We start from the raw sequence: 57,671 nt of genomic DNA on the forward strand, positions 1-57,671 counted from the left end.
TTGTCAGTGCCTTCAACAACGCCGCGTTCTTCCATCACAAAGCCATAGCCCGGACGTGCGCGTGACAGTTCGTTGTAAATGACCTCTTCAGCGCGGTGATCCGCATTGGTGACGAAATCGCCCGGACCTTTTCTGGAGACCTGAAGGTTTTCTACTTCGCCAAAATCTCGGGCGAGGCCGCGGCCTGCTGCACGGGCGGCTTTCACCATGACGGTGATGAGTGGGCTTTGTCTGGACATGGATATAAATTTCGTTCGTGTAACGTTATCAGAAGGGGCCGTATCGGTCCTTATGCGTCTGGTCAAGATAAAGAGCCGTTAAGCTGCAGTGAAAGCTTAATGAATTCGGGACGAATATGGCCCTTGGGAAAAGGGTGATGGAGCTAATCATATGAATATCATGACATTGCGGAACGCTGCATTTGGCGGCCTGGCGCTTCTGCTTGCAGCGTGTGGTCAGGGGCCTGAGGCGACCGGCTTCATCACAGAGAATTTGCCGCCGCCTGAGGGCGCCGAGATTGAAGACGGTGATGTGCCGCGCGATGACGCAGGCCGTCCGTTCCAGTACGGCCTGCTGGGTGAAACGCTTCCGGCATTCTCTGTCACAATGCCAGACGGTGCAGAGATCACGGATCAGGATATTCGCGGTCAGTGGATGATTGTCGATTTCTGGGGGCTCTGGTGCCCTGATTGTATTGTTGATGCGCGCCATGTTGATGCGCTCTATGCGGCGGTTCAGGACGAAGAGGCGCTCGGCATGCTTTCTATCCATTCGCCGCCAAATCCGAACCGTATCAATGATGCGTTTGGCCGGTGGGAGAGCCTTGAGGCCTATACCGAAGAGACCGGTTATGGCGGCCATTCGGCGGTTGATAGCGATGCCAGCGCGATTGACGCATTCGACCTGCCATGGGTGCCGATGTACTTCCTCGTGGACCCAGAGGGCACGATCCGCGGCTTCCGCTCGGGGCTTGCTACGGCGGGTGATGAACCGGTTGAAACCTTCCTCAGCGAAGTGCGTGAGGTGATTGAAGCGGGCTGAAGCCGGGTATTTACCTTGCGATAGAGCGGGAGGCAGACCTCACCTGACGGTGTAAAAATTTCAGTCAGTTTCCTGTTTTCCATGGTCCGGCCTCTTCCGGGGGCCGGGTTAAGGTGATTTAATCTACTGGGAGTACCAGTGGAGCGGGTTTGTAATGTTGCATCCATCGACCAAGCGTCTGATCGATAAGCTGATCGAGATGACTGAGGCATCTAAGATCACCTGGCTGGAAGGTGAGGATGGGACATGCATTTACGACACTGAAGGCTATCGCGTGACCATCGGTCAGGCCCCAAGCCGCGTCGTGCTGTTGGATGCCGGTGGCCGCGTGCTGGAGACTGTCAGCGAGTCCATCCTTGCCAATACAACTGATTCCAACGGCATGCAGTATACGCTGCGGGTTGATAATCTCGTCTCTACTGCGCGTCGTCAGATTACCGGCGCGACCGATGTGATTGACCGCATTGTGTCAGCGCTTGAGCTGGACAAAGAGAAGAAACCGGACCGAAAATCGAAAGATAAAGTGGTTCCGGCTACGCCTCGTCCGGAGGTTACGTTTCCAGACCAGCCGGAAATGGCGTCGCGCGTGGCAATGCTCGCCGCGAAGGTCAACGGTGTACCGCCTGAAGAGGTGGCCGATGAGGAAGAGGTTCTCGAGCTGGATGATGTTGGCGCGGCGGCTGAAGGCGATGACGCATTGGATGTTCCACCCGTTGCAGACCCTGTGATTGATCTGTCACGTCGTGAGGCTCTGTCCGGGCTTTCTGTTGGTGCGACCGGCCTCGCGGCTGTCGGCACTGGGGTTGAGGGCGGTTCGGATGAGCTGGTCATCGACGATGAGCCGGAAACGCAAAACAAAGAAGATTATGATAGCGGATCGCCATGGAGCGTGCCGGATGCGGCTGCTGAAGCCAGTGGCGAAACGGTCGAAGATTACGTCGATGCAGATGATGATCAGGATTTCGGATTCGCACCTGCAGCTCGTGAGCCGCTTCCGGCAGTCGATGACCAGCCTGAGTTTTTAAGTGAAGCGACCGCGTCCGAACCCATGCCGGATGAAGCGTTTGACAATGCGCCAGCCGCCCAGCTTCCGCGCCCGGATATTCTGACATCCGCGACCTTCGGGGCGATCGGCGCATTCGGCACAGTTGGTGCGTCTGCGGTTGAAGCCATTGGCGAGGACGACGCGTCTGAGAGCGATGAGTGGATTGCCTCGGAGAAGAGCTCTGTTCCGCTTACTTCGGCGGAGACACCGGTGCCGCCGCAGCCAGAAGTCGAGCCGCCCAAAGCGGTACTTCATGCCGGACCGGCCATGGAGGGCCTGAGTATCACAATCGATGCGACAAAGGTCACGCCACTCGAATACACAATGCCGAACGTTATGACGGTCGAGGTCAGCGAAATCGAAGCATATCTGGCGGAAGAAGCTGCCGCTGCGGCGTCTATGCCAGCCATGCAGTTGCCGCCAACGGCGTTTCTGTCACGCACGATTATGGCGGCGGCGCATAAAACGCCCGAAGCGGCACCGTCACCGGTTGAAGATGCCGTAGAGTTTGTGGACGCGGTCGAGGAGGTCGTCGTAGAGCCTCAGGATGATTGCTCGGTCATTGAGGCTGAAGTGGCACCTGTTGAAGCCGACCCGGTGATGGAAAAACCGCCAGAGCCGGAACCAGAGCCTGAGCCGGAGCTGCGCGGCGGGCGCAGAACCGTTTATAAATATAATCCGTGGATGTGAGCGCGGGATAATATTAAGGCCGCAAAGATGCGGCCTTTTTCGTAAGCGTTAGTTTGTCAGCTCCACATCCCAGTAGAGATAGTCCATCCAGGTTTCGTGTAAGTGGTTCGGCGGAAAACGTCGCCCCTGACCCTGTAGCTGGTAGTTGGATGGGCATTCCGGCTTTCGGTTTGGATGCATGCCAATATCATCTGGCAGGCGATTGGCCTTTTTCAGATTACACGGGCTGCAGGCCGTGACGATATTGTTCCAGCAGGTTGTGCCGCCGCGCGAGCGCGGAATGAGATGATCGAAAGTTAGATCATCGCCCGAGCCACAATAGACGCAGGAAAAACCGTCTCTCAGGAATACATTGAAGCGCGTAAACGCCGGAGACCTGTCCTGCTTTATGAATTCCCGCAGACAGATGACGCTCGGAAGCTGCATCTGGAAAGACGGGGACCGCACCACGTGATCGTACTGGGCCACTACATCCACACGTTCCAGGAAAACGGCTTTGACGACGTCCTGCCAGGGCCAGACCGAAAGTGGATAATAAGAAAGCGGCCGGTAGTCCGCATTGAGAACAAGTGCGGGCCACGCGTTGGCAGGGGTATTTGAGACAGAAGCCGTCATACTCACCTCGCATCGTTGCCGATAAGATCAGAAGTATAGCGACTCTGCTGATCTTTCCAGTGAGATGATTAACTGATTCACCACTACAGCTTTATGACAAGCGCAGTTTATATCCATGGGCGCAAATATGCCCGCAGATTCAGCGCTGATTGCCTCTTAAATGGTTGATATAGCCCCACAAAAGGTGGGCAGCGACACCGCGATAAGGGCGCCAGCTCTCGGCATGTGTCAGAAAAGCTCTGGCGGTGAGGCGATCTTCAGTCTGGCTTAGAAGGCGCAGCGACTCCATCAAGCCAACATCGCCCTCCGGAAAAGCATCAATCCGACCGAGCGAGCACATCAAAAACAGTTCTGCCGTCCACGGACCAATTCCCTTTACGGCAGTCAGATGTTTGCGCGCTTCGGCGTCTGGCATGTCGCGTAATTGCGAGATGTCGAGGCTTTGCGTTTGAATGGCTTCGGCGATGGTCGTCAGATGTCGGACTTTCGGGCGGGACAGGCCGCAGCCGCGTAATTCGTCCTCAGCGGCGTCCATCACACGCTGGGGTGAGAGGTCGCCTGCTGCCCAGTTACCGACGCGCGCCCAGATCGCATCGGCAGCTTTTGTCGAGATCAGTTGGTAGACAACTGTTCGTGCCAGCGCCTCATAGCTTGCAGGCTGGATGCGCCATTCCGGAATGCCGATTGTTGCAAAGGCCCGCGCAAGGGCTTCATCGCGGGCACATAGCGCCTCGCAGGCCGTCTTCAGTTGTTCGCGGGTTGGATACATTCGTGCGCCCTATGTGATGCGGAATAATCAGGACAGACCCACAGCCACGACGCAGGGTGTTTTCAGCAGGTATAGAAAAGCCGGCCCTCTGCAGGACCGGCTTTCTTCAGATCTGAGAACAGATCCTAGAATTCAGTTGCGTAGAGCGTTGCAGCAGCTGTGCCGCCGCCAAAAACGCCAACCCAGATGTCGTACTGGCCAGAGCCGGATACTGTTACTTCAGGGTTGAAGCCGTTTGTGTCGTCAGCGCAAACCCAGCTGCCGTCTGGTGTGTTCACAATGATTGTTGTGTCAGCGTCAGAAACAGCACCCAGAGAGAACTGGCCGCCAGTCCACATCAGGCGCGCATCAGGAGCCTGAGAGATCATGCCTGCGCAGCCAACGCTTGATGCGTCGACAGTGCCGCCAGCGACAATTGCCAGCTCGGAAGGATCAGGAGCGAAGCCCGCTGAGAGTGAAAATGTGCCGAAGTTTGGCTCAAGTGAGTAGTCCTGCGCGATTGCAGGTGTAGCGATAAGTGCTGCAGCAGATGCAGCAAGGATAAGTTTACGAAGCATGGTCAGACCCCCTGACATATATTGTGGCGAGCATCGGCTCGCTTTCGTCCCCTCAGAAGACAGGAATGGCGACCCTAAAAACATTTCAGAAATTTGCTAGGTGTCGAACTGCAAAAACTTTGTTGCCGCTGCATCAACCCCTCAAATGCGTGGGGCGGGTGCACGGAATAGAGAAAAGCCGGTCAGATGGACTGACCGGCTCTAATCGAAATTCTTTTGTCGAGCTTAGTTGCTGCTTAGCTCGGAGATGGACAGCATAGAGTTCGCGTAGCCGCCACCGAATGTGCCAACCCAGATGTCATACTGACCGGAAGATGGGTTAGACAGATAAACAGACGGGTTCAGGCCGTTGCCGCCATCATCGTCACACATCCAGGAACCGTCCGGCATGTTGATGACGAGCGTTGTGTCTTCGCTGGATGCAACGGAGATGATCAGAGGAAGAACGCCGCCAGCCTGATACTGAAGGCGGAAATCCGGTGCGTTTGAAATATTGCCCGCGCAGCCAAGGCGAGACGCATCAATGCTGCCGCCCGCTGTGATGTTGACGTTGTACGGATCAGGCGAGAAGCCGGACGACAGAGAAGCAGAACCGAAGTTCGGGTTCAGAGAATAGTCCTGGGCAACTGCTGCGCCAGTGGTGAAGAGTGCTGCTGCAGCAGCGATTGCTAGTTTGCGGTACATAGTTTTCGTCCCTCGTTTCAAAAACCACTGGAAGTCTTTTACTCTGTCAGTCACGCGGTCCCCTCCAAGGCGTCGGGCAATCTGAACGGATGCTTCCAGGTCCAGACTAGGCAACAGTTGTGGCAAAGCAAAGCGAAAACCTCAGTGTTCATGACAAGATAGTAATGTTGTCCTGAACCTATTCTGAACAGATTTAGCCGCCGCTGTTAATGTGAGGGGCAGGTGCTGAATGACCTCTTGCATTCCTATAACCACAATTATTACAGGGGATTAAAATCTTGATTCTGCATCAATATGCACCCAAAAAATCTCATATAATCAGCCTGATTTGAACTTTCTGAGGCGGGGCAGGTGCGGAAAAATTTTTTTCAGCTACGTTTGGCCGCACGCCGATTTTCTCAGTGATTCATGCCCGAACCCATCAAAAAATCCGAATTTCCCGTTACGCGCTTTGCGCCGAGCCCGACCGGCAGGCTGCATATCGGGCATGCGATTGCCGCGCGTGAAGCCTTCCGGTTTGCCCGCGACTGTGGTGGCAAATGCCTCCTGCGTATTGAAGATATTGACCAGACACGATGCAAACCTGAATTCGAGGCCGGTATATATGAAGACCTCAACTGGCTGGGCTTTGACTGGCCAGAGCCCGTAAGGCGGCAATCGGATCATTTCGATGATTACACGCGCGCGCTGGGTGAGCTGCGCGAAAAAGGGCTGGTTTATCGCAGCTTTCTGACGCGTAAGGCGCTGAATGCCGACCTCGATGAGCGAGGCGTTGGCGAAAGTCCTGCTGGCGAGCGTCCCTATCCCGGGCCGGGCATCCCTATGTCTGCCGATGAGGAAGAAATGCGGGGCGGGCGCGGCGACAGTTTCGCCTGGCGATTATCGCTTTCAGCCTGTCGTGACTATCTGGGCGCAGCGTTCGATGATCTGTCTTTCGTCGAAGAAGGATCGGGCGTTATGGCAGGTGAGATAAAGGCACATCCTGAATGGCTGGGTGATGTGGTGCTCGCCCGCAAGGATACGCCGACCAGCTATCATCTGGCAGTTACGCATGATGATGCGCTTCAGGGCATCAGCCATGTGGTGCGCGGGCGCGACCTCTATTTTTCAACCCATATTCATGTCCTGCTGCAGCGCCTGTTTGGCTGGCCGACGCCTGTGTATCGTCACCATGGTCTCATTCTCGATACAGACGGGAAGAAATTTTCAAAGTCCGACCGGTCGAGAACGCTTGAGAGTCTGCGTGAGGAGGGTGTAAGGCCCGAGCAGATCTTTCGTGACTGGACCCTTCAATGACAACTCAAACGGCTGCGTATGGCGATGCCCGCAGCGTGCTCATCGGAACCGTGCTTCTGTTGACAGGAGGCGTGCTTGTCGGGTTCGCGGCGATTGGTCTGCGCCTGTCGGTTGGCGATGGCGTTGGGCCGCAGGCAACCGGCTTCTGGCGGTTCTTCCTGTCTTTGCCCGTCATACTGATGGTGTTCGCGGTTAGAGGCAGGCTGCCAGCTAAGCCGAACCTGTTCGCGATTTTGACCGGCGTTTTCTTCGGTCTGGATATTGGCGTCTGGCATTTGTCGCTCACCATGACATCCGTGGCGAACGCGACCTTCATTGTGAATATGGGCAGCCTGTTTGTCGGTGTCCTCGCATGGGTGTTCCTGAAGGACCGCCCGAGTATTTTCTGGGCAATTGCCGTGGCGCTCGCGCTGAGCGGCGTGTGGTTCCTGTCAGCGGGTAAATCTGCTGCGGGCGGTGCGAGCGATATTCGCGGAGATATGCTGGCGCTATTCGCTGCCTGCTTTCTTTCAGGGTACTTCCTTTGCGGGAAGCTGGCTCGCGATACGTTATCCGCGCTCGATGTATTGTTCTGGGCGACAGCGACTATGGCGTGCGTGGCGTTCATTCTATGCCTTGTATTTCGGGAGCCGGTCATGCCTGAAACGCTGGGACAGCTGAAATGGCCGCTTGCGATTGCCGTCTGTTCGCAGGTGCTGGGGCAGGGGTGCATTATCGCCGGGCTGGGGCGTGTGCCGCCTGCCATTGCCGGCATTATGGTGATTGTGCAGCCGGTGGCGTCCGCTCTTATCAGCTGGCCGGTCTTCGGTGAGGCACTGTCAGTGATGCAGTTTATCGGCGGCGGTCTGATTCTGGTCGCGTTGCTCGTCGCGCAAAGACGCCCCGCGCGTCGATAATTCTTTTTACGTCTCACAAAACTGTTGCACTGGCGTGTAAGTGGGTATGCTCAGCCCAAAGGTCACTCAGGTGGGAATACACATGAAATCATCTCTCTTTTCCGCGGCACTCTTGTCAGCGACAATGTTGGCTGGATGCGCGACGCAAACGGCCGTTGAGGCTCAGGCATCCGCAGCGCCATCTTACGGGCGCACAATTGTGACGCCGGTTCAGGCTGAAGACAGCTATTATACAACGGCGCAGGCACGCGTAGGCGCACGAGCCGAAGCGCGCGGCGCCGGTCAGGCGCGCAATGTCATCATTTTTGTCGGTGATGGTATGGGCATTTCCACCATCACGGCCGCGCGCATTTATGCTGGTCAGTCGCAAGGTCTGGACGGTGAGAGCTATCAGCTGACCATGGAAACCTTCCCGAATGTCGCGCTTTCCAAAACTTATTCTGACAACTTCCAGACGGCAGACAGCGCTGCGACAGCCGTTGCGATGATGTCCGGCGTTAAGACCGATTCCGGTACACTCGGCTTTGACCGTAACGTGCAGGCGGGTAATTGCGCAGCGTCTCTTGGTCATGAGGTTGAGTCGCTATTCAGCATGGCTGAAGCGCAGGATTTCTCAACGGGTGTTGTTTCAACGGCGCGCATTACTCACGCGACACCGGCAGCGACCTATTCGCACTCGCCATCGCGCGACTGGGAATTTGATGGCGCGGTTGGGGCGCAGGCAGAACTTGGGTGCCGCGATATCGCGTCCCAGCTGATCGATTTTCCTGCCGGAGACGGGCTTGAGCTCGCAATGGGCGGCGGCCGCAGCAATTTCATGACGAATGAGCAGGCTGACCCTGAATATGAAGGCCGCACAGGCCGTCGCGGCGATGGTCGTGACCTCGTAGCTGAATGGTCTGCCAAGTCTGACGATCACACCTTTATTTATGATCAGGCGGGTTTTGACGCGATCGATTTTGATTCAGACGTTCGCGTGCTTGGCCTGTTCGAACCATCCCATATGCAGTTCGAACAGGACCGTCCGAATGATACTGCGGGCGAGCCGTCGCTCTCTGAGTTGACTTCAGCTGCGATCACGCGCCTCTCCCGCGATGAAGACGGCTTCGTGCTTATGGTTGAGGGCGGACGTATCGACCACGCTCACCATGGTGGCAACGCACACCGCGCGCTTGTCGACGCGGTCGCGTTTGATGATGCAATCCGAACAGCAGTTGAGATGACGGATGCGTCTGAAACCATGATCCTTGTTACGGCTGACCACAGCCATACCATGACGATTGCTGGTTATGCTGCGCGCGGTAACCCGATCCTGGGTCTGGCCCGTAGTGAAGTTGGTGCGCTGCTGCGTGCATCAGATGGTCGTCCGTACACGACACTCGGTTACGCGAATGGTCCGGGCGCGGTTTGTACAGCGGCAGATAATGGCGCCTGCGAGCGCGGCGACCTGACTGACATTGATGTCGAAGCGCCTGATTACCAGCAGCAGTCTACCTACCCGATGGGATCTGAAACCCATGGCGGTGAGGATGTTGCCATCTTCGCAACGGGTGCCGGTTCCGAGCGTGTTGGCGGTGTGATGGAGCAGAACGAAATCTTCTTCGCGCTGGCGCAATCACTCGGTCTGATCGACTAGATTGTTATCAATCGAATTGAAAAGGGCAGGCCGTTAAGCCTGCCCTTTTTTGTATTCGGTGCCTCTGAAAATCAGAAGCGCACTTTGCCGGAATTGATGTCGTCCACGATTTCGGCAGTGAGCGGCTCATACGTGTCAGACCCCGGCAGACGCACATAAACCGGATCATCAATCTGGCTGATGTCATAGCCCTGTTTGACGAGGTCCACCTTGCGATATTTCAGCGTGCCGGTGGTTTCCGGCTCCGGCTGGATACGGATGAAAATCGGGCGGGCATAGACAGGCAGTTGCTGGTCGACATGTGCGGCGAGTGCCTTGCCGTCAAAGCTGCGTCCCGGCTTCAGGTTGACGCCTGCCATGCCAGCGCGGCCATCGGTTTCCGGCATTGCAACGCCATAAACGTTTGGAAGCTCCAGATCATCAAAGCTGGAAAGCGCTTCACCCACTTCGTTGGTGGAGACGTTTTCGCCCTTCCAGCGGAAAGTGTCGCCAATCCGGTCGACGAAATAGATGTAATCATGCTCGTCGCGTTTCATCAGGTCGCCTGTGCGGAACCACATATCGCCCGGCATAAATACGTCCCGCAGGATTTTCTTCTCGGTCTGTTTCGGGTCGTGATAGCCGTCAAAGCGTTGGCGCGGCGCGTCTGCGATTTCACCAATTGCTTCGCCGGCTTCGTCGATATCGGTTTCAATGCAGGAGCCGTCCTCGCCGCGGATCGGTTTTTCTTCGGCAATGTCGAACTTCACAATGCGGGTTTTGATCTTGTCGCGCATATAGCCCGGCAGACGGCCCACCGCACCGATCTTTCCGTCAAAGTTTGAAAAGCTCACATTGCCTTCGGTCGATCCGTAAAACTCGACCAGATGCGGGATGTTGAACCGCTCGACAAACTTCTCCCAGACCTCTGCGCGCAGACCATTGCCAAAGCCTTTGCGGATGGTGTGCTGACGTTCCAGCGGGTGCGGATCTGTCTTTACCAGATAGCGGCACAGCTCGCCAATATAGGCAAAGGAGGTCGCCTTATGCTTGACGGCATCGTCCCAGAAATTCGACGCGGAGAATTTGCGTGCGAGAATAAGCGTTGCGCCGGTTGTCAGCGCCTGACCAACGCCGCAAAGCCCGCCCGTCGCGTGGTAGAGCGGCAGGGTCACGTAAATGCGGTCGCGCTCTGTAATGCCGACAGAATCGACAAACGCGCCAAGCATGCCGAGCACGCGAACCTGAGTGAGTTTCGCCGCCTTTGGCAGGCCCGTTGTGCCCGATGTGTAGACATAGAGGCATGTGTCGCGGCCACGAATTTCAGCGCGGTGTGAACGATCCGGACGTGTAACAGGCAGGTCGGCCAGCAGTGGGTCAATCGATGAGACACCTGCAAGGGTGCAATCAAGGCTCCACGGGACGATATCCCCGCCCAGCTGCTCTTTGGCGCTGGCGTAAAGCTCTTCCTGTTCTGGTCCCATGACAATGGCGCGGGCATTCGAGATGGAAACGCAGTGAGCAAGGCCTGCGCCCTGAAGCTGATTATTGATCAGGGCGGTGACGATGCCGACTTTCGACATACCCACCCAGAAGGCGATATAGTCAGGCTTGTTGTCCATGAAGAGCGCGACGGTATCACCAGCCTTGAAGCCTTGATTGATCGCCCAGTGTGCATACTGGTTCGCGCGTTCTTCCAGCTCGCGATAAGTGTAGATTTTATCCTCGAACCGGATCGCGATATTGGCTTTGTGCTTATCGAATTTTGCTTCGAGTACATCTGCCAGACTAACCGGATCGTCCGGCTGATACATGGCCGCGCGCTTTAGCGCTTTTCGGACATTCGTGATGTAAATCCATTCACGTTTGATCGTGTCCAGAAAGCCGATCATGCTTTTCTCCCCGAGTATTTTGTAAGTATCGGGAAATAGATTAACAGGTCGGCGCAGCTTGTCGATTGCTCCTTGCCGCGGCACTTCGGCTATTCGCTGAAATGTGAACTCAGGAGGCAGGCAGAGTTGTTCTGCGCATGTGAATCACGCGAACTAGACGACGCAATTTGAACCCGCTCGTATGAGCGCTGATTTTACGAGGGCACTATGTCTCTGACGCTTTACGGTCTGAAAAACTGCGACACCTGCAAGAAGGCGCTGAAAAGCCTTGAAGCTGCGGGCAAACAGGTGAGTTTCGTCGATATCCGCGCTGAGGCTGATCTGGCCGCCAAGGTGCCAGGCTGGCTGGACGCGGCGGGTGCCAAGGCGCTCGTCAATAACCGCTCGACGACATGGCGCGGTCTTTCCGATGACGACAAAGCAAAAGCTGAAACAGTCGAAGTTTCCGGCCTTCTGATTGCCTATCCAACGCTGATCAAACGCCCGGTCATCGAAGCGGGCGGTAGCGTTTATGTCGGCTGGACGAAGGCGGTTGAAGGCGAACTGACCTGATGCAGGCGACCTATCGTTGCCTAGCTGCACGCCTCAATGCGTGAGAGCTGCATTTCAAAGGGGCCGTCTTCGCCGTCATAAATGATCAGCCCGATCTCCAAGACGTCGCTCGCATCGAATACCGCATTGGGCAGTTTACGTCCCCAGATGGAGGCTTCCAGATTGGAAAGGTTCAGAACGCCCGTGCCCCATTCACCTTCTGGTGCGCCTTCAATCGGACCTCGAAAGGCTATGCGTCGTCCGAATGACCGTGCATTCGTACGCAAGGTGATGGAGTAGGCGCGGGCATCGCGCTTCATATGTACGCGCAGCTCCTTTGCGCCCGCCATTGCGCCGCGCGGTACATCCAGCCTGATCGAGCTAAACCCGCCACCAGTTGTGTTCGTGCTGCCGGTGAAAACCAGAGCGCCGTCCTGAAGCGCAGACCCGCCAGATGATCGCCCGCCCATGACATTATCATTCACGGTTTGCCACGGGTTTTGGATGTCCGCCTCTGTGTGCTCCACGAGCGTCGTGCAGGTCATTGTTTCGGCTCTCATTGGTGGACCGGCAAGAAGGGCTGCCAGCAGGATCAGAAAGGAAAAGCGCATAGAGCCTCCTGTTTGTTCTTTTGATACGAACCTGCGGCTTACGCGGATCATCAAACGAAACAGACGAGAGCGACTCGTGACGGACCGCGACATTCAGTCAGCGGTCGATTAGGGTGTGATCGCGCCCGGACGCAATTTATTCACCGCCTCCACCACATCGTTGGATACAAAAAACAGGGTATAGTCACCGCCCGTTTCCAGAAAGCAGAAATGAGCATTTCCCGCCGCATGTGTTTCCAAATCGGCCAGAAAATCTGACATCAGGTTTTCATCGACCCATTCGTTATTAACCCGCGCCGTGAGTTCTCTGGGCTGGCCGTTGATTGTATAGCTCACTGTGCAGATTTGTTTGCGGATATCAAAATCGTCGGACAGGTCAGTGACAAGGCCTGGCTGTCTAACAATGTCTACAATTGGCTGCAGCGCCGCTGCATAATCACCCGGGCCAGAAAGGGCTTCAAAGTCAAAATTCCAACCCTGATCTGAAATTCCGTCAGCATAAACGGCAAGCAATTCGCCATAAGGATCTTCAACATAACGGCGACGATCGAGATGGCCGATGAGCTCGTTGACGCTGCGGCCCGGCGCCATACTTACGCCGGCAAGTTCAAGTTTCTGGATCTGAGATTGAAGCGTTCTGAGATCCTCCGCCCAGGCGAGCGTCAGATCAGACACAGGCAGTTCAGTGCTTTTCAGTTTTGAGGTTGTCCTCAAAATATCCTTTGCGAACCAGATAATCGTGCCAACTGACGCCGCAAGGAAAATAATCGGAAGCACCCAGCCAGACGCATCCGCCTTCGGGGACAGTGCCATGGACACCCCGAGATACCCAACGAAAACACCAACGCCCACGCCGAGCACTGAAACGGCGCATGAGAACAAAGTGTCGAAGAGATTAGGCTTCACGGGAAAGGCGTCACTCTGATTTTGGTTCGGTTGACCGACTGTTTGACAGCGCAGCAGAACAAAGGAGCTAGCTGCGAACCAGCTCGTGGATCGCTTTTAGCTGGGAGAGCAGGCCTTCTGCAGAATCAAGCGGCAGACAGCTCGGGCCATCGCAGAGCGCTTTGTCAGGGTCGGTGTGGAACTCGAGGAACACACCATCAGCGCCAGCAGCGACCGCTGATTTTGCAATGATTGGAACGCCCTCGCGTCGGCCGCCTGTAGACCCGCCCGCTGTGCGCGGGTCAGCGCCTGGAAGCTGCACGGCGTGGGTCGCATCAATCGTGACCGGTACGCCGAGCGCTTTCATCGCCGGAATGCCGAGCATGTCCACGACGAGATTGTTATAGCCGAAGCTTGCGCCGCGCTCACACAGAAGCGTCGGGTTATTCTTTGTGACTTCGCCAACTTTGGTGATGATGTTTTTGCAATCCCATGGTGCAAGGAACTGGGCTTTCTTCACGTGCAGCCAGCCGCCTGCGGCTTCTACCGCCTGCGCGCCCTCAACGACGAGGTCTGTCTGGCGGCAGAGAAAGGCAGGAACCTGCAGGACTTCGGCGACTTCGCAAACCGTCTCTGCCTGACCCATTTCGTGATAGTCTGTGACGACCGGCGTACCGAGTTCGGCCTTCACTTTGGACAGAATTTCAAGACCGTCCTGAAGGCCCGGGCCGCGATAGGATGTGATGGACGAGCGGTTCGCTTTGTCCCAGCTTGCCTTGAAAATGTAAGGCAGGCCGAGCTTCTCGCACACAGCTTTCAGGTGCGCGCCGACCGTCATAGCTAGCTCTTCATTTTCCAGAACGTTCAGCCCTGCCATTACGACAAGCGGGTGGCCTTCGCCAATGGAGATGCCGTATTTTTCGAGGGAAAGGGTGCTCATGAGGCGAACCTTCTGTTGATTGGTATGTTTGCGCAGTCACATGCCTTAAAACGGCGGTGAGGTGAAGGGGGTGGCCCTTAGTATTGCCAGAAGCGCGGTGTCAGAACGACGAAGATTGTCAGGAGTTCGAGGCGTCCGAATATCATATTGATCGAGCAGACCCATTTCGCGAATGGCTCAAGGTCCTGGAATGTGCCCGATGGACCGAAGATGGAGCCAAGGCCAGGGCCGACATTCGAGATGGACGTCGCAGCTGCTGACAGAGATGAGATCGTATCAAGGCCGGTGAGGGACAAGAGAACGGTCGAAACCGAGAAGACGAACAGATAGAGGAAGATGAAAATCATCACCGACAGAAGCACGTCGTCGCGCACGGGCTGGCCCGCATAACGCACCACCATAATCCGGTTCGGGCTGAGCATCTGGCGGGTATAGGTCCAGATGGTGCGAAGCAGAATTTCCACGCGGAAGACGTTCATACCGCAAGCGGCAGACCCTGCGCAGCCGCCAAGGAACATCAAAGTGAAGAACACAATTTCAGGCAGGCTGCCCCATTGGCCATAATCGGTAGAAGCGTATCCGGTGCCTGTGAGGACTGAGATAACGCTAAAGATGGTATCGCGGAACAGATGCTCGTCATACCGGATGAAGGCCGTCTGCGGATGGAAGCGGACGCAGATGTAAAGTATGACGACAGCCACGACGACGATCATCAGATAAAAGCGTGGCTGCGGGTCTTTCCAGAGGTTTCTGACACGCCCATGCATCATCAGAACCATGGTTCCGAATGGCAGGCCCGCCACGAACATGAAGACGATACAGACCTCGATAATGCGCGAATCTGCAAACTTGCCCATGGAGGAGTCAGAGGTCGAAAACCCGCCAGCGGCCATGGTCGTCATGGCATGGTTCACGGCATCGAAAGTGCCCATACCGGCGAAGACGTAGCAAATGCCGCACAGCACGGTGAGGCCGATATAGAGCCAGACAATCTGGCTCGCGATTTCTGCAACATGAGGCAGAAAGCGGCCCGAGACATCTGAGGATTCGGCCTGAAACAGCTGCATACCACCAACCCGCAGCATCGGCATGATGGCAATCGCCGTTACGATAATGCCGACCCCACCAATCCATTGCAGGATGGATCGCCAGAGCAGAAGTCCGCGCTGTTCATTGTCGAGGCCGGTCATAATGGTTGCGCCGGTTGTGGTCAGGCCGGACACGGTCTCAAAGACAGCATCGGTAAAACTGAAACCGAGCGCGAGAAACGGAAAGGCCGCCGCAAGCGGCAGAACCACCCAGACAAGGGCGGTTAAAAGGAAGGCCTCGCGCGGGCCTGTCCTCGGCTTTTCGCTGCCTGAGGCGATGGCGATAATGGCGCCAATACCGAAAAGTACGAATGCGGCGAGGCCAAAAACGCCCCATGTCTCAATGCCGGAAATAACGTCCACAATGGCGCACGGCACCATCGCTCCGCCTGTGAGCATTAGGAGCTTTCCCAGAGCAGAGAGGATTGGCTGTAGCTGCATGCTGCGAAAGCGCCTTTAATTGCGGCGGGCAGTCTCGTGAGGGCTGTCGAGCGAGAAGGCCGGAATGGTCACATCAAACTCGATACCATCTTCGCGGCGCATTCCATAGCGTCCAACCATAACGCCGGACGGTTCGTTCAGCGGGCAGCCGGACACATAGACAAAACTCTCACCCGGCGCGAGCACAGGCTTTTCGCCCACAACGCCTTCGCCATCGACCACCTGACGGCGGCCGCGGGCATCGGTGATTTCCCAATGGCGATTCACAAGCTGGATGGTGTGATCGACATTATTTTCGATCTGAACGGTGTAACGCCAGAGATATTCATTGTGTTCAGGGCTGGATTCGTCGTCCACGAATTCCGGGAAAACGCGCACCATGACACCCCAGGTCTCCGCCTCATAAGGGAAGACCGCGTCATCCTCAAAATCCATGGCTTACTCCCCTAGTGCCGAATCCAGTGCCCGGATGAAATCTTCCGTCAGATCTTCGACATCTTCAAGCCCGATCGAGATACGAATCCATGAGGCATCAAGGCCCATGCTTGCCTGCTCTTCGACCGGAACCGCGCGGTGTGTCGTTGTAGACGGGTGGCAGGCCAGAGATTTTGCGTCGCCGAGATTGTTGGAAATGCCAACAAGTTCAAGCGCGTTGAGGAAACGGAACGCCGCCTCCTGACCGCCAGCCAGTGAAATCGCCATCATTGTGCCGCCAGATTTCATCTGTTTTGCGTGCACTTCGTAATGCGGGTGATCCTTGCGGCCCGGATAACGGATTGCGCGCAGAGCCTTATGGTCTGCGATGCGATCGGCCACGATTGCCGCATTTTCAGACTGTTTGGCCACGCGTAGCGGCATGCTCTCAAGACCTTTGAGAACAACCCATGCGTTGAACGGCGACAGCGATGGACCTGTATGACGGATATACGGGTCGATAATTTCTTCCATATCCTTTTGCGGCCCCAGAATAGCGCCCGCCAGAACACGGCCGCCGCCATCCATATGTTTGGTGCCGGAATAGAAGACCCAGTCGGCGCCAAGCTCGAACGGGCTTTGCAGCATGGAAGTCGCAAACACGTTGTCCACGATGAGTTGTGCGCCAGCCTTGTGCGCGAGCTCTGCAACAGCTGCGATGTCGACCGCGTCATTCAGCGGGTTCGCCGGGCTTTCCACAAGCACAAGCTTTGTCGGCTTGGAGAGCGCACGTTCCCAGGCTTCCATATCCATGCCGTCGACGAATTCCGTCTCGACACCGAATTTTGGAAGCTGGTTTGCGATCAGCCAGCGGCACGAGCCGAACAGCGCATTTGCGCCGACGACGCGGTCACCGGCCTGCACAGGCGCGAACAGAAGAGACGACATTGCGCCCATGCCGGACGCCATAGTGCGGCAGGCCTCAGCGCCTTCCATCAGACGCAGACGCTCTTCCAGCATGGCGACGGTCGGGTTGTTGTAACGCGAATAGACATAGCCCGGAATCTCTCCGGCCATTCGGGCCTGCGCCTGTTCAGCAGAATCATACATATAACCAGAGGTGAGAATCAGCGCTTCTGATGTCTCGCCCCATTGGGTACGTTCTGTGCCGCCATGGACGAGATTTGTCGCCGGGCGGTATTTAGGCGTGTTACCGGAGGTCATGAGCGTAAAGCCTTTTCAATTTCCAAGGCGCGGGCATAGAGACTTGCCTTGGCGGTCGTCAAGGTGAAGGTTGGTTGAGGTATATAATAAACGAGTCGGACCTGACAGTGAGTTTTCCAGACGGCATTCTAGCAGACCATCAGATTGAAGCAGCCATTGCAAACGGGATGGTGCGCTCGGACGCCCCGTTCGCGCCTCTGCAAGTTCAGCCCGCGAGCATTGATCTGCGCCTCGGCACGAAAGCCTATCGCCTGCGCGCCAGCTTTCTGCCGAACGGGCGGACAGTCGAAGAATGCCTGACAGATGACATCGTCATGCACACGGTCGATCTGAGCAATGGCGCAGTTCTGGAGACGGGCTGTGTCTATCTCGTACCGCTGCAGGAATATGTGTCTCTGCCTGAGGGCGTGACGGCGACAGCCAACCCGAAAAGCTCGACAGGCCGTATTGATGTATTTGTCCGCCTGATCGCGGATGGTGTTTCGCGCTTTGACGGGATTCCGGAAGGCTATGACGGCCCGCTTTACGCAGAAGTCAGTCCACGGACATATTCGGTTCTGGCGCGTCCGGGTGACCGGCTGCTTCAGATGCGGTTTCGGTCCGGCGAACATAAGCCGACCAATTCACTCGATTTTTCAATTCATCTGGAACCGCTGCAGGATGGTCTGATAGGCTATCGTGCACGTCGCCATGCTCGCGTGCTGGATCTTTCTAAAGTTGGCGGGCACCGGATTGATGATTATTGGGAGCCGGTGTTTGCCCGCAATGGCCGCCTTATTCTTGATCCGGACGAGTTCTATATTCTCGCCTCGAAAGAGTTTGTGACCATTCCGGTGGATCGCGCCGCAGAGATGGCGCCCATCGCGCCGGACCTCGGAGAATTTCGTGCCCATTATGCAGGCTTTTTCGATCCGGGCTTTGGCTGTGACGGCGTTTCAGGCCGCGCTGTGCTGGAGGTCCGCGGCCGCGACGTGCCGTTCATCCTCGAACATGGTCAGCCGGTCGGGCGTCTGGTGTTTGAGCCGATGTCGGCGCTGCCGCGCGCGCCTTACGGCACTGAAGGCTCGAACTATCAGGGGCAGGGGCTGAAGCTCTCCAAGCATTTCGCCTGAGAAGAGGGGGTATAAATGGAGATTGACTGGAACTTAGTCGTTCAAATTATCATACCTTTGGTCGCCGCTTTTTTTGGGGCGGTGGCATTCCAAGTTATCGAGCGCAAGCCGAAGCTGAATGCATGGTTTCTTCACGCGGGTGCGACGAAGGTAAAGGACATGAACTTCTACACGCATGTGATAGTTCTAAAAAATGCGGGGCGAAAAACTGCGAGCGGTGTACGGATATCTCACCATGCTTTGCCTGACTTTAGTATTTACCCAGATACAGAATACAAAATTATCGAACTTCCAGGCGGAGGAAAAGAAATCTTCTTAGATTCACTGGTTCCGGGACAGTCCATCAACGTCAGTTACCTTTATTATGCTCCGCTACGGCTTGAGCAGATACATAACGGCATTCGTTTTGCGGACGGTGTCGCAACCCAAATCCCCATTAGAGCGACGCCGATTGTCAGCAAGCAGGTCGAAATTACTGCGGGTATCTTGATGTTAGTAGGCTTTATCACGCTAATTTATCTTGGTGTTTTGCTGGTTTCACATTTGATGGCTGTATGAGATGGCGGGCTAATTTTTTTTGCCGATAAGTATGATATAGCTCATTGCTATGAGTTATGATGTTGGCCGCGGCGATCTTGTACTTTGCGTCAATGCAGCCCCGAACCATGTGACGGGCGAGCCTGTGCCACTGATCGCGGGTGAAACTTATACGGTCTATGACCTCTGGCTGTTTGCCTGCCCGTGCGGGCGTTCTGATGCCTTGTTAGACGTTGGCGTCGGATTCGCCTGGTGCCAGTCCCGCTTCCGTCTCCTGCCAAAACCGAAGGCGAAAGAAAAACGCCGTAAAGTTTCCGTGCCGAAAGAGCTTGAGAAGGTCGACTAGCGCAAAAAAGAACCCCGCTCGTCGCAAAGCGAACAGGGCTCTGGTGTGATCTCTCAGTAAAAATTAGCTGCGGATGACGACGCCGATCCAGCCCATACCGTCATAGCCTTCATAGCCGGTGGTGCGGGCGAAATAGATATGCTTTCCGCCGCTGGTATAGCTGCCCATGTTGTCTCCGCCCATTTGCAGATCGAACTTCTGAGCAATACCCTGACCGTCAGACGCGGCGATGCAGTAATGATCGTCATTCAGAAGAAGAACGCGTGTTGTCTTCCATTCTGCCGATGTGAATGGCGGTTCTTCGGCAACAACAGAGTGCCCCTGCGCCGACCAGTCAAAATGTACACCCAGAACGCCGAGGATTTTACCTGTGCGTTCTCCGCCCTCGCGAACAGCCGTCGCGTAGGTCAGAATACGGGAGTTATAATCATCTGAATGATAGACGCGGCTGACGACATAATCGTCACCGGAGTTTGTGCTCATGGCCTGCTGATACCACGGCTCGTCGGCTGCACTCCGGCCCACAAAATTGCGGGCCTGAGAGTTAGCGCAGGCGAACAGTTTGCCGCTAGTGTCGACGAGAACGAGGTCTTTATAGACGGTGTAATAGCGGTGGATGACGCCAAGGCGCTTCTGCGCAAATGACTGAGCCTCGCGGTTCTCAGGGTGGGCCAGAGCCTCCCAGAATGCTGTATCAGTCGCCCACCAGCGCACGTCTGCGGTGCGTTCGAACAGGTTGCGAACGATCAGCTGAACGGTAGACAGCGCGATATCTTTCATACGTTGATCGCCGAGTTGCTTGGCGACCTCAACCGTGTGCTCGAGTGGCGGCACGACGACTTGCTCGAAACGCTCGGCAGCCTGTTTGGCCTGATCAGCCAGATTCTTGACTTCGCCCGCGACAACTTCAAAGCCTTTGCCGGCTTCGCCGACACGTGCTGCTTCAATCGTCGCATTCAGCGCCAGCAGCTTTGTGCGGTCTGCAATTTCGCGGTTCTGACGTGAAAATCCGAACACGGACTTTTTGAGGTCTTCAAGGCTGGCATCAATGCCGCGCTCGCTAACGTCAGATTGCTTTACTTCGATGGATGTGTGTGTTTTTGCGCCATAGCTTATGTCGCGCTTGGCTGCGCTAAAACTGTTCATTCTGCCCTCACCAACCAGTTGATCCTGATCTCCCTTCGAAAGTACTCGCACGAAATACTGGAAAATCTATTAATCGACGGCAGATGAGTTTGAATTGAATACTTAACGGCAGAAGAGAAAATCTTAAGTTGCAATCACCCGAAATTTCGGGTGATTTCGAAAAACATGTTTAGTTTCTGACGTATCAGGTCAGGTTTAGCAGGTCGGGGTCGCCGCCTTGAGCTGCGGTATTTACTGTAACTGTTCTTTCAACAGCAAAACGTTGCAAGTAATGTGGGCCACCTGCTTTCGGCCCGGTACCTGACAGGCCTTCGCCGCCGAACGGCTGGACGCCGACGACTGCGCCGGTCATGGACCGGTTCACATATGTGTTTCCGACTTTCACCGCATCGCGCACTTCCCGCGAGAAGCTTTCAAGGCGCGAGTGGATGCCGAGCGTCAGGCCATAGTCTTTCGCTTCGAGCTGCGGCGCCACCTTGTTGAGACGATCCGGGTCATATCGCACGACATGAAGTACAGGGCCGAAGACCTCGCGCTCCATGCTTTCAATATTCTTCATCTCAATCAGTGTCGGGAAGAAGAAGGTTTGCTTCTCAGGCAGGCCTTCTGGTGCGACGCGTTTCAGGATTTTTGCATTCTTGCCGAGGCCGTTCAGATAATTGACCAGTGTCGTTTCGGCGTCCTTGTCGATCACCGGACCAATATCGGTTGAAGGCAGGGCAGGGTCGCCAAGCTGAAGCTCGTCCATGGCGCCTTTAATGCCGTCAATGAGCATGTCGGCGGTGTCGTCCGGCAGGTAAGCGATGCGCAGTGCAGAGCAACGCTGGCCGGCAGAGCCGAATGCAGAGCTGACAATGTCATCAATGACCTGTTCGCGCAGGGCGGTCGTGTCAACGAACATGGCGTTCATGCCGCCGGTTTCGGCTATGAGCGGCAGGATCGGTCCTTCGCGGTCTGCGAGTGTCTTGTTGATCAGGCGGGCAACTTCGGTGGAGCCTGTGAAGCAGACGCCGCCAAGATCTTTATGCTTGGTGAGCGGCGCGCCGATGGTTTCGCCATCACCCGGAAGCAGGTGAAGCACGCCTTTTGGAACCCCTGCCTCAAGGAACAACTTCACGGCCTCAAACGCAGTGAAAGAGGTTTGCTCTGCGGGTTTTGCGATAACGGCATTACCCGCTGCAAGCGCCGCTGCAACCTGGCCAGTGAAGATCGCCAGCGGGAAGTTCCATGGCGAGATGCAGACAAACGTGCCGCGGCCATGAAGGCTCAGATGGTTTGTCTCACCCGTTGGCCCCGGCAGGCGCGTTGGCTGGTTGAAGTGGGTTTCGGCTTCGTGCGCGTAATATCGGCAGAAATCGACGGCTTCGCGAACTTCGGCCACGCCGTCGGCAAGCGTTTTGCCGCCCTCGCGAGACATGAGCGCGATGAAGAAGTCCATATTCTCTTCGAGCTTGTTGCCCATTTCGCGCAGAATGTCGGCGCGGGCGACGCCGCCTTTCTCGTCCCAGACAGGCTGAGCTTTTTTCGTGGCTTCAAAGGCTTTCTCGATATCCTTTGGTCCGGCCCATTTCATCTTACCGATCACGCGCGAAAGATCATGCGGGCAGAGCACATCATGCTTGCCATCTGTACTGGATTTGCCGTCCACGATAGGGCCGCCTTTGCGCGGCATGGATTTATCCAGCTTCGCAATAGCTTCGGCAATCGCGTCTCGCGATGACTTCTCCGACAGGTCGAGACCTTTGGAGTTGCGGCGGTCTGCGCCGAACAGGGCAGGTGGGCGCGCAATACGCGGGTGGCGGCGATTGCCTGCCTCGATAAGCGCGATGCCATCATAAACAACGTCGTCTACGGGCACGTCTTCATCGAGGAAGGTGTTCACGAATGATGAGTTGGCGCCGTTCTCCAGAAGGCGGCGGACCAGATATGGCAGAAGGTCTTTGTGTGCGCCGACGGGCGCGTAAACGCGTACGCGGTTGGCTTCGCCCGCGGCTTTGTAGAGCGCTTCGCCCATGCCGTGCAGGCGCTGGAACTCGTAATTTTCGACGTTCAGTTCTTCGGCCATCAGGCGGACGGCTGCGAGCGTGTGCGCATTGTGCGTCGCGATCTGTGGATACAGCTTTGGCGATGCCTTCATGAGAAGGCGTGCGCAGTGCAGATAGTGAAGGTCGGTTGCATCTTTGGTCGTGAAGACCGGGAAGTCTTCAATGCCTTCATTCTGGGCGTGCTTGATTTCAGTGTCCCAGTAGGCGCCTTTCACGAGGCGCACCATGATGCGACGATCGGTTTCTTCAGCGAGCTTGTGCAGACGTTCAATCACCAGACCGGCGCGCTTTTGATAAGCTTGTACGGCGAGGCCGAGACCGCGCCAGCCCTCAAGCGATGGTTCGCGGGCAAGGCGATCAATGATCTGCATCTGAATGACGAGACGGTCAGCTTCTTCGGCATCAAGACAAAGGTGAATGCCGCGCTTGTGCGCCATTTCGCAGAGTTCCAGAACGCGCGGATAAAGCTCTTCCATCACGCGATCGGTCTTCACAGCTTCGTAACGCGGGTGGAGTGCAGACAGTTTGACGGAGACGCCGTTTTCAAGTTCTGGCGGATGGCCTTCTGTCGCGTCATCAATCGCACGAATGGAGGATTTGTAGGACTCCATATATCGGTCAGCGTCAGCCGCGGTGCGTGCGCCTTCGCCGAGCATGTCGAAAGAGAAGGTTGCCGCATCGTCTTCGCGGATCATTTTCTTACCGCGCTTGATGGCGGCAGACACATTGCGACCCAGCACGAATTGTTCGCCCATAATCCGCATGGCCTGCATCATCGCGGTCCGGATGACAGGCTCGCCGCTTTCACGAACAAGGCCCTGAACGAACTTGGCCGGGCTACGTACAGCATCAGCAGACGGGCCGATCACACGACCTGTCAGCATGAGGCCCCAGGTGGAGGCGTTCACGAGCCAGCTCTCGGATTGGTTCAAATGGGAAGACCAGTCGCCTGACCGCATCTTCTCGGCGATCAGGTCATCACGTGTTTCTGCATCGGGAATGCGCAGCAGCGCTTCGGCCAGACACATCAGCGCGATGCCTTCCTGATTGGAAAGGCCGAACTCTTCCAGGAAGGATTCCATAATGCCTTTGCGCTTGGCGTTGGTGCGGGCGATCTGGACAATTTCCTGACCGATACGCACAGCCTCTTTACGCTGGCCTTCGCTCACTGGAGGGCGATCAAGAAGATCAGCTACGACCTCTTCCTCACGTGCGTGCTTGAACTCATCGATCTGATTCCAAACATCAGAGGCTTTGGTCATACTTTTCTCTCCTTGCACTAATTCAGTACTAATCTTGCCCCGAAGGACCGTGACTTCAAGGGTTTGCGGTCTTACTCGCGGCAAAACACGAAAGCGGATTTCTGCGCTGACTGTGTGAACGCAAACGCATAAACATTGTTCAGATATTTGCGCTTGGGGCTGCTTCGTGCGAAACGCTGCCTTGCTTTTGCCTTCCTGATTTGGAACAGCTTATCTCCTGTTTCTGATCGCCGGTTTTTTCGGGAGAGTTCTGATGAAAATTATGCTCGTCACAGACGCTTGGGCACCTCAGGTGAACGGCGTTGTTCGAACCCTCAACCGTGTGATCGAAGAATGCGAAGCGATGGGGCACGAGTTCGAAGTTGTCTCTCCGGCTGACGGATTCAAAACCATTCCGCTTCCGACATACAATGAGATCCAGCTCGCGCTTGGCGCCAAGAAGGCGATCATTGAGCGCTTTAACGAGTTTGAGCCGGCTGCGGTACACATCGCGACAGAAGGCACGCTGGGTATGGCGGCGCGATCCATGTGCCTCAAAATGAAGTTCCCGTTCACCACCAGCTACCACACGCGCTTTCCGGAATATGTTTCCGCGCGCTTCCCAGTGCCGCTCAGCTGGGGCTATGGCTTTATGCGCTGGTTCCACCGCTATTCCGGCCATGTGATGGTCGCAACGCCTTCCATGCGCGAAGAGCTTGAAGAGCACGGCTTCGGCAATGTTGTTGCCTGGTCGCGCGGGGTGGACACTGACCTCTTCCATCCTGACAAACGCGAAAACATGCCAGACCCGTTCGAAGGCATGGAGCGCCCGATCTATCTCAATGTTGGCCGTGTGGCGGTTGAGAAGAATATCGAGGCGTTTGTCGAGCTCGATCTGCCGGGCACAAAAGTCGTCGTCGGCGATGGTCCGCAGCGTGAAGAGCTTCAAAAGAAGTATCCGGAAGTGAAATTCCTCGGCGCGAAGTTTGGTGACGAGCTGGCAGCCTGCTTTGCTCATTCAGACGTTTTCGTCTTCCCGAGCCTGACGGATACATTCGGTCTGGTTATCCTTGAGGCCATGGCGGCTGGTACGCCGGTGGCGGGATATAACGCGCCGGGGCCTAAAGACCTTATTCCGGGCTCTAATGCGGGCGTTGTGTCGGATGACCTGCGTGAAGCGGCTCTGGGATGTCTGGAGATGAAGCGCGAAGACTGCCGCAAATATGCCGAAGGCTATTCATGGCGGGCATGCGCAGAGACATTCATTACCAATCTGGAGCCACTGCCAACGCCGGAACGTCGTCGCTTCTGGAACCGGTTACGCCGCCTGCGTCGTCGCCGCGAGCGCGATCAGGAAAGCGTTCTGTAGGAACCGTCGCTCAGTCGCGAGAGTTAAGACAGGCAGGGCTTTGGCTCTGCCTTTTTTCTGGGCGAATTTCCTGCAAATATGCCGCATAGAAGGACCATTCTTCCAGATTGAAATAAAACATTGGAATACTATTCTCTTTGGTGCTAATGCCGCGCTAAATTCAACTGCGAAGACCAAAATGAGTGATATTTCTGCCCCTTCAAACCTGCAGGTCGAGGATGAAAACACCTTGAAACACAAATGGTATGAAGACGTATTTGCCATCCTGCTAGGCGCCCTGTTCATCGGCATGGGCGTCACGGTGTATTCCGAAGCCATGCTTCTGACGGGCGGCGTTGCGGGCATGTCGCTGATCCTCTCCTACATTGCGCCGCTCAGCTTCGGTGCATTCTTCTTCCTGCTGAACCTGCCATTCTATCTTCTGGCGATCCTTCGCATGGGGTGGGAGTTCACGTTGAAGACAGTGGTCGCGGTGACTTTGGTGTCGATCTTCCCGAACCTGGTGACTGGCTGGATTGCCGTTGAAACATTAAGCCCGCTTTTCGCGGCCATTCTTGGCGGCGCGATGATCGGCATGGGCATGATTGCGCTATTCAGGCATGGCGCAGGCATTGGCGGCGTCAGCATTCTGGCGCACTTCCTTCAGGAGAAGGGCATTATGCGCGCCGGCTGGGTGCTCTTGTCTATTGATGCCGTCATTCTTATTGCCTCGGCATTTGTGCTGCCGCTGACCAATCTGGTCTATTCGGTTGTTGGCGCCGTCGTGCTGAACCTGATGGTCGGGATTAACCACCGCCCGGGCCGATATTTCGGGCGCTAAACGTATTCACATTTTTCGTGATACCCGGCTATATCAAATTGACAATGTCACTAAATAGGTCATGCTCGCCCTCATAACTCTGCCTGCCGCACGCGATAGCGGCAGAGACATATGAGGGAGGAATTATGTACTGGAAAATGCTTGCAGCCTCTGCGGCTGCATTGAGCTTTGGCATGGCTGCACATGCTGGCCATCATGAAGATGGCGAAATGCATGAACACGTGCCAGCCGTTGGTTACACCCCGACTGATCTGATCGATACGGCTGTTGTAGAAACGCCGAATGGCCGCCTCGTCGGTGAGGACATGGGCGATTATCACGCGTTTCGCGGTATTCCTTATGCTCAGCCGCCAATCGGTGACCTTCGCTGGCGCGCGCCTCAGCCGGTAGAACCGTGGACGGGTGACCGCACCGTCATCGAGTTTCAGGCGCCTTGCGTGCAGCCTGCAATCGCTGACCCAAGCCTGCCAAATGGCGGCGGTGTTGTCGGCGTGAAGTCCGAAGATTGCCTCTATATGGAAGTTTACGCGCCAGAAAACGCAGAGAATGCGCCTGTCATGCTCTGGATGCATGGTGGTGCGGCTTTCCTCGGTGCCGGCCATCTTGGCTCCTATCATGGTGAAGCCAATGCCGCGAACGGTGTGATTACCGTATCCATCAATTATCGCCTTGGTCCGCTTGGCTATTTCGCTCACCCCGCGCTAACGGCAGAAAGTGGCCCGACGGGGGATTTTGCCATGATGGATGCTGTCGCCGCACTTGAGTGGATACAGGAGAATATTTCCTCCTTCGGCGGTGATCCGGACAATGTCACTATTGCTGGTCAGTCAGCTGGCGGCGTGATGGTCATCAACCTTCTCTCGATCCCGTCAGCTGAAGGCCTGTTCGATAAGGCGATTGTCCAGTCCGGTGCATTCGTGTCTCCGGGCCGGGAGCTCGCCGCTGCTGAGCAGCTCGGTGTGGAAGGCATGGCGACCTTGGATGTACCTGCAGATGCGACAGCGGACATGCTGCGCAGTGTTTCGGCCCAGTCGCTGACCTATAACCCGGCACTGCGTCGCGGTATCTCCGGCACCATCGACGGCACGTTCAACACGGTCTCACCGCGGGCGGCGATGGATGCAGGGCGCGAGGCAGATGTGCCGGTGCTTGTAGGCTCAAACATGGGCGAAGGCGGTTTCTCCCGAGCGACCCAGCTGGCCGCAGAAACAGGTGACGAAGGCGCGCCAGCCTTCCTCTACCACTTCCGCTATATGCCTGAATTCCGCGAGACGGCCTGGGGCAATGGCCCGATCCACTCTGCCGAGCTGATGTACACATTCGACTCGCTTGAAACCTCAAGCTGGGGCGCTGGTCAGACAACAGCCGAAGACGAGGCCTATGCCGACATTGTGAATTCCTGCTGGACCAATTTCATGCATATGAATCCGTCATCCACCACGATTACCTGTAATAACGGGTTTGAGTGGCCAGCTTACACGCCGGAATCCGGCGCGGTGGCCGTGTTTGATGAAGAGATCACTGTAGGGGATGCTTCCGCTATTCCTGACGGCCCGCAAAGCTAGACAACCAGCTCCTCCCCAGACGTCCCTCGACGTCTGTTCTGCAGGACGCCCCATCCCGTTTTCTTCATCGCGGGGTGGGGCGTTTTGATTTTTAAGGTTTCGGTCGCAGGGCCGTCAAATCGCAGCTGACTGGATTGATCTTTTTACTGGGTTTCTTCTAAGCTGATGAAAAGAGGGGGAAATCTATGATCAAGACAGCAATAGCCGCATTTGGGTTCCTTGCGCTGAGCAGTGGCGCAGCTTTCGCGGACGGGTGCGCAACAACATCCTCAGAATCGGTTTCATTCGGCGACAATATCGCTGAGGCAGTCGCGATAGGCGACGACTGCGCCAATAGCGTGGCCCTGATCATTGTGCGCGATGGTGATGGCGCGCCTTTGTATTCGCACGCGACACCAGCGCGGTATCTCTTCGGTTTCTATGAAGTGACTGACGAACGCAGCATGGCAGATTTTCTGGATGAGCTGATCGGCGTTCAGTTTGGCGGTGGCGCACTCACAAGTTCAGAGCTTCCTGAATGGCCGGAGGGTGCAGACTTCCCGGGTGGTGAGTTCCCGTTTTATCCGGAAGAGTGGGTGGATCGCGGCGAGTATCTGCGTTTTCAAAGCATGGATGCGCCGGTCTGGTGTCACGTTCAGGGGCAGGAAAGCTCGGCCTGCCTGATTATTGATGGCGACCGCTTGTACAAGATTGGTGTGCAGACGTTCCCGGGATAACCGGGAAGGGCCGTTTCACGTTCGCTCCTGAATGCCGTTTTGAAAATTCGTGGCTAGTAGGATGAGAAGGTCGCGGCCGGTCTCGAGCGTGTCATCATTAAAATCGTATTCAGGGTGGTGTAGCGGTTTGGTCTCAAGCCCTGCACCCAGCCAGATATAGGCGCCGGGGACTTCCTGCAGCATGAGCGAGAAATCCTCTGATGCCATGCTCGGGCGAAAGCCTGTGTCGACATGCTCCGCGCCGACCAGCTCGCTTGCAACGCGCTGGGCATAGTCGGCCTCGGCTGGCGTGTTGATCGTGCTCGGATAGCCTTCCTCATACGCAAGGCTGACGCTGACACCGTGGGCGCCGCACACAGCTTCTGCAACGCGCAGCATCTCTGCGCGGATGAAATCGCGCACCTCGCCGGAGAAGCAGCGCACTGTGCCCATCACCTTCATCTCTTCGGGGATGACGTTGAATGTGTGCCCGCCATGCATTTGGGTGATCGTCAGAACTGCGGGGTCGTGCGGGCTGATCTTGCGACTGACAATCGTCTGTAGCGCGAGGACAAGCTCGGCCGCCGTAGTGACCGGGTCCTTCGTCGTCTCCGGCATGGCAGCATGCCCGCCCACGCCCTTCAGCGTGAAGGTGAAGCTATCATAGGAGGCCATCATCGGGCCTGGCTGAACGGCGATCCGCCCTGCAGGCAGACCTGGCCAGTTGTGAAGCGCAAATATGGCGTCGCACAGGAATAGCTTGAACAGGCCTTCCTCCACCATGCGCTTGCCGCCGCCGAAATTCTCTTCAGCCGGCTGAAAGATGAAATGTATCGTGCCTCTAAAGTTACGCGATGCCGCGAGTGCCTCTGCCGCGCCGATCAGCATGGCCGTGTGTCCGTCATGCCCGCAGGCGTGCATAACGCCGTGATGGGTGGAGCAGTGCGCCGCGCCGGATTGTTCTTCTATCGGTAGCGCGTCCATATCTGCACGAAGGCCGATGACCGGTCCGTCGCCATTTTTCAGCGTGCCGACAACACCGGTTTCTGCAAGCCCTCGATGGACCTCTATCCCTGCGCGGGTGAGCGCTTCTGCCACCAGATCGGAGGTCCGGTTTTCCTGAAAGGCAAGTTCTGGATGGGCATGAATATCACGTCTGATCGCGCGCATTCTGGCAATCGGGTCGTTCGTCTCGGTCAGCGTATCGGCCATGAGATGGCTCCATTTGAGTGTGCGTAGATATTGTAGAGCCTGCACGGGTGTTTGGAAAACGGTATCTGCTTGGGCACTGCTCAAATTGGCGGGAGTAGGGCGATACTCTTTTTTCACGCTGAGCCGCGGTTCTGTGTTGACGGGAATTCGACAGATCGATATACACCGCGCTTCCAATTCAGCGTGCGGTTATGGCGGAATTGGTAGACGCGCACGGTTCAGGTCCGTGTGGGGCGACCCGTGGAGGTTCGAGTCCTCTTAACCGCACCAACCCTTTCTCCGGCATGGTCCGAAATCATCCAAAAAACTGAACTAAATCAATCGATAAAGCCTGTTTTCCGGCTTGTCGTTGTCCGGACTCGCACGATGTGATCCGGTTGCATCCAACACATTCGTGGGTACATTTGTTGGTATATTTCGTTCGAGTCCCAGTTTTTCAGGGGGTCGATACCAACAAATTGGCGGCACCCGCAAAATGAAGCTGAACGATATAAAAGTTCGTAATATCAAGGCAAAAGATAAGCCCTTAAAGCTTTCTGACGGTGAAGGCCTGTATATTCACGTTTTACCTAGCGGTTCAAAACTCTGGCGAATGGCATATCGTTTTGACGGAAAACAGAAGACGCTGGCATTCGGAAAGTATCCTCAAGTGAGCCTTCAGAGGGCGAGAGAGAAACGCCTGGACGCAAAGCGGCTTCTGGCCGATGGCATTGACCCGATGGAGCACGCGCGCGTTCAGGAGGCCGAGAACGCGGCAAAGAACGAGCACACATTTGAAAAGATCGCGCTGGAGTATCTGGAAAAGAGCGTCAAAGACGGCAACGCCGAAGCGACCATGAAAAAGAAACGCTGGTATTGCCGCATGGCGTGCGACGAATTCGGCAAAATGCCTATACGTGAAATCACGGCTCCGATTGTGTTGGGCGCGATCCGCAAACAGGAAGACGCGGGCAATGGCGAAACCGCCCATAAGCTGCGAACCTTTGTCGGGCAGGTGTTCCGCTATGCAGTTGCAACGGGCAAAGCGGAGAACGACCCAACCTTCGCACTTCGTGGCGCTCTGGTCTCTCACAAGAAAACGCATATGGCCGCTTTGGTCGAACGTGACGACTTCGCGGCGCTGGTAAAGGCAGTGTGGAATTATCAGGGCGGCGGGCCAAGCATTCGCGCGGCGCTTAAGCTGATGGTGCTTTTATATCCACGTCCGGGTGAACTTCGCTTTTCGACGTGGAGCGAGTTTGATCTTGAAAAGGCCGTCTGGAGCATTCCAGCTGAGCGCATGAAGATGCGGCGCGAACACAAAAAGCCATTATCAAAACTCGCCGTCGACATCCTCACCGAGCTGAAGCCTTTCACTGGTGACGCTCCGCTTGCGTTTCCTTCCCTGATCGCAAGGGCCAAGCCGTTGAGTGAGAATACGCTGAACCAGTCTTTGCGCCGTATGGGCTTTGATAAGACTGAAGCAACATCGCACGGGTTTCGTTCTAGTGCGTCCAGCCTTCTGAATGAAAGCAATCTCTGGAATCCTGACGCGATCGAAGCAGAGCTGGCGCATAAAGTGCGTGATCAGATCCGCGGCGCTTACATGCGCACACCATTCTGGGACGAACGCGTTCGCATGGCGGAATGGTGGTCCGGGCAAGTGCAAGAGATGATTGATGACGGGAACATATAAAGAACAAATCGTAAGAATTTCATGGAAACTGTCAGGAAGTCGCGGCGCGGACTCACGAAACCGGACCAAATGATATATTATAAAGCACCATAGGTAGTATCCGGATGTTGACGGAGTACAGAATATGGAAAGTTCGCCGCGGTCTGGCAGAAATGGAATATCCGAAAGAGCGCAGGTCGCGAAAGCGGACGCGCAGTTTTGGGGAAGGGCTCCGCATCTTAGGCCAGATGAGATTGCAGCTTTAGCAATCGGTAAAGACCCGGTAGCGATGCAAAACTTAGAGAAGTCCGGAGATGTGAATTCTTGCGAAGACTTCTCGGCCTACATGGCTGTGAAATTTCTGGTAGACCGCGCAATTGAGACGAATGATCTGTCGCCTCCTATCCGGCCCAACCAAATGATTGAGTGGATGGACAGTTTGTTCATCGAGGTGCCAGCTGATTTTCGGAATGTCGTGGAAAGCATTTATCCGGTGCGAGATTACCGGGCGTTATGTCGAGCGCTATTTGCAAAGGCAAACGCTGACGACGAGAAGATCATGCAGCTCCGTGATCAAATGAAGAAGCTCATTGAAGAGCGTGAAGCAGATGTTCGTGAATTTAGCGAGTGGTCCGACGGTGTGCTCGATACCATGGATGAATTGCACGACACCTTGTTGACGCTGCAAGAGCAAATTCAGCTGATGGAGGCCGAGGCCTCAACCGAATTGCCTACGCCTGAGTTTGCCAACGATAATAATGAAGCAACTAACACAATACTTCTCTCAGATTTGGATCCGCGGGCTGTTACGTCGCTTCAGAAAATCATTGTTGGATTGGCCATTGCTTTTCGTGGGTACTCCCCTCTTTCGGAGAGCAATGAGAGGCCGACGTCCAAAGAGTTGGAGAGCGTCCTTGCTGAGGTGGGACTGAATTTAAACTGGAAGACGATTGAAAAGGTTCTTGTCGAGGCGAGAGTTCGACTCAGTGAACAAGGCCTTCTCAAGCCATGGAAATAGACTTATTTCCGCGGAAATAGTGCCTAATTCCAGACAATCTCGATAGAACCAAACAGGATTGCCTCATTCACTAAAGAGCGAGGTAATATCATGTTTGACGAATTCGAATTCCCTAAGACGGGCTTTGTGCGCATTAAGCAGATCATCGCGCCTTGGGGCCCTATTCCGGTTTCAAAATCAACCTGGTGGCAGGGCGTTAAAGACGGGCGCTTCCCTAAAGGACATAAGCTTGGCCCGGGCGTAACAGTCTGGCGCGCTGAAGAGATCCGCGCGCTGTATGAGCCGGTAGAATGATCAATGGCTCGAAAATCCTGGAAAAAGCCGAGCGGGCGAAAACCGACTAAGGACGGTCGAAGCTCCGAAGATAGGAAGTACGTTCACTTGAATAGGTGGATGTACGGAACGGTGGCTTTTCAGTCTCTGGGCCCGTTCGAAGTGCGTATCCTTTTAGAGCTGTACATGCTGTTTAACGGGAACAATAACGGCTATCTGTATCTGTCCCTTAGGGAAGCGGCGAGGCGGTGCCGCATGGGTAAGGATAAAGCGGGCGACTGTTTTCGTATTTTGCAAGAGCGAGGCTTCATTCGATCACGCGCGGATGAGCCTGTAAATTATGTGGTTCGCGAAGCACGTTGCTGGATCCTCACCGAGTTCGAATTTGCTGGCAGAGAAGCGACCAAGGACTTCATGAAGTGGAGGCCCGAGAATCAAAATGAGCGTCCGGAAAAACGGACAAGGCGTCCTGTAACAAGGACGAAATCAGATGATGCTCGCAACAGCGCTGATGATTTGTCCTTAAAAACGGACAAAAACGTCCTGTATTTTCGTTCTGCCGTCCCTGATTGAGGTCACAGATAATACCATGGGGTACAGGGCGAAGCAGTGCGAGCTAATCCACTTCGCACATGATTGCGAAAATAACTGGCAAATTCTCAACTGAGGAAACGAACAAAAAGGAAGGGTTGCCGGTTGAGCGCGGCATGCTCTGTGAGATGAGCATACCCCCCCCTGCAACTGGATCAGAGGCTTTCGATGGGTGGATACGGATCAGGCAGAAATATGCGGCTGGCTTCGAAGACGGATGAATACCACCGGCTGGATCTGGCGACCTTCAAAAACGACTGGTTCGAAAACGGGCGCTGGGGGCGTGTGACGTGGAGCCGGGGCGGTCATAAAACCGGTAGTGTTGCCTATGTCTGTGGAACTGACTTTCTGAAACTCACCTATTTGGTTGGCAGAGGCGAGAGCCAGCAACAGATTCACGAAAATTTCTGGCTAAGTTTCAGCGACCAGCATTTTGGCGGGCGCAGGCGCTGGTTAGTCTGTAAATGCGGAAGACGGTGCCGCGTGCTCTATGGGGGACGATACTTTCGGTGTCGCCAATGTCACCGACTTTGCTTTGCCAGCCAATACGAACGTTTCCGCGTGCCCGGTATGGCTGAAGCTGAGACTGTCAGAAAACGCTTAGGCTTTGAGGTGGGGTTCGCTTATCCGTTCGGAGCAAAACCTAAAGGCATGCACTGGCGCACCTATTATGCTTACAGACAACATGACTGGGCTATGGGCGACGCAATCGAGCAGGCACTTGTCGGGCGCTGGGGATTATAGAAAATTTTGTTTCGATTGTACTTGGTGGAATCTGCAAGCTTCCGCTATCCCTAAGTGATTCACGGGGAACAGCATGTCAGAAGAAGAAAAGAAAAAGCTCGAAGCTCAGCTCTGGAAGATTGCGAACGAGCTTCGCGGCAAGATGGATGCGGATGAATTCCGCGACTACATTCTCGGTTTCATCTTCTACAAATACCTGTCTGAAAAGCAGTATCTCTATGCCAATGAGCTGTTAGAGGGCGAAACGGTCACCGACTATGCGCAGGTCACGCAGCTGGAAGATATCGCCGCCATCGAACAGGAAAGCCTCGAAAAGCTCGGCTATTTCCTTCCCCCGCAAGAGCTGTTCAGCGCCATCACGAAGAAGGGCAATATCAAGATTGAAGACGGCGAAGAAGCGGCCAGCAACTTCATTCTCGACGATCTGGAGCGGATCCTTACCAATATCGAAAACTCCACCATGGGCACGGAAAGCGAAGACGATTTCAATGCCTTGTTTGAAGATATTGACCTTGCCAGCACAAAGCTTGGCCGCACACCGGACGCGCGCAATACGCTGATTGCCAAAGTGCTCGCCCACCTCGATGCGATTGATTTTGAACTCGGCAAAGGCACGGCGGATGTTCTGGGCGATGCCTATGAATATTTGATTGCGCAATTTGCCAGCGGCGCAGGCAAGAAGGCGGGCGAGTTCTACACCCCGCAACAGGTGTCTAAAATCCTTGCCAAGCTTGTCACGCTGGACAAACAGCAGATCCGATCAGCCTATGACCCGACATGCGGTTCGGGCTCGCTTCTGTTGCGTATCTCGCGCGAAGCCGATGTTGCCGAATATTATGGCCAGGAACTGAACCGCACGACCTACAACCTCGCGCGGATGAATATGATCCTGCACGACGTGCATTTCTCGCGCTTTGACATTCGCCAGGAAGACACGCTGGAAGAGCCGCAACACCTCGACATGCGGTTTGAGGCAATCGTCGCCAACCCGCCTTTCTCGGCCAAATGGAAGGGCAAGGATAACCCCTTAAACGAGACCGACGACCGGTTCAGCCAGTACGGCGCGCTTGCGCCGAGTTCAAAGGCGGATTTCGCCTTTGTGCAGCATATGATTCACCAGCTGGCGGAAAATGGCACGGCGGCGATTGTTCTGCCCCATGGTGCGCTGTTCCGGGGCGGGGCGGAAGGCACAATCCGGGAATATATAATCAGGGATCTGAACTATCTCGATGCAGTCATCGGCCTGCCTGCAAACCTGTTTTACGGCACGGGGATTCCAGCTTGTATTCTGGTGCTGAAAAAATGCCGTGTGCATAGCGAAGATATCTTCTTCATCGATGCCAGCGCCGAGTTTGAAAAAATCGGCAACCAGAACGCGCTGACAGACGCGCATGTGGCGAAAATCATCTCCACCTATGCCGCGCGCCAGAGTGTAGAAAAATACGCCCACGCGGCCAGCATGGACGAAATCGCCGAGAATGATTTCAACCTGAATATTCCGCGTTATGTGGATACGTTTGAGGAAGAGGCGGAGATTGACCTTGCGGCGGTGACGGCAGAGCTGAAAGGCCTCGAAAATGATATGGCGAAGACAGACGCCACTATTCGCGGCTTTTGCGACGAACTCGGCATTGCGAGCCCGTTTTGATGAAAGATCGGGAGGAGGTGGCAAAGGGCCAAGCGGCATTGCCGAAGCTCAGATTTAGTGAGTTTCATGAAGCTTGGGATTTGGTCTGTTTAGGAGATGTCTGCGGTCAGCCTGCATATGGAATGAATGCAGCGGCACAAACGTTCGATGGCAAACACAAGTATATCAGGATAACTGATATATCAGAGGATTCTAGGGAGTTTTGCCCATCTCCCCTAATGTCGCCGGAGCCGCCCATTGCAGCTGACTATCGTTTGCGTCTGGGGGATCTTGTGTTTGCGCGCACGGGAGCCAGCACCGGCAAGACTTACCTGTACAAAGAAGAGGATGGCGAACTTTATTTTGCGGGGTTCTTAATTCGATTTCCCATTGTTCATGCAGAACCCAAATTCGTGTTTGCTCAAACCTTGCGATCCAAATTTTCAAAGTGGATAGCCGTGGTTTCAGTGCGCTCTGGCCAACCCGGCGTTAATGCACTTGAATATGCGTCTTTTGAGTTTTTAAAGCCGTCACTCCCCGAACAACAGAAAATTGCGGCGTTTCTGTCTGCGGTGGATGAGAAAATCGCGCAGCTGACGCGGAAAAAGGCGCTTCTGGAGGACTATAAAAAGGGCTGTATGCAACAGCTCTTTTCCCAGAAAATCCGCTTCAAGGACGATCAGGGCAATGACTTCCCCGATTGGGAAGAAAAACGGCTTGGGGACGTCGTGCATTTTGGCAAGGGTAAAGGCATTTCTAAGGGCGATATCAAAGACGGCGCTTCATTGCCGTGTATCAGATACGGTGAAATTTATACTCACTACGCTGAGCAAATAGATGTCGTGCATTCTCGAACGAACGTTCCTGCTGACGAACTCGTTCTTAGTAACTCAGGAGACGTCATAGTTCCCGCTTCTGGCGAGGACCGGTTGGATATGGCCAGAGCTTGCTGCGTCATGGTCGACGGAGTGGCGTTGGGGGGCGACATCAATATTTTGCGCGGCGCGGAGAATGGCCTTTTTCTCGCGTACTATTTGAACAATGCGAAGACGCGCGACATTGCGCGGTTTGCGCAGGGTTATTCGGTGGTTCACCTCTATGGTTCTCAATTGAAACCTTTGAGCGTGCTGCTTCCCCATCCTGAAGAGCAGAAAAAAATCGCTGACTTTTTGTCTGAGCTGGACGAAAAACTCGCAACCCTTTCGGACCAAATCCGGCTCGCACAGACCTTCAAAAAAGGCCTGTTGCAACAGATGTTTGTGTGAGGGGATATGCTGCAAGCAGATCATTGCATTGTGTATGTGCTGACCAATGAGGCCATGCCGCGCTTTGTGAAAGTGGGTACGACGCGGATTGATGTCGAAGAGCGGCTAAAACAGCTCTATACGACCGGCGTGCCGGTGCCTTTTGAATGTTATTATGCTGGTGTGGTGGAAAGCGCGAAAAATGTCGAACGCCGCATTCACCGGGCCTTTGACAAATTCCGTGTGAACAAGAACCGGGAATTCTTTGAAATCGAGCCCGACGCTGTGGCTGATATTATCCGAATGGTCGCCATTCGAGACGCCACGCCGGGCGAGGATTACACCGAAACGCCAGACGACAAAGTGGCGATGGAAAAGCTGGAACAGCGCGCCGAACGCTTCAGCTTTAAAATGGTGGGGATTCCGCCGGGCACGCCGCTGTATTTCAAATGGGATAACGAGATTACGTGCACGGTGCTGGATAACCGGCGCGTTGAATTCCGTGGCAAGGAAATGAGCCTGACCGCGGCAAGTCTCGCCGCTTTGGCGGAGCGCGGCTTTCACTGGAAATCCGCCCAGGGCTCAGTTCACTGGGTGCATGAAGGGCAAACCCTTCAAGAGCTTCGCGACGCGCTGGAAGCTGAGGATTAGGGGCGATGGCAACGCAATCAGAACAACAACTCGAAAACGCTCTGATCGATCAGCTGCAAACGCTGGGCTGGGAGCGTGTCACGATACCCGACGAGGCGGCGCTGATTGCAAACCTCAAAACCCAGTTGGAAAAGCACAACGGGGTGGTGCTTTCTGACGGCGAATTCACGCAGATCCTCAACACGCTGGCAAAGGGCAATATCTTTCAGAAGGCGAAGACGCTTCGAGAGAAAATCGGCTTCAAGCGGGACGATGGCTCGAACGGCTATATCGAGCTGATCAATCAGGTGCATTGGTGCAAGAACCAGTATCAGGTGACCAATCAGGTCACCATGACGGGCACGTATACAAACCGGTATGACGTGACCTTGCTGGTGAATGGCTTGCCGCTGGTTCAGATCGAGCTAAAGCGGCGTGGCCTTGAGATGAAAGAGGCGTTTAACCAGACAAACCGTTATCACCGGCATTCCATGAGCGCCGGAAAAGGCTTGTTCAACTATGTGCAGTTGTTCGTCATTTCGAACGGCGTGAATACGAAATACTTCGCCAATGCGCCGGTGCAAAAGCGCGATTTCAAACAGACGTTTTTCTGGACCGACGTCGACAACAAGAAGATCAGCGCGCTTTCAGATTTTGCGACTGTGTTTCTGGAGAAATGCCAGCTTTCAAAGATGATCACGAAATATGTGGTCCTGAATGAGAGCGACAAGTTTCTGATGGCGTTGCGGCCTTATCAATTCTACGCGGTGGAAGCGATTGTCGACCGTGTGAACACCACCAACAAGAACGGTTATATCTGGCATACGACGGGATCAGGCAAAACGCTGACAAGTTTCAAGACAGCGCAAATTCTGACGCAAAGCCCGAAGGTGCATAAGGTTGTGTTTGTCGTCGACCGGAAAGACCTCGACTATCAGACAATCAAGGAATTCAATTCCTTTCAGGAGGGCAGTGTCGACGGTACGAACAACACCGGAAGCCTGGTGAAACAGTTTGCGGATGATACGCCGCTGATTGTCACCACGCTGCAAAAGCTCAACACGGCGATCAGCCGGGAGCGGCACCTTGCGAAAATGGATGCCCTGAAAGACAAGCGCATGGTGTTCATTTTTGACGAATGCCACCGAAGCCAGTTTGGCGACACGCATAAGCGGATTACCGAGTATTTCGACAATGTGCAGATGTTTGGGTTTACCGGCACGCCAATCTTTGCCGAGAACGCGGCCAAGAATGCACTCGGCAAACGCACGACCAAAGACTTGTTTGGTGAGTGCCTGCACAAGTATGTCATCACAGACGCGATCCGTGATGAGAATGTTCTGAAATTCATCATTGAATATATCCGGACCTTCAAAGCCAAGGACGAGATTGAAGAGATTGAAGTCGAGGCAATCGATTCCGCGGAAGTGATGGAAGCGCCCGAGCGGCTGGAAAAGGTCACCAATTACATTCTGGCCAATCATGACCGGAAGACGCATTCGAAGGAATTCACGGCGATTATGGCCGTGCCAAATGTGAAAACGCTCTGCAAGTATTACGAGCTGTTCCGTGCGAAGAAGGGAGCTGGCGAACACAATCTCAGGATCGGCACCATCTTCACCTATTCCGCTAATGAGGAAGATGAAGACGCGGACGGTGTGCCGGATGATAGCAAGCCGCAAAACAAGCACAGCCGGGAAAAGCTCGACGAGTATATTCGCGACTATAACGCCGAGTTTAAAACCAATTTCGGCACAGATAATTTCTATGGCTATTACAAGGATATCGGAAAGCGCGTCCGGGAGCGCGAAATAGATATCCTGCTGGTCGTGAACATGTTCCTGACGGGCTTCGATTCAAAGCCGCTCAATACAATCTATGTCGACAAGAATTTGAAATTCCACGGCCTCTTGCAGGCTTATTCCCGGACCAACCGGATTTACGGAAGCAAGAAGAGCCAGGGCAATGTCGTTTGTTTCAGGGATCTGAAGAAGGATACCGACAAGGCGCTGGAGCTGTTCGCCAACAAGACACCAACGGAAGAAATCGTTCTTGCTCCGTATGAGGATTATGTTGCGAACTTCAACGAAGCGCTGGCCACGCTGGACGCCATTGCGCCAACGGTCGAGAGTGTCGACGATCTGCTAACAGAAGAGGATGAGGCAAAGTTTATTCAGGCTTTCCGCGCGCTGATGCGGATTAAGAACGTCATGGAATGCTTTTCCGGGTTTTCCTTTGACGATCTGGACATGGATGAGCAGACCTTCGCGGATTATCGCAGTAAATACCTCGACCTGTACGAGAAGGTCAAAAGCGACAACGCGAAAGAGAAGGTTTCAATTCTCGACGATATCGATTTCGAGATTGAACTGATCCGCCGCGACCGCGTGAATGTCAGCTATATCATCACGCTGTTGCAGAACATGAAGGACGCCAAGCCAGAAGACCAAGCGAAGATCCGCAAGACCATTCTCGACGTTATGGATACCGAAGCCCAGCTTCGCAGCAAGAAGGAACTTATCGAGCAATTTATCAGCGTTCACTTTGCCGGTTTGAGCCCGGAGGATGACGTAGGAGACGCATTCGAAACGTTCTGGAATGAGGAGCGCGAAAAAGCTGTTGCTGCTCTGAGTGACGAAGAGGGCTTAGATAAGGACGGTCTGGAAAAAGTCATCGGCGATTATCTATTTACAGAGAAGCCGCCATTGAACGACGATGTTATAAATCTGATGAGCGTTCGCCCCGGGCTTCGTGAGCGGCGCAATGTTGCAACGCGGATTATTGATAAGATTAAGGGTTTTGTAGAGACCTTCATCGACGGAGTGGATTAGCGAAAACTACTCACACAATCGCATGTGTGGGTATTTTTGTTGGTATCGATTTTTTCTAAAATAGATAAGTATAGATTTTTCAGTATGTTGAGTGTTTAAATCGAGTCCTCTTAACGCACCAACCTTTTTTCTGAAAATGCGGAATATATCCTGACAGCCCCCCTATTTGCGGGAATTGACTTGCCGCCGTTTGCGCGGGCATCAACGCTCTTTGTTGTTTAGCGTTTCCGGTGTGAAGATATGGCGTTCAATCTGCGATCACTTCGTTCATGGGAAGGTCTGTCCGGCGGATTGGTTTTGCTGGCGATTTTAAGTGTCGCGCTCTGGACGATTATGCTCTCGCCCAAGGGGGACCGTGTCCCGCTTTCAGACGTTTCGGTCATTGCTGACACCTCCTCTTATATGAACCGACGCGTGTCAGACTTTTCCGAGGCGCAAAGCCTGACTAGCCGCGGCGGTTTGCCGTCAGAGGGGCGGTATCGCTATATCTGGCGGGCCCGGCAGGTGGAGCTTCTGGAGCATGGCAATCTGGGCATTGCCTATCTTGGCGCGGGTGGGCCGAGCTATCTTCTGATCAATGGTGTAGAGGTCTGGGGCGCGTTTGCCATTTCTACGCCGTTTCCCGGGCTTGGCGGGTATTGGCGCGTTGCGCCTGTGCCGCAGAACCTGTTGGTACCTGGGACAAACAGGATCGAGATCGTGTCTGATCTGGACCCGTTTCGCAGCGACATCCGTCAGATCTACACGGGCGATTTTGAGAGACTCGCGGGCAGCGTCGAGCGCTATAATGGCTGGCTGAACGCGCTCATGCGGGTCGGTATTCTGATGGCCGGTATCGTGCTTTCTGTGGCGCTGCTGGCCGCCGTCACAGTGCCAAAGCGAATGAAGGCCAATGGAGGTTTTGCGCTCATGGGCGCGCTTTTGTTTGCCGAGGTTTATCTTGCAGGCTGGGGCGCCACTCTCATTGGGCCATCATGGGCCGGTCTTGCCGCATTAGGACTGGTTTCTGTCATCGCGTTGCTGACGGGCATTTACGCCTATCGCTGCCGCGTCTGGCTGAAATTTTACTGCGGCAAGCTGGCCGGACTCAGTCTACTCGGTCTGACCGTTTGTGCCGGCGGAGTTCTGGTTATCAATGCCGTCCTGCCGCTGTCTTTTCTGCCTGTGATGACGGTGAAGGCATTGTTCTGGCTCGGCCTCAGCCTGTTCATTCTGATCGAGAGCGGCGGAGATGTTGTGCTTCAATGGTGGGCGCACCGGTCCGAGGTGGACGCGCTGACCCGTAAAGTACAGGAGCAGGCGCTGGAGCTCGATGAAAAGAGCCGGCTTATCGCCTTCGAAATGCGTAATCGGGCGATCATGGAGGAACGCCAGCGCTTTACCCGTGACATTCATGATGGGCTTGGCGGGCAGCTATTATCGCTTCTGGTGCAGGTGCGCAGCGGACGCTTGAACAAAAGCCGTATGCTGGAAGAAATACAGTCGTCGCTGAACGATTTGCGGCTGATCGTCGATTCTATTGACCATATGGGCGATGATCTGGTTGCCGTGCTCAGCGCTTTTCATGTGCGGGCGGAGGCGCAGTTGGTTTCGGCGGGGCTGACTTTCGACTGGAAACAGCCGGAAGTTATTAATGGCGAAATTCGCGGCTCAGGCTCTACGCTCAATCTTTATCGCATGATCCAGGAGTCGCTTACGAACGCGATCCGCCACGCCAAGGCGCAATATGTCTCTGTACGGATTGAAGAGCGACAGACACAGGGCGAGCTTGTGATCCATATCGAAGATGATGGAATAGGCATTCCAGCAGAGCGTCTGGACACGCCGGGCAAAGGCATTCGCAATCTTCGCCGCCGTGCAGAAATGCTCAATGGGTCTGTCAGCTTAGAACCGAGCGGTTATGGAGACGGCACGCGCGTGATCATCCGGGTACCACTGGAACAGGCCGATGATCAGATAATGATCCAGCCCATCTGAATGGCCTCGAAAACGGCTTCCGATTTAGATTTTACATTCAGCTTGCGGTGAATGGCTTTGGAATAGTGGCGCACAGTGTGCGGGGAAATATCCATCAGCTCTGCTGCTTCGATCTGCGACAGACCCTTGGCAAAGAGCGTGAGTAATTCGGTCTCTCTCTGTGTCAGTGGCGTATCCTGCGCCAGCTCACCGGCTTTCGTGTCCGCTGGCGCCGGTGGTTTGACGTCTTTATTGCGGATCATGGACAATAAATGCGGTGTGACCTGCGCGCTCATCGGCGCTGCGCCACAGGCCGTTTCCCTGATATGACGGATGATCATTTCCGGCTCTGAGTCCTTCAGAAGATAACCGTTAGCGCCGGATTCAAGCGCGGCCTGAACGCTATGGCGGTCCCCCAGAATGGTCAGGATAAGTGCCTTGCTGCGGCCTTCTTTGGTGAGGCGTTCAACCAGCTCAGTCCCCGACCCGTCAGGCAGTTGCAGATCGACAAGGCAGACATCCGGCACAAGGCCCTCATCAAGCGCCTGCATCGCTTCGGCGACTGTCGTCGCGGCGAACCGGAGCTGCAGTGCGGATTCAGCTTCGATAATCGACACGATGTAATCGCGCAGAATGTCATCGTCTTCCAGAATGCCGACGGAGATTACAGATGCTGTCATGGCTATCTCGCGCCTCCGGCGTCATCGAGCTTCCAGCAATTTCCATAGCGCTGGTTTTGTGAGTCGACCCAGACGGACGTAGGCGCGGCTAACGAGCCCATGCCGAGGATTTCATCAATCATCAGCCCATCATGAATGTTCACCATGCGCCAGTCTGCGCCGAAGCTTGCCTGACAAAGCGCGTGCCCGTCCGACTGGGTATCAATGAGGTCACCGGCAACAGGCTCGGTGAAGCTGATGGATGCGCCTGTCCATGCGCCCTGCAGGTTTTCTGCGACCAGCCCCTCCGGTGCAGAGCGGAATTCCTCATGCAGGCAGGCGAGCGGGAGCTCGGTTGAACATTGCGTATCGCCGACATAGGGGTTGCAGAGGCTATTGCCTTGCGGGTCGCTGCAGCCGAGACGCACGATTTCGTCCGTGTTCGGAATAGGCGTCGCAAGGAAGGTTGTGCCCGAAGATGTATCTGGCTCCAGACAGACGGCAACGCCGACAAAATCGACCATCGTGTCTTCGCTGATCGCGTAATCAATCGAGCGCCAGTTCTGCGCGCCGCGTATCCAGTCGAGAAGGTTGGAGTAATCTGCCGGAACAGCCAGACCTTCCTGATTGACGCCCTCTGCAAAGGTCAGGTCACGCAGGCGGGCAAAGATGAGATTGCCGTCCTGCTGCCATGGGGATGTGTCTTCAACGCCGATACGCGAGAAGGTTTCGACATGTGCATGGCCCAGCTGGCTTTTTGTAAAAAGGTCGCCAATTGTGATCGTATCATTGCGCGGTAGGGATCGTTCGCGGATGCCAAGTGCAATCACGCCATTGGCCACGTTTGATGGCAGGACAAGCGAATCCAGCAGAACCTGATCCAGCCGGCCGTCGTCATAGCTACGATCAATGCCAACGGCGCCCTGCCGCCCGAAACGGTTTTCCATAAAGTCGTGCAGCGGGCTGCGAGTGATGGCTTCATCGCCGGATGAAGAAAACCCGTCTTCTTCGCCGCGCACCACAATCCGCTTATACTCTCCGCGAACGCATTGAAGGTCCTCCAGCATACGCATGCCGTTCAGATCGCCTGCGCTTGCCTGACTGCCAGCGGGAGTTTGCGGAGCGTCAGATGCGGTATCAGGCACAAGACGTGATACGCCGAAGCCTGCTGCCCCTCCGACCAACAGTATCAGTACTGAAAACGCAATTGTGCCCGTCGAGCGCATTCTGAATCCCGGAAAATTTTCAGTTCGTATAGAGCCTTACGACGATATCGCACACCCCCACATTTGCGGGATGCCCCTCAAATCATCAACGCTTTAGGACCCCCGCACACTGCCGGGCTCTCCCCTTTTGAGTTCAGGCAGACAACAAACTGGGGACTAAAATGAAATCCAAAATAACCAGAAACATTCAGGCTAAAAATGCGAGGCCGGGGGCGTCGGCCAAGCTTGCAACTGCGCTTTTGACGACGGCATCCGTTCTGATCGCGGGCAAAGCTGCAGCTATGGACGTAACCCGTTCACCGCAGCCTGGCTCACTAGTCTACACGACCGGTGCTGGTGCGTGTCATGTGACGCTTCGCAATAACGAATATGCGCTTTACGGCGAGTATGATGACGTAAGCGGGGACGACCATATCGAGCGCGGCATTTACCTGTCAGACGTGACGCCGGTTGCTGCTGACAGCAATTACCGCGTTCGAGTGGGCAATTATCAGTCCATGGGCCAGGTCACGGTTAGCCTGCCAACGACGTATAATTACGATCAGCCGATTTATTTCGGCCTTCGGGACATTGGCGCAGCGAGCCCGGGTGACTTTGCCGGTGGTTTGGCCGCGACGGTCGAGCTCGACACGGCTGCAATGATCACGACGGGCGGCGCATGTGCCGATATTGGTGGTATGATCAATAGTGGTGGACAGCCAAACACGCCGCCTGTGGCTGATGCCGGCGCTGATGTGACCTATACGCTGGGCACAGACACGTTTGGCCAGCTGGATGGTCGTGGCTCCTATGACGCTGATGGCGACAACTTCACCTATTACTGGCGACGTGTCTCCGGCCCGTCTTCCCAGATTACCGTCAGCGGGTCTCGTAACCCTGTCTGGCAAATCGCTCCGCCTGCGTTTGCCGGTGTTCAAATCTGGAATCTGACGATCAACGACCAGAATGGCGGTGTTGCTCAGGATACGGTGCAGATCACGTGGAATGCGGCAGCAGGTGATACAACGCCGCCGCGTATTGCAAGTATTGAACGCCACAGGCCTACGAATGAAACGACGGATGCTGATCAGCTGGAATGGCTGGTAACCTTTGATGAGGATGTCCAGAATGTCGACGCTTCGGACTTCCGTATTACGGGCATTTCTTCTTATACCCGTTCTTACGCGGTTGTTTCCCCGAATGAATACTATGTCAGTGTATCGGGCGGTGACCTGACCAATGTTACGAATGCTGTCATTGGACTGGAGCTTAATCAGGGCACGAATATTGCTGACCTCGCGTCCAACCCGATTGTGGATGTGACGCCAACGGGCGCGAACGAAACTTACACGGTTATCAACGCTACGAACTCGGCTCCAACGGTCGACAGCTTTGCAGCAAGCGCAAGTGAAGTCTTTTTCGATCCTGAGCAGCGGAACGCAACGGTTGATCTGACCGGAACATTCTCAGACCCTGACGGCGATACGCTTACAGGTGCAATTACACAGATCAGCGGACCTGCGACAACCTTCCTTGCGGGTGCGACATTTGCGGGCAGTATCGAACAGATTGTCCGTCAGCCGAACTCGGCTGGTCGCGCGGTGTATGAGCTCAGCGTCAGCGATGGTCGCGGCGGGACAGATACGTCTCAGGTCGTTGTCGACTGGACGGTAAACACGCCGCCAAGCGTTTCAGGCCCTGTCGTGATTGCACCATCTGCGCCAGTCCTTCCGGGTTCCAACTACACGCTGGATGCGGGCACCGTCACAGATGTTGACGGTCAGGACCTCGACTATACATGGACACAGACAGGCGGTCCGAATGTCAGCCTGAATGACCCGAATGCAGCAAACCCAAGCTTCCCGGTTCCGACAACGGGCGGAACATTCACCTTTGCCGTGACCATTTCTGATGGCGTGAACACCATCACGCAGACCGTTACGGTTACGCTGACGGTTGATCAGACACCAACCGCTGATGCGGGCGCTGATCAGACGCTGGCAAATGTAGCTCCGGGTACGGTTGTAACGCTCGATGGGACGGGCTCATCTGACCCTGAAGGCGTGCCACTGACTTATACATGGCGCCAGATTTCTGGCCCTGTTGTAGCGCTCCAGAATGCGTCTGCGGCAACCCCGAGCTTTGTGTATCCGCCATCAGATAGCCGTATGCAGAGTGCGTCTGGCCTTGCTCAGCCTGAAGGTGCGCCAGCAGATACGCTGGTCTTCGGTCTGGTTGTCTCTGACGGTAATCTCTCTTCTGCCGAAGACGAGGTGTCTGTCACCATCAACACAAACCTCGCACCAACGGCTGATGCGGGCGCGGACGTGACGGTAAACGGCTATGACAATGGCGACACGGTAGCGCTTGATGGTAGCGCGAGTTCTGACCCGGACGGCGATACGCTGACCTACGCCTGGTCTGTCGTCAGCGGCAGCGCGACGATCAATGATCCGACGCTTGCCCAGCCAACGCTGACTTACACCGGCTCAAACTCTGACACTGTCGATGAGCAGGTTACTGTTGCTCTGGTGGTGAACGACGGCGCTGTTGATAGCCCGGCAGACGAGAAGGTGATCACCTTCCAGGATAACCGCGCACCGACAGCGAATGCTGGCGCGAACATTACCGGTATCAATTCCGGTGAGCTCGTTACGCTGAACGGTTCTGCTTCGTCAGACCCTGATGGCGATGCCCTGACTTACACCTGGCAGCAGGTGTCCGGTCCGGCTGTGACTCTGTCTGACGTTAATGCCGTCAGCCCGAGCTTCACAGCGCCATTCGTAGCAACTGAGTCCACGCTGACATTCCGCCTCACCGTGAATGACGGCACAGAAGACAGCCCTGCGTCTCTGGTAACTGTTGATGTGCGCCCGGTCGGCTCCATCACCATTATCAGTGAGGCGACAGGCGGTGATACAAGCTTCAGCTTCACGTCTGATCTTCCGGGCCTTAATGCAACGGTCACGACCTCTGCAGGTCAGGCGAGCCTGTCGGCAGATCGTGTGATTGCAGGCCAGTATACCGTGACGATGGCAGACCCACGTGATGCAGGTTTCGCGCTCACGGCGCTGACTTGTGACGACGGTGATTCCACTGCGAATATCGGTGCGCGTCAGGCGACCATCAATCTTGCTGCGGGCGAGGATGTTATCTGTACGTTTGCGTCTGTGAACAGCCGCGGTGCGGCGCAGGATGCTATTCAGCAAATGCAGGCACAGCGCGGCGCGCTTCTTCTGAGCAATGGTCCGGATGCGGGCCGACGTATGGACCGTGTTGCCGGCCGTGCGGTTCAGGCAGAGGGTGTGCAGCTAGCAGGTCTGAACCTTGTTTCAGGCCGGACTGCACCTGTCAGCATGTCTCTGAACGATGCTGGCGGCTCTATGGATGTCAGCCTGTCTGCTATTGCGGGCGCGGATGCGAACATGGGCGCGGGCAGCTTCGATGTCTGGGCTGAGGTCAACTATGCCAAATTCGACAATTCCGGCTCTGAAGGCGATTTCTCGCTCTTCTATGTCGGCGCGGACTATCTGGTCACAGACCGCGTACTAGTCGGTGTTCTGGCACAGTTCGACAACTTCGAGAGCGAGAATGACCGCACATCTGTTGCCGCGGATGGTAACGGCTTCATGGTCGGTCCGTATATGACGGCGCGTCTTGCTAATAATCTCTATGCTGATGCTCGCATCGCATGGGGACAGGCAGATAACTCCGTCACGCCGCTTGGCACATATACGGATGATTTCGACACAACGCGTATGTTGTTCGCAGGTAGCATCAGCGGTGACTATGCGTTCAACACTCATCTGACGCTGCGTCCGACAATCGAATACCGGACCTTCAACGAAACGCAGGAAGCTTACCGCGATGCGTTTGGTGTTCTGATCCCTGAAAGTGACCTCAATCTCAACGAGCTGAGCTTTGCGCCAAAACTTATCACAACGCACCAGCGTGTGACCGGTGAGACATGGTCTGCCTTCATCGAGGCTGAGGGCATTTACAACTTCGGTGACGAGGTTGTGGGTGTGTTCGATGACGACTTCCGTATGCGTCTCGAAGGCGGCTTTAGCTGGCTTGCAGAGAATGGCATCCAGATGAGTTTCAACACCTATCTTGATGGTGTGGGTTCAGATGTCTTCGATGCGCACGGCTTCCGCGTCTCAATCAGCAAATCTCTGAACTAAATCGGTTCTGACATAACCGGATATCAGTGGCGGGCCCTGAAAGGGGCCCGTCATTTTTGTGTTCTGTTTGAAATTCTCCTGCCAACTGACGCTGCGTTAGTTCTTGATTGTAAGCACGTGACGCTTTTAGCTGACGGCTAAATAGAACTGGGAACAACATGAACCTCGAATTCACGGCTGCCGATCAGGCGTTCAGAGACGAAGTCCGCACCTTTCTTAAAGACAATCTGACGCCGGAACTTGCAGCGGCAGGACGCAAGGCGACAAGCGTCTTCATCGAGCCGGAATACACGCTGGCATGGCAGGAAAAATTGAAGACCCGCGGCTGGGTCGCGCCGCACTGGCCAAAAGAGTATGGCGGACCTGGTTTCACTGAAACACAAAAGGCCATCTTCGCAGCCGAATTTGCCGCCGCTGGCGCGCCTTCGCTCTCTCCAATGGGGCTTTCCATGGTGGGGCCGTGTATCATCGGATACGGCACGCCAGAGCAGAAAGCCCATTACCTTCCGCGCCTTCTGAATGGCGAGGATTACTGGTGTCAGGGGTATTCCGAGCCGGGGTCCGGTTCCGACCTCGCTTCGCTTCAGCTGAAGGCCGAACGCGACGGTGATGATTATGTGCTGAACGGCACTAAAATCTGGACCACCCATGCCCATCACGCCAACAAGATGTTTTGCCTTGTCCGTACACGGACCGAAGGCAAGCCGCAGACAGGCATCACCTTCCTGCTTCTGGATATGAATACGCCAGGCATTAAGGTCGATCCGATCCGGACCATGACGGGCGAACACGAGTTCAATCAGGTCTTCTTCGACGATGTGCGTGTACCGGTATCCGGGCGTCTGGGTGAAGAAAACGACGGCTGGACAGTCGCAAAATATCTTCTCGAGTTTGAACGCGGCGGCGGCACATCAGCCGGCGTGAAAGCTGCGCTCGAACGCCTGCGCCGGTATCGCATTATGATAGGCATTGATGATCCGATCCTTGCCAAAAAGCTTGAGCAGGTGTCGATCAAGGTCGAAGCGCTGCTCATGACCGAGCACCGGATTGTCGCCTCGCTGAGTGCTGGCGCATCGCCGGGGCCTGCGGCATCCATCCTGAAGGCGCAGCGCACAGAGCTCATGCAGCAGGTTGATGAGATCGGCATTGAAATGGCCGGTATCTTTGCGGGCGTCTACGAGCCTGACAGCTGGCTGCCAACGCCGAACACCGCGCCTGTCGGTCCGGACGAGCTTGCGGTTGCCATGCCGCGTTATCTGAACGACCGCGCCGCGTCCATCTATGGAGGCTCGAACGAAATCCAGCGCAATATCGTCGCCAAAGCGGTATTGCGGCTTTAGCCGCGCCGCCAGACGGTTCAGGCGGATAATGGTGACCCCGACAGGATTCGAACCTGTGACCTACGGATTAGGGAGCCTTTCGCAGTTAATACCTGTATGTGCGCTTGGGTGCACTTGTGCAGGAATGGTGCTGTGTTTTCTTTGAGTAGGTAGAGAACTCTGCTTTTTTACCACTCGTAAAACGTGGAAGTGCGCTCGCGCCTGGTGTCGTAGGAGATCAAAATGCTGTCACTCTAGCCCCATGACCTTATGAAGATGGCCGGGAATATCTGAAGGCAAATCCCATTGTATGGTGATCGGTTTCTCACCTTCCCAAGAAACGAAACGAGGCTGTCCGCAGTAGATAAAAGGGGCGGCGCGGCTGTCTCGCATCTTTTCACCGCGCACAAAGAGATAGACCTTAGCATCGCGCTGCTCGCCAGACAGGATCAAGCCCTGACTGCTGTCGCGACGGGTCTGATTCTGGCTTTGCCATTGCATGCGTGTGGGGCTCAAGAATTTGTCTTCGTAGTGGTTGCCGCTGGATAGCGAGCCCTTTTTCAAGGTGGTGAGTAGGACAAGGTCTTTATCCACGCGGACGATACCTGAGTTCCAATTGCCCGGGCTGAATTCCTTGCCGAACAACGGCGGGATGTCTTCACGCATGTAGGATTGCCAAAGCTCTGGACCGGCATTCCAGGTGGCGCCTTCCTCTCGGACGACTAGCGTCTGAGGCTCGGTCGCTAAGAATTCGATCAATCGCCAATCAACCAGCTCACCCAGAAGGTCAGGCAGCGAGGCGGTCAGGTCAGCGCGGGCAAGGAACAGTTTTTGGTTGTCACTGTCAAAATGCGGGGTCATCAGCCAGTGCTGTAGACCTTCCTCGAAACGTTGATCGTCAATCTCTGTCAGCTCAGGCCAACGGTCTGAGAGCGCCTCAACTGCACCGTGAATGCGGTCGAGCGGCGCGCCCTGCGACAGGTTTCGAAGCGCCGCCTTCAGGATGAGAAGCGGATCGGCATTTCGGTATTTGGTGTTGCCGATCATGCGCAGCAGGTCGCCATGTGTGGTTATCAGAACGTCCGGAATTTCATCGCCCATATCGCGAACGAAATCAAACCAACCGCCATGCCCGGTCCCGGAGGGATTGAAGTCGGCACGCGCAACTTCCGAAGCGGTCGGGCGTTGGCCGTGGCGCAGTTTGAAGTCACGATAAAAGGCTTCCAGCTCGTTCTGCCCGCCGCGATTACGTAGCATGGCTTTTAGAAAATTAAGCGCCTGCAGTTCGTAGGTGACACTGCAACCTTCCGGTAAAGCGAAAAGTCCATTTTCTAGATCTTCCAGCTTGCGTAACAAGGACCGGTCGCCATCCGCCGCACTCAACAACGCGCGTGCCTTGGTTAGAAAGCTGCGGTGGTTCCCAATATAATCCATCACCTGAAGGTGCGACTTGCCCTCTGCGCGCCGCAGTCCGCGCCCAAGTTGTTGCAGGAAAAGGATGGTGCTTTCGGTCGGCCTCAGCATCAAGACCGTGCCGATTTGCGGGACATCGATGCCTTCGTTGAACATATCGACAGCAAACAGGATATCGAGTTCGCCCTTACCGAGAGCCTCAAGCGAAGACGTGCGCGGCGCGCTATCTTCTCCTGAGTGGACAGCCGCCGCTCGTAATCCATTCCTCATAAAAAAATCAGCCATAAAGTTGGCGTGACGACGCGAACAGCAGAAGCCGATCGCCGGCCCGGCACCATGCTTTCGGTATTGATCCAGCGCATTTTGAGCACGTTTCGTAGTCGCGAGCGCTGCAGTGAGCGCCTCGTCATCAAAGCGGGAGCTGCGCCAGGGAATCTGTTCGTAGTCGACTTCGTCCGGCACGCCAAAATAGCGGAAGGGAACCAGTCGGCCTGAGGATACGCCTTCCAGCAGGTCGCACTGGAAGACGAGGTTTTCACTGCAAAGCCCAAGCAAGTCACCGCCGTCTGTGCGCTCGGGCGTCGCCGTAAGTCCTAATAGGAAATGCGGTGTGAAATGATCAAGAAGGTCACGATAGCTGTTCGCCGCAGCGTGATGGAATTCATCGATGATGATGTAATCGAATGCTTCTGGCGCAAAGCGATCCAGATGTTCCCGGCGGCCGATCGTCTGAATCGAGGCGAAAATGATATCACCTTCTTCTTTGGCCTGGCCGGTAAATCGGCCAAACCTCCCTTCGGGCCTGAGGCGTCGGAATGTGTGCATTGCCTGCGTTAGAATTTCTTCCCGGTGCGCGACAAATAGGATGCGCTTAAAATCCACGCTGTCGAAGGCTGAGAGCCACGTTTTTCCCAATCCAGTTGCAAGCACAACAAGGCCGGCGCGATGTCCGGTTTCACGAGTCAGCTTGAGCGCTTCGAGTGCCTTGCGTTGGATATCGTGCGGCTCAGGGACCGGCTCAGGCGGGCTTTCTTCGGTCACAGCCCGCGTAAATTCCGGTAGCGGCTTTGTTTCGCGGCGGTTGGCATAGCGGTCGATCCATTCCTGCGTCAGAGGCGAGACATTTGGCGATCGAATCAACGCCTCGAACGCCTCATGCACAGGCTGCCAATCATTCTGTTCTGAGCCCGTTTGCAGGTTCCATTCGACACCGTGTTTTAGTGCTGTGCTGGTCAGGTTCGAGCTGCCGACAATGGCCGTGCCTTGGCCGTCACTCGCGCGAAACAGCCAGGCCTTTGGATGAAAACTTCCGCCTCGCGTCTCATAGATGAAGCGTTCCACTTGACCGTCCAGGTCCATCAATCGGCGGAGGGCGGACGGTTCGGTCACGCCGAAATAATCACCAACAACAAGCCGAAGGTGCCCTCCTCTCGCAAGCATGTCTTCAAGGTAGGGTTCAAGCATCGCAACACCGCTGTCGACAGCGAAGGCGACAGCCAGTTCGACTTGCTTCGCGCCGTCGATTTGACGTTTGAGATGTTCGAAAAGCGGGTCGCTGCCACCAGAAATAAGAGTGTTAGCCGGTACTGAAAATCGCTTTTTCGTAAGCGGCCCTTTTTCAATTCTGATGTAAAAATGGCCGCTCCTACTGTCTGTCGTTAGTGCGGTGCTCCGCTCATCCAGTGCGCCGAAGATCGCCGATATTTGTCCCATAAGCTGAAACTGTTCAGCAGGCTCAAGCTCTGCCCAGTTTTCCTTGTGCGCGACTGGTGCAAGCACCTCAGCGCCGTCGAAATCAATTCGAGCGCTGCTCCCCACGGGATGGTTGCTAAGCAATGCGCACAAGGCGCAGGAATGGCTCAGATCATCTTTCAAAGTGTCGTTCCCCAAAGAGATTCGCAAATTAGGCAGAGGGTCTCATGTCGTTTATGAGTCTTGCCCCCCCCCATTCCGCAGCCAACGTCTTCAAGTGCTATCCAAGGGACGACGCCCGACGTCTCTGTGAACAGTTCATTTTTTTGAAGCGCCAGCTGCAATAAAGTTATCGATTGCATCTGAGAGCGCTGTCTCAGGACAATAGCCGAAATCGCGATGACCTTCGATCAACGCGGCCGCAAATGGGGCTGTGTTGACTTGTCTTGGTTCTTTGTTTTGTGGCAGCTCGTTGTCCATCTCAGCGGAAAATTGTATTATTTTTCAACTAAAAACAAGGTGTTTTTGCTTTCTATAGCAAGAAAACTAGCGAGACAATTTTGGGTTTAGTGGTTCGTCCAATTGACTAACGTTCATACTGCCAGTGTTTGACCGTGAGCCTCACCACTAGGGGTTAACTGTATTGACGGTTTATCCGGCGTGTTTCCATAGTGCTTCCACGAGATGAGAGGAAGTGAAGCGAATTTCTTCAATTTATCGAAAACATTGGTGACCCCGACAGGATTCGAACCTGTGACCTACGGATTAGGAATCCGTTGCTCTATCCTGCTGAGCTACGGGGCCAGTCGACCGGTTTTGACTACTCTGAAACGGCACGGCCCTCAAGCGGGGTGAGAAGAGTCAGGATTCTCGCCCCAAACCCCTTGCCAGACCGGCACCTTTCCATTAGAAGCCGCCCCTTGAGTTTCCATAACACCAGTTTCTAAGACGACGGAATTCGACCGATGAAAAGCGAAGGCCACCCAGATTACCACACGATCACTGTCGTGATGACGGACGGTACTGAATATCAGACGCGCTCTACTTACGGCAAAGAGGGTGACAAGCTCCAGCTTGATATCGACCCGAAAACACACCCGGCATGGACAGGCAACACGTCTAACCTGATGGACCGTGGTGGCCGTGTGTCTCGCTTCAAAGACAAGTTCAAAGGCTTCGTCAAATAAGCGAACCGTCTACCGACGAGATTTTGAAAAGCCCGCTGGATATTCCGGCGGGTTTTTTGTTTGCGCTACACCTTCTGGTTTGTCAGCATGCCCGCAGAATCAAACCGTAAGGGGATGACGGGTATGGGTAGAGTATGGTCTGGCCTTATGGCTGGCGCAGCAATGGTATTTTCAGCTGCAGCTCAGGCGCAAAGCGCTGAAGGACAGCCGGACGGGACGCTTCTTTCCAGCGAGCCCTGCATGGAAAGCCCTATTCAGACCTATCAGGATCACGTGCGTATGCGCTATCGGATGGGCATGCGCGCCCAGATGGCAGCGTCACAGGAAGGCATAGAAACGCCGCCCTTCGATGAAGATCGTTTCAGGGCGGGCTTGAGATCACCCGAAGAGGTTGCGCCGCGGCTTGCCTATGACGGCTATGAATGCCTGAACATTACCTATGCCAGTGATGGTCTCGTGATAGCGGGGATAATCTGGAAGCCTGTCGAGACTGAAGGTGAGAGCTTTCCGCTGCTGATTGTGAACCGTGGTGGCAATCGTCAGAGTGGCGGCATGCACCCATGGCGTGACGAGGGCTGGTTTGATTTCGTCGATGCCGGGTTTGTCGTGCTTGCATCGCAATACCGCGAAGGACCGGGCAGTGAAGGTCGCGACGAGTTTGGCGGCGCGGATGTCAATGATGTGCTGAACCTTATCCCGCTGGCTGATGGGCTGGGTTATGTGGACACGGGCAGCACGGTCATGATGGGGGAGTCGCGTGGCGGCCTGATGTCCCTCCTCGCAGCACGTCGCGGTATGGATCTTAAAGCGGTCGCGCTATATGCGCCTGCCACTGCGCTACATTCGTCCGGGCCGAGAGCTGAAGCCTTTGACCGGATGTATAGCGTGATGATTCCGGGCTATGCGGAAAACCCTGAAGCCGCGCGTGAGGCCCGCAATGCAAGCCTGTGGGCAGAAGAGCTCGATGTTCCTGTCATTCTGTTTCACGGCACGGCGGACTGGCGTGTGGACCCGCAAGGCAGTGTTACGTTTGTGAATGCCATGCTAGAGGCCGGAAAGGATGTTGAATTTCATCTGCTGGAGGGCGATGATCACGGTCTGATTTATAATGAAGCCCTCGCACGGGAACTTACTTTGGACTTTTTCTTTCGTTTTTTGACTACTGATTGATGGCACATGCCCGCACCTGTTTTGTGTGAGATTTTATGACAGTTACAGCTAACTCTTCCGAGAGGTCGTCTGCGGCGTCTGTGCTTCAGGCTATTCTGGACACGACGGTGGACGGGCTGATCACGATTGATGAGCGCGGTCGTATTTTGTCGTTCAACAAAGCCTGTGAGGCGATTTTCGGATATGCCGCATCCGAGGTAATGGGCGAGAACGTTTCGTGCCTTATGCCGCTGCCCTATCGTGAAGAGCATGATGGGTATCTTGAGCGCTATCATGACGGCGGTGAGGCGAGCATTATCGGCAAGGGCCGCGAAGTGCGCGGGCTGCGCAAAGACGGATCCACCTTTCCGCTCGATCTGGCGGTTGCTCAGGTCGAAGTCGATGGCCGGGTTTTGTATAGCGGGATTGTGCGTGACATCACAGAGCGTAAACAGGCTGAAGCAAAAATCATTTTGCAGAATGAAGAGCTGGGGCGCTTTGCTTTTATGGCGTCCCATGACCTGAAGGAGCCTCTGCGAAGCATTGAGGCTTTCGCAGAGATTCTATCGCTCGATTATGCTGACAAACTGGATGCCGAAGGCCAGAATTACCTTGAGATTTTGATGTCATCGGCGTCACGCCTTCGGTCGGTTGTGAATGATGTGCTGGAGTATTCCCGTCTGGAAGCTGATGCCGGCGGCGCAGAAGAGTTCGATGCTGGCAACGTGCTGAAACAGCTGCGTGAGGAGCTCCGTGATCGGCTAAAAGAAACCGGCGGACAGGTTACAATGGATGAGCTGCCGGTGCTGCGGGGGGACCGTGTACGCTTCTATCGGTTGCTCCAGAATTTGATTTCCAACGCACTTAAATATTGCCCTCCTGAACGCCAGCCGGAAGTCCATGTTTCGGCGGCGCTGCACAATGATTTCTGGCAGTTCCGGGTTCAGGATAATGGTATCGGGATTGATCCGGAATATTATTCAGTTATTTTTGAAATGTTTAAACGTCTCCATACTCGGGACACCTATTCGGGCACGGGGATTGGCCTGGCCATATGCCGCCGGATTGTCGAGAACTGGGAAGGTGAAATCTGGATAGAGGCTGCACCGGACAATGGCAGCGTCTTCTGTTTTACATTTCCTGCAACGACAGGTATGATTTCGGGTGAGGGGACATAGCAGATTGTTTTTCGTATGAAAAAGATACTACTTGTCGAAGATAACCCTGCGGACGTTCTTCTGACACGGCGCGTTTTTGCTCAGGCTGATATTAATGCAGAAATTATCGTCGCTGAAGACGGCGTGACGGCACTGGAAATGCTGGCAGGAACGACAGAACCGAAGGTGTCGGACCCTGTGCTCATTCTCATGGACATCAATATGCCGCGCAAAAACGGCAAGGATGTTCTGAAAGAAATTAAAGCCACAACGCAACTACGCCATATTCCGGTTGTGATGCTGACGACATCCGACGCGCGTGAGGATATCCGCGAATCCTACGAGAATTATGCGAGCGGTTATATCGTCAAACCGGCGCGCCTCGGAGACTTCATGAAGGCTGTCGAGACGCTCAAGCAATTCTGGTTTGAAACGGTTACGCTGTCATCAAGTGACTAACGAGGCGCGTTTATTTGCGCCAGACCGATAGCGGGTCAAACACACCTGAATTGGCGGCGTCCTGCAGAGCCTGAAGCTGGCTTGTGACCGCGTTGACGGCTGGCTCTTCAGGTTCATCAAAGATCATTTCGTCCAGACGGTGCAGACGGTCGAACAGATCCTTGGCACGGTCGACCAGTTCCAGAAGCTCGGCTGGCAGTTCAGGGTTCTGACGGGCTGTGAAGGCATTGATGGACGAGTCTTCCAGGCGGAAGCGTGCTTCTGACGCTTCTTCTACGGTCATGTCACCTTCCTGCACAGCGCGCTGAACAACCAGCCAGCTGGCAGCCTGCATAAGGCGCGTCGTCATTTCCATGGAAACGGTTGCGTAAGAGAGAGACGCTTCACGGGAGAGCTGGCGGGAGGCATCACGGCCTTCGCCATCCAGATAGCTGGCGGTTTCTTCAACGAGACCCATGCCATCTGCAAAGAGTTTCCGGAACATCTCAGACGAGGCAAATTTCAGCATACGCTCGCGAACGCCGGGCGTTACTGGCTGTGGTTTCGTAGAGGAATCTTTCGTCATGGTCTCGTCCCGTCGAATCGCTCGTCTTTACGCGTCGCGCCATTATGACCTTTCTGATCGATTAAAGGGTTAACCGATATTGTGGTCATCTCAAGGCGTTGTCGCTAATGAATACACTTTCGACAATGTATTCATATTCCGTGCCGTTCCGCGATCCTGTGCTTCAAGTTTCAGGCGCGATTTGCCTTGGCCACTGGCGTAATGCACGTAAATCTCGCGGTTTGAGGCGATGATCTGCTCATCTTGCTGGTGTTTCACATTGGCCGTATCGGCGGGCGTGGCGGTATCAGGCAGTAAAAGGGCGATGACCTTATTGCCGGGTGCGTCTGGGAACGGGTTGTTCTCGCAAATTGCTTTTACATCTGCCGGGCTTCGCACGATCACGCCAACCGGCTTTCCGGCATAGTTTTCCAGTTTCTGTTCCAGTATGGCGCAGGCGTCCTCTGAGGCTTTCTCACTTTCGAACACCAGATTGCCGCTGGCTATATAGGTGCGCGGGTTTTCAAACCCCGCTTCGGCGCACATGCAACGTAGTGTTTCCATGGGCAGCTTACCGGTGCCGCCAACATTGACTGCGCGCAAAAAGGCGATGTGCGTTGCCAAGCCGGTCAGCTCTTATCGCCAAAGCGAAACATGGCGTCAGCGGCGGATTTGGCGTTCCCTTTTTTTACAATTTCCGCTTCGCACTCAGCGATTTCGATTTTTAGCTGAGCGATACGTTCCTGCAGGTCTTCCACGGACATATCTTCCAGGTCGCGAAGAAGTTTCGGATCGGGTGCTTGTTCCTGGTCA

50 protein-coding genes and 2 tRNA genes (2 of these 52 cut by a window edge) are annotated in these 57,671 nt (G+C 55.0%); 30 read left to right on the plus strand and 22 right to left on the minus strand.

From position 1 onward, the window contains the following. Positions 1–239 carry the 5' portion of an inositol monophosphatase family protein gene (locus P1U45_RS06595; protein ID WP_293610068.1) on the minus strand. It extends 577 nt beyond the left edge of the window, so 239 of the gene's 816 nt are visible here — the first part of the coding sequence; the start codon lies at positions 237–239; its stop codon lies beyond the left edge, outside the window. Between the two features lie 151 nt (positions 240–390). Here P1U45_RS06595 and P1U45_RS06600 point away from each other — a divergent pair, with 151 nt between their 5' ends. After that, entirely contained in the window at positions 391–1,041 is a 651-nt protein-coding gene (locus P1U45_RS06600) for a TlpA disulfide reductase family protein (protein ID WP_301058316.1), read from the plus strand. A gap of 154 nt (positions 1,042–1,195) precedes the next feature. Next, positions 1,196–2,776, plus strand: a complete 1,581-nt coding sequence (locus tag P1U45_RS06605) for a hypothetical protein (RefSeq protein ID WP_301058317.1) — start codon at positions 1,196–1,198, stop codon at positions 2,774–2,776. Between the two features lie 48 nt (positions 2,777–2,824). Here P1U45_RS06605 and P1U45_RS06610 read toward each other — a convergent pair whose 3' ends face one another. The 4 genes from P1U45_RS06610 to P1U45_RS06625 all read right to left on the minus strand — a co-directional run bounded on the left by P1U45_RS06610 (position 2,825) and on the right by P1U45_RS06625 (position 5,401). Then, a complete protein-coding gene (locus tag P1U45_RS06610) occupies positions 2,825–3,391 on the minus strand; it encodes an HNH endonuclease (RefSeq protein WP_301058318.1) in 567 nt (188 codons plus the stop codon). Positions 3,392–3,530: 139 nt separating this feature from the next. Beyond that, positions 3,531–4,160, minus strand: a complete 630-nt coding sequence (locus P1U45_RS06615) for a DNA-3-methyladenine glycosylase 2 family protein (protein ID WP_301058319.1) — start codon at positions 4,158–4,160, stop codon at positions 3,531–3,533. A gap of 125 nt (positions 4,161–4,285) precedes the next feature. Then, the gene (locus P1U45_RS06620; RefSeq protein ID WP_301058321.1) at positions 4,286–4,717 is read right to left on the minus strand and encodes a peptidase S1; all 432 of its coding nucleotides are present in this window, start codon (positions 4,715–4,717) and stop codon (positions 4,286–4,288) included. Positions 4,718–4,942: 225 nt separating this feature from the next. Continuing rightward, positions 4,943–5,401 (minus strand): peptidase S1, encoded by a 459-nt coding sequence (locus P1U45_RS06625; RefSeq protein WP_293610074.1) that lies wholly within the window; start codon positions 5,399–5,401, stop codon positions 4,943–4,945. Between the two features lie 408 nt (positions 5,402–5,809). Between P1U45_RS06625 and gluQRS the strand changes: the two genes are divergently transcribed. From gluQRS to P1U45_RS06640, 3 genes are all read left to right on the plus strand, one after another. Further along, entirely contained in the window at positions 5,810–6,697 is an 888-nt protein-coding gene (gene gluQRS, locus P1U45_RS06630; protein ID WP_301058322.1) for a tRNA glutamyl-Q(34) synthetase GluQRS, read from the plus strand. Further along, positions 6,694–7,593 carry a DMT family transporter gene (locus tag P1U45_RS06635; protein ID WP_301058323.1) on the plus strand — a complete coding sequence of 300 codons (900 nt, stop codon included), beginning with the start codon at positions 6,694–6,696 and terminating at the stop codon, positions 7,591–7,593. The genes gluQRS and P1U45_RS06635 overlap by 4 nt, the downstream gene beginning before the upstream one ends. Positions 7,594–7,675: 82 nt before the next feature. Then, entirely contained in the window at positions 7,676–9,229 is a 1,554-nt protein-coding gene (locus P1U45_RS06640) for an alkaline phosphatase (RefSeq protein WP_301058324.1), read from the plus strand. A gap of 71 nt (positions 9,230–9,300) precedes the next feature. Here the strand turns inward: P1U45_RS06640 and P1U45_RS06645 are convergent, their stop codons facing one another. After that, positions 9,301–11,100: a long-chain-acyl-CoA synthetase gene (locus P1U45_RS06645; RefSeq protein ID WP_301058325.1), complete on the minus strand. Its 1,800-nt coding sequence runs from the start codon at positions 11,098–11,100 to the stop codon at positions 9,301–9,303. 207 nt (positions 11,101–11,307) lie between these two features. Here P1U45_RS06645 and P1U45_RS06650 point away from each other — a divergent pair, with 207 nt between their 5' ends. Further along, positions 11,308–11,652: an ArsC/Spx/MgsR family protein gene (locus tag P1U45_RS06650; RefSeq protein WP_301058326.1), complete on the plus strand. Its 345-nt coding sequence runs from the start codon at positions 11,308–11,310 to the stop codon at positions 11,650–11,652. Positions 11,653–11,672: 20 nt separating this feature from the next. Here the strand turns inward: P1U45_RS06650 and P1U45_RS06655 are convergent, their stop codons facing one another. The 6 genes from P1U45_RS06655 to metZ form a co-directional block, all read right to left on the minus strand. Beyond that, on the minus strand, positions 11,673–12,242 hold the full coding sequence (locus P1U45_RS06655) for a CIA30 family protein (RefSeq protein ID WP_301058327.1): 570 nt from the start codon (positions 12,240–12,242) through the stop codon (positions 11,673–11,675). Between the two features lie 108 nt (positions 12,243–12,350). Next, on the minus strand, positions 12,351–12,917 hold the full coding sequence (locus P1U45_RS06660; protein WP_301058328.1) for a hypothetical protein: 567 nt from the start codon (positions 12,915–12,917) through the stop codon (positions 12,351–12,353). Positions 12,918–13,215: 298 nt separating this feature from the next. After that, a complete protein-coding gene (gene kdsA / locus P1U45_RS06665) occupies positions 13,216–14,067 on the minus strand; it encodes a 3-deoxy-8-phosphooctulonate synthase (protein ID WP_301058329.1) in 852 nt (283 codons plus the stop codon). 77 nt (positions 14,068–14,144) lie between these two features. Then, entirely contained in the window at positions 14,145–15,596 is a 1,452-nt protein-coding gene (locus P1U45_RS06670) for a TrkH family potassium uptake protein (RefSeq protein WP_301058330.1), read from the minus strand. A gap of 15 nt (positions 15,597–15,611) precedes the next feature. Continuing rightward, positions 15,612–16,031: a Co2+/Mg2+ efflux protein ApaG gene (gene apaG / locus P1U45_RS06675; RefSeq protein ID WP_022694146.1), complete on the minus strand. Its 420-nt coding sequence runs from the start codon at positions 16,029–16,031 to the stop codon at positions 15,612–15,614. 3 nt (positions 16,032–16,034) lie between these two features. Next, entirely contained in the window at positions 16,035–17,234 is a 1,200-nt protein-coding gene (metZ, locus tag P1U45_RS06680; protein ID WP_301058331.1) for an O-succinylhomoserine sulfhydrylase, read from the minus strand. Between the two features lie 107 nt (positions 17,235–17,341). Between metZ and P1U45_RS06685 the strand changes: the two genes are divergently transcribed. From P1U45_RS06685 to P1U45_RS06695, 3 genes are read left to right on the plus strand one after another with little or no spacing between them, the layout of a single operon-like run. Next, a complete protein-coding gene (locus tag P1U45_RS06685) occupies positions 17,342–18,346 on the plus strand; it encodes a 2'-deoxycytidine 5'-triphosphate deaminase (protein WP_301058332.1) in 1,005 nt (334 codons plus the stop codon). Between the two features lie 15 nt (positions 18,347–18,361). Beyond that, a complete protein-coding gene (locus P1U45_RS06690; RefSeq protein WP_301058334.1) occupies positions 18,362–18,904 on the plus strand; it encodes a hypothetical protein in 543 nt (180 codons plus the stop codon). A 49-nt stretch (positions 18,905–18,953) separates the two neighbouring features. After that, entirely contained in the window at positions 18,954–19,229 is a 276-nt protein-coding gene (locus P1U45_RS06695) for a hypothetical protein (protein ID WP_293610080.1), read from the plus strand. A gap of 63 nt (positions 19,230–19,292) precedes the next feature. Here the strand turns inward: P1U45_RS06695 and P1U45_RS06700 are convergent, their stop codons facing one another. Both P1U45_RS06700 and putA read right to left on the minus strand, forming a co-directional pair. After that, entirely contained in the window at positions 19,293–20,375 is a 1,083-nt protein-coding gene (locus P1U45_RS06700; protein WP_301058335.1) for a methyl-accepting chemotaxis protein, read from the minus strand. A 184-nt stretch (positions 20,376–20,559) separates the two neighbouring features. Next, positions 20,560–23,682 (minus strand): bifunctional proline dehydrogenase/L-glutamate gamma-semialdehyde dehydrogenase PutA, encoded by a 3,123-nt coding sequence (putA, locus tag P1U45_RS06705; protein WP_301058336.1) that lies wholly within the window; start codon positions 23,680–23,682, stop codon positions 20,560–20,562. Positions 23,683–23,935: 253 nt separating this feature from the next. Here putA and P1U45_RS06710 point away from each other — a divergent pair, with 253 nt between their 5' ends. The 4 genes from P1U45_RS06710 to P1U45_RS06725 all read left to right on the plus strand — a co-directional run bounded on the left by P1U45_RS06710 (position 23,936) and on the right by P1U45_RS06725 (position 28,131). Beyond that, positions 23,936–25,030 carry a glycosyltransferase family 1 protein gene (locus tag P1U45_RS06710; RefSeq protein ID WP_301058337.1) on the plus strand — a complete coding sequence of 365 codons (1,095 nt, stop codon included), beginning with the start codon at positions 23,936–23,938 and terminating at the stop codon, positions 25,028–25,030. Positions 25,031–25,208: 178 nt separating this feature from the next. After that, the gene (locus P1U45_RS06715) at positions 25,209–25,850 is read left to right on the plus strand and encodes a YitT family protein (RefSeq protein WP_301058338.1); all 642 of its coding nucleotides are present in this window, start codon (positions 25,209–25,211) and stop codon (positions 25,848–25,850) included. A gap of 125 nt (positions 25,851–25,975) precedes the next feature. After that, positions 25,976–27,415, plus strand: a complete 1,440-nt coding sequence (locus P1U45_RS06720) for a carboxylesterase family protein (protein ID WP_301058339.1) — start codon at positions 25,976–25,978, stop codon at positions 27,413–27,415. Between the two features lie 185 nt (positions 27,416–27,600). Beyond that, positions 27,601–28,131: a hypothetical protein gene (locus P1U45_RS06725; RefSeq protein WP_301058340.1), complete on the plus strand. Its 531-nt coding sequence runs from the start codon at positions 27,601–27,603 to the stop codon at positions 28,129–28,131. Between the two features lie 15 nt (positions 28,132–28,146). Here the strand turns inward: P1U45_RS06725 and P1U45_RS06730 are convergent, their stop codons facing one another. After that, on the minus strand, positions 28,147–29,322 hold the full coding sequence (locus tag P1U45_RS06730) for a M20 aminoacylase family protein (RefSeq protein ID WP_301058341.1): 1,176 nt from the start codon (positions 29,320–29,322) through the stop codon (positions 28,147–28,149). A gap of 185 nt (positions 29,323–29,507) precedes the next feature. On the opposite strand from P1U45_RS06730, the gene P1U45_RS06735 reads away from it, so the two are divergent. The 11 genes from P1U45_RS06735 to P1U45_RS06785 all read left to right on the plus strand — a co-directional run bounded on the left by P1U45_RS06735 (position 29,508) and on the right by P1U45_RS06785 (position 41,911). Further along, a tRNA-Leu gene (locus tag P1U45_RS06735) sits at positions 29,508–29,592 on the plus strand. A gap of 205 nt (positions 29,593–29,797) precedes the next feature. Continuing rightward, on the plus strand, positions 29,798–30,997 hold the full coding sequence (locus P1U45_RS06740) for an integrase arm-type DNA-binding domain-containing protein (RefSeq protein WP_301058343.1): 1,200 nt from the start codon (positions 29,798–29,800) through the stop codon (positions 30,995–30,997). 124 nt (positions 30,998–31,121) lie between these two features. Next, positions 31,122–31,994 (plus strand): hypothetical protein, encoded by an 873-nt coding sequence (locus P1U45_RS06745; protein WP_301058344.1) that lies wholly within the window; start codon positions 31,122–31,124, stop codon positions 31,992–31,994. 90 nt (positions 31,995–32,084) lie between these two features. Then, positions 32,085–32,288, plus strand: a complete 204-nt coding sequence (locus tag P1U45_RS06750; RefSeq protein ID WP_301058345.1) for an AlpA family phage regulatory protein — start codon at positions 32,085–32,087, stop codon at positions 32,286–32,288. A 234-nt stretch (positions 32,289–32,522) separates the two neighbouring features. Further along, positions 32,523–32,840 (plus strand): hypothetical protein, encoded by a 318-nt coding sequence (locus P1U45_RS06755; protein ID WP_301058346.1) that lies wholly within the window; start codon positions 32,523–32,525, stop codon positions 32,838–32,840. A 213-nt stretch (positions 32,841–33,053) separates the two neighbouring features. Further along, positions 33,054–33,602, plus strand: coding sequence for a hypothetical protein (locus tag P1U45_RS06760; RefSeq protein ID WP_301058347.1), 549 nt, complete (start codon positions 33,054–33,056; stop codon positions 33,600–33,602). A 73-nt stretch (positions 33,603–33,675) separates the two neighbouring features. Then, positions 33,676–35,250 (plus strand): type I restriction-modification system subunit M, encoded by a 1,575-nt coding sequence (locus tag P1U45_RS06765; protein WP_301058349.1) that lies wholly within the window; start codon positions 33,676–33,678, stop codon positions 35,248–35,250. After that, a complete protein-coding gene (locus tag P1U45_RS06770) occupies positions 35,250–36,494 on the plus strand; it encodes a restriction endonuclease subunit S (protein WP_301059286.1) in 1,245 nt (414 codons plus the stop codon). The genes P1U45_RS06765 and P1U45_RS06770 overlap by 1 nt, the downstream gene beginning before the upstream one ends. Positions 36,495–36,500: 6 nt before the next feature. Next, positions 36,501–37,124 (plus strand): GIY-YIG nuclease family protein, encoded by a 624-nt coding sequence (locus tag P1U45_RS06775; RefSeq protein WP_301058350.1) that lies wholly within the window; start codon positions 36,501–36,503, stop codon positions 37,122–37,124. Positions 37,125–37,129: 5 nt separating this feature from the next. Next, complete coding sequence (locus tag P1U45_RS06780) at positions 37,130–39,934, plus strand: type I restriction endonuclease subunit R (RefSeq protein WP_301058351.1); 2,805 nt, start codon at positions 37,130–37,132, stop codon at positions 39,932–39,934. A 240-nt stretch (positions 39,935–40,174) separates the two neighbouring features. Next, the gene (locus P1U45_RS06785; protein WP_301058352.1) at positions 40,175–41,911 is read left to right on the plus strand and encodes an ATP-binding protein; all 1,737 of its coding nucleotides are present in this window, start codon (positions 40,175–40,177) and stop codon (positions 41,909–41,911) included. On the opposite strand, the gene P1U45_RS06790 is transcribed toward P1U45_RS06785, so the two are convergent. Both P1U45_RS06790 and P1U45_RS06795 read right to left on the minus strand, forming a co-directional pair. Beyond that, on the minus strand, positions 41,887–42,570 hold the full coding sequence (locus tag P1U45_RS06790; RefSeq protein WP_301058353.1) for a response regulator transcription factor: 684 nt from the start codon (positions 42,568–42,570) through the stop codon (positions 41,887–41,889). The genes P1U45_RS06785 and P1U45_RS06790 overlap by 25 nt on opposite strands. A 2-nt stretch (positions 42,571–42,572) precedes the next feature. Next, positions 42,573–43,775, minus strand: coding sequence for a hypothetical protein (locus P1U45_RS06795; RefSeq protein WP_301058354.1), 1,203 nt, complete (start codon positions 43,773–43,775; stop codon positions 42,573–42,575). Positions 43,776–43,936: 161 nt separating this feature from the next. On the opposite strand from P1U45_RS06795, the gene P1U45_RS06800 reads away from it, so the two are divergent. After that, positions 43,937–47,938 (plus strand): autotransporter domain-containing protein, encoded by a 4,002-nt coding sequence (locus P1U45_RS06800; protein ID WP_301058355.1) that lies wholly within the window; start codon positions 43,937–43,939, stop codon positions 47,936–47,938. A gap of 158 nt (positions 47,939–48,096) precedes the next feature. After that, positions 48,097–49,278, plus strand: a complete 1,182-nt coding sequence (locus P1U45_RS06805; protein WP_301058356.1) for an acyl-CoA dehydrogenase family protein — start codon at positions 48,097–48,099, stop codon at positions 49,276–49,278. A 228-nt stretch (positions 49,279–49,506) separates the two neighbouring features. On the opposite strand, the gene P1U45_RS06810 is transcribed toward P1U45_RS06805, so the two are convergent. Both P1U45_RS06810 and P1U45_RS06815 read right to left on the minus strand, forming a co-directional pair. Then, the gene (locus P1U45_RS06810) at positions 49,507–52,545 is read right to left on the minus strand and encodes a DUF3427 domain-containing protein (protein WP_301058357.1); all 3,039 of its coding nucleotides are present in this window, start codon (positions 52,543–52,545) and stop codon (positions 49,507–49,509) included. A 544-nt stretch (positions 52,546–53,089) separates the two neighbouring features. Next, positions 53,090–53,166 (minus strand) — tRNA-Arg (locus tag P1U45_RS06815). A 161-nt stretch (positions 53,167–53,327) separates the two neighbouring features. Here P1U45_RS06815 and rpmE point away from each other — a divergent pair. The 4 genes from rpmE to P1U45_RS06835 all read left to right on the plus strand — a co-directional run bounded on the left by rpmE (position 53,328) and on the right by P1U45_RS06835 (position 56,314). Then, positions 53,328–53,549 carry a 50S ribosomal protein L31 gene (gene rpmE / locus P1U45_RS06820; protein WP_022694167.1) on the plus strand — a complete coding sequence of 74 codons (222 nt, stop codon included), beginning with the start codon at positions 53,328–53,330 and terminating at the stop codon, positions 53,547–53,549. A 123-nt stretch (positions 53,550–53,672) separates the two neighbouring features. Beyond that, positions 53,673–54,719: a prolyl oligopeptidase family serine peptidase gene (locus tag P1U45_RS06825; protein ID WP_301058358.1), complete on the plus strand. Its 1,047-nt coding sequence runs from the start codon at positions 53,673–53,675 to the stop codon at positions 54,717–54,719. Positions 54,720–54,754: 35 nt separating this feature from the next. Further along, positions 54,755–55,876 carry a PAS domain-containing sensor histidine kinase gene (locus tag P1U45_RS06830; protein ID WP_301058360.1) on the plus strand — a complete coding sequence of 374 codons (1,122 nt, stop codon included), beginning with the start codon at positions 54,755–54,757 and terminating at the stop codon, positions 55,874–55,876. 15 nt (positions 55,877–55,891) lie between these two features. Beyond that, entirely contained in the window at positions 55,892–56,314 is a 423-nt protein-coding gene (locus P1U45_RS06835; RefSeq protein ID WP_293610102.1) for a response regulator, read from the plus strand. Positions 56,315–56,324: 10 nt separating this feature from the next. Here P1U45_RS06835 and P1U45_RS06840 read toward each other — a convergent pair whose 3' ends face one another. The 3 genes from P1U45_RS06840 to P1U45_RS06850 all read right to left on the minus strand — a co-directional run. After that, positions 56,325–56,879, minus strand: coding sequence for a DUF1465 family protein (locus P1U45_RS06840; RefSeq protein ID WP_293610103.1), 555 nt, complete (start codon positions 56,877–56,879; stop codon positions 56,325–56,327). A gap of 90 nt (positions 56,880–56,969) precedes the next feature. Then, positions 56,970–57,482 carry a DUF1697 domain-containing protein gene (locus tag P1U45_RS06845; protein WP_301058361.1) on the minus strand — a complete coding sequence of 171 codons (513 nt, stop codon included), beginning with the start codon at positions 57,480–57,482 and terminating at the stop codon, positions 56,970–56,972. Positions 57,483–57,487: 5 nt separating this feature from the next. Further along, positions 57,488–57,671 carry the 3' portion of a DUF1192 domain-containing protein gene (locus tag P1U45_RS06850; protein ID WP_293610105.1) on the minus strand. The gene runs 5 nt beyond the window's last position, so only the last 184 of its 189 coding nucleotides appear in the window; the start codon falls outside the window, past its right edge; the stop codon is at positions 57,488–57,490.

It is taken from the genome of Ponticaulis sp., assembly GCF_029210165.1.
GTDB lineage: Bacteria > Pseudomonadota > Alphaproteobacteria > Caulobacterales > Hyphomonadaceae > Ponticaulis.

Bases quoted from the DNA above. Each gene is read 5' to 3' on its own strand.
- P1U45_RS06600 (WP_301058316.1), top strand. From the start codon at position 391: ATGAATATCATGACATTGCGGAACGCTGCATTTGGCGGCCTGGCGCTT.
- P1U45_RS06605 (WP_301058317.1), top strand. From the start codon at position 1,196: ATGTTGCATCCATCGACCAAGCGTCTGATCGATAAGCTGATCGAGATG.
- P1U45_RS06610 (WP_301058318.1), bottom strand. From the start codon at position 3,391: ATGACGGCTTCTGTCTCAAATACCCCTGCCAACGCGTGGCCCGCACTT.
- P1U45_RS06615 (WP_301058319.1), bottom strand. From the start codon at position 4,160: ATGTATCCAACCCGCGAACAACTGAAGACGGCCTGCGAGGCGCTATGT.
- P1U45_RS06620 (WP_301058321.1), bottom strand. From the start codon at position 4,717: ATGCTTCGTAAACTTATCCTTGCTGCATCTGCTGCAGCACTTATCGCT.
- P1U45_RS06625 (WP_293610074.1), bottom strand. From the start codon at position 5,401: ATGTACCGCAAACTAGCAATCGCTGCTGCAGCAGCACTCTTCACCACT.
- gluQRS (WP_301058322.1), top strand. From the start codon at position 5,810: ATGCCCGAACCCATCAAAAAATCCGAATTTCCCGTTACGCGCTTTGCG.
- P1U45_RS06635 (WP_301058323.1), top strand. From the start codon at position 6,694: ATGACAACTCAAACGGCTGCGTATGGCGATGCCCGCAGCGTGCTCATC.
- P1U45_RS06640 (WP_301058324.1), top strand. From the start codon at position 7,676: ATGAAATCATCTCTCTTTTCCGCGGCACTCTTGTCAGCGACAATGTTG.
- P1U45_RS06645 (WP_301058325.1), bottom strand. From the start codon at position 11,100: ATGATCGGCTTTCTGGACACGATCAAACGTGAATGGATTTACATCACG.
- P1U45_RS06650 (WP_301058326.1), top strand. From the start codon at position 11,308: ATGTCTCTGACGCTTTACGGTCTGAAAAACTGCGACACCTGCAAGAAG.
- P1U45_RS06655 (WP_301058327.1), bottom strand. From the start codon at position 12,242: ATGCGCTTTTCCTTTCTGATCCTGCTGGCAGCCCTTCTTGCCGGTCCA.
- kdsA (WP_301058329.1), bottom strand. From the start codon at position 14,067: ATGAGCACCCTTTCCCTCGAAAAATACGGCATCTCCATTGGCGAAGGC.
- P1U45_RS06670 (WP_301058330.1), bottom strand. From the start codon at position 15,596: ATGCAGCTACAGCCAATCCTCTCTGCTCTGGGAAAGCTCCTAATGCTC.
- apaG (WP_022694146.1), bottom strand. From the start codon at position 16,031: ATGGATTTTGAGGATGACGCGGTCTTCCCTTATGAGGCGGAGACCTGG.
- metZ (WP_301058331.1), bottom strand. From the start codon at position 17,234: ATGACCTCCGGTAACACGCCTAAATACCGCCCGGCGACAAATCTCGTC.
- P1U45_RS06690 (WP_301058334.1), top strand. From the start codon at position 18,362: ATGGAGATTGACTGGAACTTAGTCGTTCAAATTATCATACCTTTGGTC.
- P1U45_RS06695 (WP_293610080.1), top strand. From the start codon at position 18,954: ATGAGTTATGATGTTGGCCGCGGCGATCTTGTACTTTGCGTCAATGCA.
- P1U45_RS06700 (WP_301058335.1), bottom strand. From the start codon at position 20,375: ATGAACAGTTTTAGCGCAGCCAAGCGCGACATAAGCTATGGCGCAAAA.
- putA (WP_301058336.1), bottom strand. From the start codon at position 23,682: ATGACCAAAGCCTCTGATGTTTGGAATCAGATCGATGAGTTCAAGCAC.
- P1U45_RS06710 (WP_301058337.1), top strand. From the start codon at position 23,936: ATGAAAATTATGCTCGTCACAGACGCTTGGGCACCTCAGGTGAACGGC.
- P1U45_RS06715 (WP_301058338.1), top strand. From the start codon at position 25,209: ATGAGTGATATTTCTGCCCCTTCAAACCTGCAGGTCGAGGATGAAAAC.
- P1U45_RS06720 (WP_301058339.1), top strand. From the start codon at position 25,976: ATGTACTGGAAAATGCTTGCAGCCTCTGCGGCTGCATTGAGCTTTGGC.
- P1U45_RS06725 (WP_301058340.1), top strand. From the start codon at position 27,601: ATGATCAAGACAGCAATAGCCGCATTTGGGTTCCTTGCGCTGAGCAGT.
- P1U45_RS06730 (WP_301058341.1), bottom strand. From the start codon at position 29,322: ATGGCCGATACGCTGACCGAGACGAACGACCCGATTGCCAGAATGCGC.
- P1U45_RS06740 (WP_301058343.1), top strand. From the start codon at position 29,798: ATGAAGCTGAACGATATAAAAGTTCGTAATATCAAGGCAAAAGATAAG.
- P1U45_RS06745 (WP_301058344.1), top strand. From the start codon at position 31,122: ATGGAAAGTTCGCCGCGGTCTGGCAGAAATGGAATATCCGAAAGAGCG.
- P1U45_RS06750 (WP_301058345.1), top strand. From the start codon at position 32,085: ATGTTTGACGAATTCGAATTCCCTAAGACGGGCTTTGTGCGCATTAAG.
- P1U45_RS06755 (WP_301058346.1), top strand. From the start codon at position 32,523: ATGGGTAAGGATAAAGCGGGCGACTGTTTTCGTATTTTGCAAGAGCGA.
- P1U45_RS06760 (WP_301058347.1), top strand. From the start codon at position 33,054: ATGCGGCTGGCTTCGAAGACGGATGAATACCACCGGCTGGATCTGGCG.
- P1U45_RS06765 (WP_301058349.1), top strand. From the start codon at position 33,676: ATGTCAGAAGAAGAAAAGAAAAAGCTCGAAGCTCAGCTCTGGAAGATT.
- P1U45_RS06770 (WP_301059286.1), top strand. From the start codon at position 35,250: ATGAAAGATCGGGAGGAGGTGGCAAAGGGCCAAGCGGCATTGCCGAAG.
- P1U45_RS06775 (WP_301058350.1), top strand. From the start codon at position 36,501: ATGCTGCAAGCAGATCATTGCATTGTGTATGTGCTGACCAATGAGGCC.
- P1U45_RS06780 (WP_301058351.1), top strand. From the start codon at position 37,130: ATGGCAACGCAATCAGAACAACAACTCGAAAACGCTCTGATCGATCAG.
- P1U45_RS06785 (WP_301058352.1), top strand. From the start codon at position 40,175: ATGGCGTTCAATCTGCGATCACTTCGTTCATGGGAAGGTCTGTCCGGC.
- P1U45_RS06790 (WP_301058353.1), bottom strand. From the start codon at position 42,570: ATGACAGCATCTGTAATCTCCGTCGGCATTCTGGAAGACGATGACATT.
- P1U45_RS06795 (WP_301058354.1), bottom strand. From the start codon at position 43,775: ATGCGCTCGACGGGCACAATTGCGTTTTCAGTACTGATACTGTTGGTC.
- P1U45_RS06800 (WP_301058355.1), top strand. From the start codon at position 43,937: ATGAAATCCAAAATAACCAGAAACATTCAGGCTAAAAATGCGAGGCCG.
- P1U45_RS06805 (WP_301058356.1), top strand. From the start codon at position 48,097: ATGAACCTCGAATTCACGGCTGCCGATCAGGCGTTCAGAGACGAAGTC.
- rpmE (WP_022694167.1), top strand. From the start codon at position 53,328: ATGAAAAGCGAAGGCCACCCAGATTACCACACGATCACTGTCGTGATG.
- P1U45_RS06825 (WP_301058358.1), top strand. From the start codon at position 53,673: ATGGGTAGAGTATGGTCTGGCCTTATGGCTGGCGCAGCAATGGTATTT.
- P1U45_RS06830 (WP_301058360.1), top strand. From the start codon at position 54,755: ATGACAGTTACAGCTAACTCTTCCGAGAGGTCGTCTGCGGCGTCTGTG.
- P1U45_RS06835 (WP_293610102.1), top strand. From the start codon at position 55,892: ATGAAAAAGATACTACTTGTCGAAGATAACCCTGCGGACGTTCTTCTG.
- P1U45_RS06840 (WP_293610103.1), bottom strand. From the start codon at position 56,879: ATGACGAAAGATTCCTCTACGAAACCACAGCCAGTAACGCCCGGCGTT.